The sequence below is a fragment of the Dictyobacter sp. Z7_2 genome (assembly GCF_057551105.1).
This window is the reverse complement of the sequence record NZ_BAAJPE010000001.1, coordinates 1,210,706-1,268,048: the sequence shown is the minus strand read 5'-3', so window position 1 is coordinate 1,268,048 and position 57,343 is coordinate 1,210,706. Positions and strand designations below refer to the sequence as shown.

Annotated in this window: 53 protein-coding genes (1 of these 53 only partly in view); 28 read left to right on the top strand and 25 right to left on the bottom strand. The window is 51.4% G+C overall.

Going from position 1 to position 57,343, the window contains the following annotated elements; translation table 11 throughout:
• The 5 genes from AC27N8_RS04810 to AC27N8_RS04790 form a co-directional block, all read left to right on the top strand.
• Positions 1-72, top strand: partial view of an FAD binding domain-containing protein gene (locus tag AC27N8_RS04810; RefSeq protein WP_487064499.1) — the end only. It extends 840 nt beyond the left edge of the window; the window shows 72 of its 912 coding nt (coding positions 841-912); its start codon lies beyond the left edge, outside the window; it ends in the stop codon at positions 70-72.
• Between the two features lie 4 nt (positions 73-76).
• Positions 77-589 carry a (2Fe-2S)-binding protein gene (locus tag AC27N8_RS04805; protein ID WP_487064497.1) on the top strand — a complete coding sequence of 171 codons (513 nt, stop codon included), beginning with the start codon at positions 77-79 and terminating at the stop codon, positions 587-589.
• Positions 590-592: 3 nt separating this feature from the next.
• Positions 593-2,962 (top strand): aerobic carbon-monoxide dehydrogenase large subunit, encoded by a 2,370-nt coding sequence (locus AC27N8_RS04800; RefSeq protein WP_487064495.1) that lies wholly within the window; start codon positions 593-595, stop codon positions 2,960-2,962.
• 69 nt (positions 2,963-3,031) lie between these two features.
• Positions 3,032-4,009, top strand: coding sequence for an XdhC family protein (locus AC27N8_RS04795; RefSeq protein WP_487064493.1), 978 nt, complete (start codon positions 3,032-3,034; stop codon positions 4,007-4,009).
• Positions 4,010-4,018: 9 nt separating this feature from the next.
• Complete coding sequence (locus tag AC27N8_RS04790) at positions 4,019-4,474, top strand: SRPBCC family protein (protein ID WP_487064491.1); 456 nt, start codon at positions 4,019-4,021, stop codon at positions 4,472-4,474.
• Between the two features lie 15 nt (positions 4,475-4,489).
• Here the strand turns inward: AC27N8_RS04790 and AC27N8_RS04785 are convergent, their stop codons facing one another.
• The gene (locus AC27N8_RS04785) at positions 4,490-5,431 is read right to left on the bottom strand and encodes a hypothetical protein (protein ID WP_487064489.1); all 942 of its coding nucleotides are present in this window, start codon (positions 5,429-5,431) and stop codon (positions 4,490-4,492) included.
• Positions 5,432-5,596: 165 nt separating this feature from the next.
• Between AC27N8_RS04785 and AC27N8_RS04780 the strand changes: the two genes are divergently transcribed.
• On the top strand, positions 5,597-6,106 hold the full coding sequence (locus AC27N8_RS04780; protein ID WP_487064487.1) for a GNAT family N-acetyltransferase: 510 nt from the start codon (positions 5,597-5,599) through the stop codon (positions 6,104-6,106).
• A 550-nt stretch (positions 6,107-6,656) separates the two neighbouring features.
• On the opposite strand, the gene AC27N8_RS04775 is transcribed toward AC27N8_RS04780, so the two are convergent.
• The 3 genes from AC27N8_RS04775 to AC27N8_RS04765 form a co-directional block, all read right to left on the bottom strand.
• Positions 6,657-7,016, bottom strand: a complete 360-nt coding sequence (locus AC27N8_RS04775) for a hypothetical protein (RefSeq protein ID WP_487064485.1) — start codon at positions 7,014-7,016, stop codon at positions 6,657-6,659.
• Positions 7,013-7,507 carry a hypothetical protein gene (locus AC27N8_RS04770; protein WP_487064483.1) on the bottom strand — a complete coding sequence of 165 codons (495 nt, stop codon included), beginning with the start codon at positions 7,505-7,507 and terminating at the stop codon, positions 7,013-7,015. The genes AC27N8_RS04775 and AC27N8_RS04770 overlap by 4 nt, the downstream gene beginning before the upstream one ends.
• Before the next feature lie 737 nt (positions 7,508-8,244).
• A complete protein-coding gene (locus AC27N8_RS04765; RefSeq protein WP_487064481.1) occupies positions 8,245-8,439 on the bottom strand; it encodes a hypothetical protein in 195 nt (64 codons plus the stop codon).
• A gap of 651 nt (positions 8,440-9,090) precedes the next feature.
• On the opposite strand from AC27N8_RS04765, the gene AC27N8_RS04760 reads away from it, so the two are divergent.
• The gene (locus AC27N8_RS04760) at positions 9,091-9,639 is read left to right on the top strand and encodes a hypothetical protein (protein ID WP_487064479.1); all 549 of its coding nucleotides are present in this window, start codon (positions 9,091-9,093) and stop codon (positions 9,637-9,639) included.
• 114 nt (positions 9,640-9,753) lie between these two features.
• On the opposite strand, the gene AC27N8_RS04755 is transcribed toward AC27N8_RS04760, so the two are convergent.
• Positions 9,754-10,032 (bottom strand): hypothetical protein, encoded by a 279-nt coding sequence (locus AC27N8_RS04755; RefSeq protein WP_487064477.1) that lies wholly within the window; start codon positions 10,030-10,032, stop codon positions 9,754-9,756.
• A 16-nt stretch (positions 10,033-10,048) separates the two neighbouring features.
• Positions 10,049-11,275, bottom strand: a complete 1,227-nt coding sequence (locus AC27N8_RS04750) for a helix-turn-helix transcriptional regulator (RefSeq protein WP_487064475.1) — start codon at positions 11,273-11,275, stop codon at positions 10,049-10,051.
• 163 nt (positions 11,276-11,438) lie between these two features.
• Between AC27N8_RS04750 and AC27N8_RS04745 the strand changes: the two genes are divergently transcribed.
• A complete protein-coding gene (locus AC27N8_RS04745) occupies positions 11,439-12,257 on the top strand; it encodes an SDR family NAD(P)-dependent oxidoreductase (protein WP_487064473.1) in 819 nt (272 codons plus the stop codon).
• A gap of 100 nt (positions 12,258-12,357) precedes the next feature.
• A complete protein-coding gene (locus AC27N8_RS04740) occupies positions 12,358-12,555 on the top strand; it encodes a hypothetical protein (protein WP_487064471.1) in 198 nt (65 codons plus the stop codon).
• A 145-nt stretch (positions 12,556-12,700) separates the two neighbouring features.
• Here the strand turns inward: AC27N8_RS04740 and AC27N8_RS04735 are convergent, their stop codons facing one another.
• The gene (locus tag AC27N8_RS04735; RefSeq protein WP_487064469.1) at positions 12,701-13,234 is read right to left on the bottom strand and encodes an ester cyclase; all 534 of its coding nucleotides are present in this window, start codon (positions 13,232-13,234) and stop codon (positions 12,701-12,703) included.
• Positions 13,235-13,446: 212 nt separating this feature from the next.
• On the opposite strand from AC27N8_RS04735, the gene AC27N8_RS04730 reads away from it, so the two are divergent.
• From AC27N8_RS04730 to AC27N8_RS04720, 3 genes are all read left to right on the top strand, one after another.
• Positions 13,447-14,589: a Gfo/Idh/MocA family protein gene (locus AC27N8_RS04730; RefSeq protein WP_487067903.1), complete on the top strand. Its 1,143-nt coding sequence runs from the start codon at positions 13,447-13,449 to the stop codon at positions 14,587-14,589.
• A 174-nt stretch (positions 14,590-14,763) separates the two neighbouring features.
• The gene (locus AC27N8_RS04725) at positions 14,764-15,369 is read left to right on the top strand and encodes a TetR/AcrR family transcriptional regulator (protein ID WP_487064467.1); all 606 of its coding nucleotides are present in this window, start codon (positions 14,764-14,766) and stop codon (positions 15,367-15,369) included.
• Positions 15,370-15,496: 127 nt separating this feature from the next.
• Positions 15,497-16,762, top strand: a complete 1,266-nt coding sequence (locus AC27N8_RS04720) for a cytochrome P450 family protein (RefSeq protein WP_487064465.1) — start codon at positions 15,497-15,499, stop codon at positions 16,760-16,762.
• Between the two features lie 182 nt (positions 16,763-16,944).
• On the opposite strand, the gene AC27N8_RS04715 is transcribed toward AC27N8_RS04720, so the two are convergent.
• Together AC27N8_RS04715 and AC27N8_RS04710 are read right to left on the bottom strand one after the other, a co-directional pair.
• A complete protein-coding gene (locus AC27N8_RS04715) occupies positions 16,945-18,099 on the bottom strand; it encodes a glycoside hydrolase family 76 protein (RefSeq protein WP_487064463.1) in 1,155 nt (384 codons plus the stop codon).
• A gap of 284 nt (positions 18,100-18,383) precedes the next feature.
• The gene (locus AC27N8_RS04710; protein WP_487064461.1) at positions 18,384-18,758 is read right to left on the bottom strand and encodes a hypothetical protein; all 375 of its coding nucleotides are present in this window, start codon (positions 18,756-18,758) and stop codon (positions 18,384-18,386) included.
• 273 nt (positions 18,759-19,031) lie between these two features.
• Between AC27N8_RS04710 and AC27N8_RS04705 the strand changes: the two genes are divergently transcribed.
• The 5 genes from AC27N8_RS04705 to AC27N8_RS04685 all read left to right on the top strand — a co-directional run bounded on the left by AC27N8_RS04705 (position 19,032) and on the right by AC27N8_RS04685 (position 25,304).
• Positions 19,032-19,967: a DMT family transporter gene (locus AC27N8_RS04705; RefSeq protein WP_487064459.1), complete on the top strand. Its 936-nt coding sequence runs from the start codon at positions 19,032-19,034 to the stop codon at positions 19,965-19,967.
• Between the two features lie 717 nt (positions 19,968-20,684).
• Positions 20,685-22,376 (top strand): hypothetical protein, encoded by a 1,692-nt coding sequence (locus AC27N8_RS04700; protein ID WP_487064457.1) that lies wholly within the window; start codon positions 20,685-20,687, stop codon positions 22,374-22,376.
• A 128-nt stretch (positions 22,377-22,504) separates the two neighbouring features.
• On the top strand, positions 22,505-23,095 hold the full coding sequence (locus AC27N8_RS04695; protein WP_487064455.1) for a Clp protease N-terminal domain-containing protein: 591 nt from the start codon (positions 22,505-22,507) through the stop codon (positions 23,093-23,095).
• Positions 23,096-23,182: 87 nt separating this feature from the next.
• A complete protein-coding gene (locus AC27N8_RS04690; RefSeq protein WP_487064453.1) occupies positions 23,183-23,980 on the top strand; it encodes a class I SAM-dependent methyltransferase in 798 nt (265 codons plus the stop codon).
• A gap of 301 nt (positions 23,981-24,281) precedes the next feature.
• Positions 24,282-25,304, top strand: coding sequence for a medium chain dehydrogenase/reductase family protein (locus AC27N8_RS04685; protein WP_487064451.1), 1,023 nt, complete (start codon positions 24,282-24,284; stop codon positions 25,302-25,304).
• Between the two features lie 11 nt (positions 25,305-25,315).
• On the opposite strand, the gene AC27N8_RS04680 is transcribed toward AC27N8_RS04685, so the two are convergent.
• The 5 genes from AC27N8_RS04680 to AC27N8_RS04660 form a co-directional block, all read right to left on the bottom strand.
• Positions 25,316-26,047 (bottom strand): glucose 1-dehydrogenase, encoded by a 732-nt coding sequence (locus AC27N8_RS04680; RefSeq protein WP_487064449.1) that lies wholly within the window; start codon positions 26,045-26,047, stop codon positions 25,316-25,318.
• Positions 26,048-26,076: 29 nt separating this feature from the next.
• Entirely contained in the window at positions 26,077-27,318 is a 1,242-nt protein-coding gene (locus AC27N8_RS04675) for a hypothetical protein (RefSeq protein ID WP_487064447.1), read from the bottom strand.
• Between the two features lie 259 nt (positions 27,319-27,577).
• Positions 27,578-29,125 carry a tetratricopeptide repeat protein gene (locus tag AC27N8_RS04670; RefSeq protein ID WP_487064445.1) on the bottom strand — a complete coding sequence of 516 codons (1,548 nt, stop codon included), beginning with the start codon at positions 29,123-29,125 and terminating at the stop codon, positions 27,578-27,580.
• Positions 29,126-29,280: 155 nt separating this feature from the next.
• Complete coding sequence (locus AC27N8_RS04665; RefSeq protein WP_487064443.1) at positions 29,281-30,807, bottom strand: sensor histidine kinase; 1,527 nt, start codon at positions 30,805-30,807, stop codon at positions 29,281-29,283.
• Positions 30,804-31,496 carry a response regulator gene (locus AC27N8_RS04660; RefSeq protein ID WP_487064441.1) on the bottom strand — a complete coding sequence of 231 codons (693 nt, stop codon included), beginning with the start codon at positions 31,494-31,496 and terminating at the stop codon, positions 30,804-30,806. The genes AC27N8_RS04665 and AC27N8_RS04660 overlap by 4 nt, the downstream gene beginning before the upstream one ends.
• A gap of 217 nt (positions 31,497-31,713) precedes the next feature.
• Here AC27N8_RS04660 and AC27N8_RS04655 point away from each other — a divergent pair, with 217 nt between their 5' ends.
• Both AC27N8_RS04655 and AC27N8_RS04650 read left to right on the top strand, forming a co-directional pair.
• The gene (locus tag AC27N8_RS04655; protein ID WP_487064439.1) at positions 31,714-32,103 is read left to right on the top strand and encodes a hypothetical protein; all 390 of its coding nucleotides are present in this window, start codon (positions 31,714-31,716) and stop codon (positions 32,101-32,103) included.
• Between the two features lie 26 nt (positions 32,104-32,129).
• Positions 32,130-32,513 carry a cupredoxin domain-containing protein gene (locus tag AC27N8_RS04650; RefSeq protein WP_487064437.1) on the top strand — a complete coding sequence of 128 codons (384 nt, stop codon included), beginning with the start codon at positions 32,130-32,132 and terminating at the stop codon, positions 32,511-32,513.
• An 83-nt stretch (positions 32,514-32,596) separates the two neighbouring features.
• Here AC27N8_RS04650 and AC27N8_RS04645 read toward each other — a convergent pair whose 3' ends face one another.
• The 3 genes from AC27N8_RS04645 to AC27N8_RS04635 are packed head-to-tail and all read right to left on the bottom strand — an operon-like array spanning position 32,597 to position 34,698.
• Positions 32,597-32,917 (bottom strand): MazG nucleotide pyrophosphohydrolase domain-containing protein, encoded by a 321-nt coding sequence (locus tag AC27N8_RS04645; protein ID WP_487064435.1) that lies wholly within the window; start codon positions 32,915-32,917, stop codon positions 32,597-32,599.
• 23 nt (positions 32,918-32,940) lie between these two features.
• Positions 32,941-33,615, bottom strand: a complete 675-nt coding sequence (locus AC27N8_RS04640) for an HAD family hydrolase (protein WP_487064433.1) — start codon at positions 33,613-33,615, stop codon at positions 32,941-32,943.
• Positions 33,616-33,660: 45 nt separating this feature from the next.
• Positions 33,661-34,698, bottom strand: a complete 1,038-nt coding sequence (locus AC27N8_RS04635; RefSeq protein ID WP_487064431.1) for a LacI family DNA-binding transcriptional regulator — start codon at positions 34,696-34,698, stop codon at positions 33,661-33,663.
• A gap of 316 nt (positions 34,699-35,014) precedes the next feature.
• On the opposite strand from AC27N8_RS04635, the gene AC27N8_RS04630 reads away from it, so the two are divergent.
• Both AC27N8_RS04630 and AC27N8_RS04625 read left to right on the top strand, forming a co-directional pair.
• Complete coding sequence (locus tag AC27N8_RS04630; protein ID WP_487064429.1) at positions 35,015-35,602, top strand: NADPH-dependent FMN reductase; 588 nt, start codon at positions 35,015-35,017, stop codon at positions 35,600-35,602.
• 94 nt (positions 35,603-35,696) lie between these two features.
• The gene (locus AC27N8_RS04625; RefSeq protein ID WP_487064427.1) at positions 35,697-36,677 is read left to right on the top strand and encodes an aldo/keto reductase; all 981 of its coding nucleotides are present in this window, start codon (positions 35,697-35,699) and stop codon (positions 36,675-36,677) included.
• Between the two features lie 77 nt (positions 36,678-36,754).
• Here the strand turns inward: AC27N8_RS04625 and AC27N8_RS04620 are convergent, their stop codons facing one another.
• Complete coding sequence (locus AC27N8_RS04620; protein ID WP_487064425.1) at positions 36,755-36,934, bottom strand: hypothetical protein; 180 nt, start codon at positions 36,932-36,934, stop codon at positions 36,755-36,757.
• A 98-nt stretch (positions 36,935-37,032) separates the two neighbouring features.
• A complete protein-coding gene (locus tag AC27N8_RS04615) occupies positions 37,033-38,295 on the bottom strand; it encodes a cytochrome P450 family protein (protein WP_487064423.1) in 1,263 nt (420 codons plus the stop codon).
• A gap of 207 nt (positions 38,296-38,502) precedes the next feature.
• Here AC27N8_RS04615 and AC27N8_RS04610 point away from each other — a divergent pair, with 207 nt between their 5' ends.
• The 4 genes from AC27N8_RS04610 (at position 38,503) to AC27N8_RS04595 (ending at position 41,634) form a co-directional block, all read left to right on the top strand.
• A complete protein-coding gene (locus tag AC27N8_RS04610) occupies positions 38,503-39,183 on the top strand; it encodes a TetR/AcrR family transcriptional regulator (RefSeq protein ID WP_487064421.1) in 681 nt (226 codons plus the stop codon).
• 194 nt (positions 39,184-39,377) lie between these two features.
• A complete protein-coding gene (locus AC27N8_RS04605; RefSeq protein WP_487064419.1) occupies positions 39,378-39,830 on the top strand; it encodes a cupin domain-containing protein in 453 nt (150 codons plus the stop codon).
• A gap of 80 nt (positions 39,831-39,910) precedes the next feature.
• Positions 39,911-40,483, top strand: coding sequence for a TetR/AcrR family transcriptional regulator (locus tag AC27N8_RS04600; RefSeq protein WP_487064417.1), 573 nt, complete (start codon positions 39,911-39,913; stop codon positions 40,481-40,483).
• Between the two features lie 200 nt (positions 40,484-40,683).
• On the top strand, positions 40,684-41,634 hold the full coding sequence (locus AC27N8_RS04595; RefSeq protein ID WP_487064415.1) for an aldo/keto reductase: 951 nt from the start codon (positions 40,684-40,686) through the stop codon (positions 41,632-41,634).
• A gap of 139 nt (positions 41,635-41,773) precedes the next feature.
• Here the strand turns inward: AC27N8_RS04595 and AC27N8_RS04590 are convergent, their stop codons facing one another.
• On the bottom strand, positions 41,774-45,034 hold the full coding sequence (locus tag AC27N8_RS04590) for an alpha-L-rhamnosidase-related protein (RefSeq protein ID WP_487064413.1): 3,261 nt from the start codon (positions 45,032-45,034) through the stop codon (positions 41,774-41,776).
• Between the two features lie 15 nt (positions 45,035-45,049).
• Entirely contained in the window at positions 45,050-47,896 is a 2,847-nt protein-coding gene (locus tag AC27N8_RS04585) for an alpha-L-rhamnosidase-related protein (protein ID WP_487064411.1), read from the bottom strand.
• Positions 47,897-48,276: 380 nt separating this feature from the next.
• On the opposite strand from AC27N8_RS04585, the gene AC27N8_RS04580 reads away from it, so the two are divergent.
• Entirely contained in the window at positions 48,277-49,461 is a 1,185-nt protein-coding gene (locus tag AC27N8_RS04580; RefSeq protein ID WP_487064409.1) for a hypothetical protein, read from the top strand.
• A gap of 281 nt (positions 49,462-49,742) precedes the next feature.
• Here the strand turns inward: AC27N8_RS04580 and AC27N8_RS04575 are convergent, their stop codons facing one another.
• Positions 49,743-50,942, bottom strand: a complete 1,200-nt coding sequence (locus AC27N8_RS04575) for an acyltransferase family protein (RefSeq protein WP_487064407.1) — start codon at positions 50,940-50,942, stop codon at positions 49,743-49,745.
• A 238-nt stretch (positions 50,943-51,180) separates the two neighbouring features.
• Here AC27N8_RS04575 and AC27N8_RS04570 point away from each other — a divergent pair, with 238 nt between their 5' ends.
• Positions 51,181-52,458, top strand: coding sequence for a sensor histidine kinase (locus AC27N8_RS04570; RefSeq protein ID WP_487064405.1), 1,278 nt, complete (start codon positions 51,181-51,183; stop codon positions 52,456-52,458).
• Positions 52,459-52,460: 2 nt separating this feature from the next.
• Positions 52,461-53,156, top strand: a complete 696-nt coding sequence (locus tag AC27N8_RS04565; protein ID WP_487064403.1) for a response regulator — start codon at positions 52,461-52,463, stop codon at positions 53,154-53,156.
• Positions 53,157-53,192: 36 nt separating this feature from the next.
• Here the strand turns inward: AC27N8_RS04565 and AC27N8_RS04560 are convergent, their stop codons facing one another.
• The 3 genes from AC27N8_RS04560 to AC27N8_RS04550 form a co-directional block, all read right to left on the bottom strand.
• Entirely contained in the window at positions 53,193-54,359 is a 1,167-nt protein-coding gene (locus tag AC27N8_RS04560) for an acyl-CoA dehydrogenase family protein (protein WP_487064401.1), read from the bottom strand.
• Positions 54,360-54,598: 239 nt separating this feature from the next.
• Entirely contained in the window at positions 54,599-56,098 is a 1,500-nt protein-coding gene (locus tag AC27N8_RS04555) for a glycoside hydrolase family 76 protein (protein WP_487064399.1), read from the bottom strand.
• Between the two features lie 157 nt (positions 56,099-56,255).
• Positions 56,256-57,278 carry a LacI family DNA-binding transcriptional regulator gene (locus tag AC27N8_RS04550; protein ID WP_487064397.1) on the bottom strand — a complete coding sequence of 341 codons (1,023 nt, stop codon included), beginning with the start codon at positions 57,276-57,278 and terminating at the stop codon, positions 56,256-56,258.
• Between the last annotated feature and the right edge of the window lie 65 nt (positions 57,279-57,343).

The following is a 57,343-nucleotide window of genomic DNA, read 5'->3' as shown; positions in this document are numbered from 1 at the left end:
CGTGCGATGGTCCATACGCTCTGTTCGCGTGCGCTACACATAGCGCTCTCTCGTGCACAAGGAGGAGTATAGCTAGATGAGTAAGCATACAATTCATACGACGATTAATGGTACTGTCTATGAGGATACGGTTGACTCACGAACTCTCCTGGTACACTGGCTGCGCGACGGACTTCATCTGACTGGGACCCACATCGGTTGCGACTCAACTGCTTGCGGAGCCTGCACCGTTCTTGTCGATGGTAAAGCCACAAAATCATGTACGATGTTCGCTGTGCAGAGCGATGAGCGTCAGATTATGACCGTTGAGGGATTAGAGCAGAACAGTCACCTGCATCCGATGCAGACTGGCTTCCATGAGGAACATGCTCTGCAATGCGGTTACTGTACTCCTGGCATGATGATGGCCGGCATCGCATTACTCCAGCGCAATCCACATCCGACTGAAGAAGAGATCCGGATCGGGATCTCGGGCAATCTCTGTCGCTGCACAGGATATGTCAATATCGTCAAAGCGATCCAGTATGCGGCCGAGAAATTGCAGGAGACCGAAAAGAGTGCTGTCGGCTCTGGAGAGGGAGGCGTATAAATCATGGCTATCGAAGTTCCATTTACCCATGGTCTGGGAGAATCATTTAAGCGCAAAGAAGACGCTCGTTTTATTCGCGGACAGGGCAACTATGTCGATGACGTGCAGCTGCCAGGCATGCTGTACGGCGATGTTGTACGTAGTCCCTATGCCCACGCGATGATTACCAACATCGACATCAGTGAGGCCATGAAGATTCCGGGCGTCGTGGCCGTGATCACAGGTCGCGATCTGGATGCCGCCGGACTCGCCTGGATGCCGACTCTCTCCAACGATATGCAGGCCGTCCTGGCACTCGATCGCGTGCATTTCCAGATGCAAGAAGTAGCGTTCGTCGTCGCCACCAGCCGCTACGCCGCCGCCGACGGAGCCGCTGCCGTCGACGTCGATTACGATCCGCTCCCGGTCGTGATCGATCCCAAAAAAGCGCTGGCTCCCGACGCGCCCTTGCTGCGTCCCGATAAGAAGGACAAGCAGCCAACCAACCAGATCTATCACTGGGAGACAGGAGATAAGGCCGCGACCGATCAGGCTTTTGCGGAAGCCGAGGCGAATGGCGTCGTGGTCAAGCAGGATATGTATGTGCCGCGTATTCATCCCGCGCCGATTGAGACCTGCGGCTGCGTTGCTGACTATCATCCAGCGACAGGAAAGCTGACCCTGTGGGTGACCTCGCAAGCGCCGCACGCGCATCGCACACTCTTAGCGCTTGTCTCGGGCCTGCCAGAGCATCGTATTCGCGTTATTTCTCCAGACGTCGGTGGGGGCTTTGGCAATAAAGTGCCGATTTATCCGGGCTATGTCTGTGCCGTAGTTGCGTCACTCAAGCTGGGCAAACCTGTCAAGTGGATCGAGGATCGCTCGGAAAATCTGGGCAGTACCGGCTTCGCCCGTGATTATCACATCCACGCCGAGGTCGCCGCCGATAAGGGAGGCACAGTGCAGGCGTTGCGTGTCTACACGTTGGCCGATCATGGAGCCTTTGATGCGGTTGCTCAGCCGACGAAGTTTCCGGCGGGACTCTTCCACGTCTGTACAGGATCGTACGATTTCAAGCACGCCTTTGTCGAAGTCGATGCCATGCATACCAACAAGGCACCCGGCGGCGTGGCGTATCGATGCTCGTTCCGCGTGACTGAAGCCTCATATCTGATTGAGCGCATCATGGACACGCTCGCCTACGAAGTGAAAAAAGATCCGGCCGACCTGCGCATCCAGAACTTCATCCAGCCCGAAGCTTTCCCCTATCGCTCCGCGCTCGACTGGACCTATGATAGCGGGAACTATGAGGGAGCGCTCAGGCTGGCGATGAAGAACATCGATTACGAGGGCTTGAGGCGCGAACAGGCCGAAAAACGCGCTCAAGGTATCCTGATGGGGATCGGTATCTCATCATTTACCGAGATCGTCGGAGCTGGTCCAGGTCGCCACTTTGATATCGCAGGCATCCAGATGTTTGATAGCTGCGAGATTCGTGTCCATCCAACCGGCAAAGCCATCGCCCGCATCGGCGTGCAGACGCAGGGACAGGGACACGAGACGACGTTTGCGCAGATCATCGCTGCCGAGCTAGGTCTCTCGCCGGACGACGTCGATGTCGAGCATGGCGATACCGATACTGCTCCCTATGGCCTGGGCACCTATGCCAGTCGAAGCACGCCGGTCGGTGGAGCAGCCACCGCGCTCGCTGCACGCAAGGTCCGCGACAAAGCCAAGAAGATCGCCGCCTATCTGCTGGAAGTTGGCGAAGAGGATCTTGAGTGGGAGCCTGGACGCTTCTTTGTCAAAGGAGCTCCGGCGAAAGGGAAGACCATCCAGGAACTCGCCTTTGCCGCCTACACAAACTGTCCGCCGTTCTTAGAGCCGGGATTGGAAGCGGTCAACTACTACGATCCGCCCAACCTGACCTATCCTTTTGGGAGTTACATCTGCGTCGTCGACATCGACCGCGGCACCGGACAGGTCCATATTCGTCGCTTCATGGCGGTGGACGATTGTGGCACGATTATCAACCCGATGGTCGTCGAGGGACAGGTGCATGGCGGCCTGACGCAGGGATTGGCTCCAGCGATGTATGAAGAGCTGGCCTACGACGAGAACGGCAATATCCTGAATGGCACCTTCCAGGATTATCTCATTCCCACGTCGATGGAGACGCCTCATTGGGAGACGGATAAGACTGTCACGCCATCGCCGCATCATCCGATTGGAGCCAAGGGGATCGGAGAATCTCCCACCGTGGGAGCACCACAGGCGATTGTCAATGCTGTTGTCGACGCTCTATCACACGTGGGCGTGCGTCACATCGATATGCCGATTGCTCCCTGGAAAGTCTGGAACCTGCTCAAAGAAAAGGGCCTGGCGACCGATTAAGCATGTGTACGTGAGTCGCTGTCTATGGAGACAACGACTCACGCGTAAGTTCATCCGCTGGAGGATGTTATGTCTCACTCTCTGCTTGAGCTGGCTTTTCAACTCAAACAAACCGGAAAACCATTTGTACTGGCAACCGTGGTGCGTTGTGAAAATCCCACCTCCGCGAAACCGGGCTCGCAGGCAATCATCCAGGATAACGGACAGGTCGTCGGATGGATCGGCGGAAGTTGTGCTCTCCCGATTGTGAAGCGAGAGTCCAAGCGTGTCTTGCAGGAGGGCAGCGAGCCTTTTCTGCTACGCCTTGGCTCATCGGACGCCGAAAGCTTTTCTAATACGCAAAACGGCGTGCGCGTCTTCCCGATGGCGTGCGCCAGCAAAGGCGTACTCGATATCTACATCGAGCCGCATCTACCGGTGCCAGAACTGCTTCTCATCGGAGAATCGCCCATCATCAGCGCTCTGCTCCAGCTTGCGCCGCTCCTCGATTTCCACGTCACGCAGCTGGATAGCTCTGATATCAGCCGGGTGCAGATCCATGAACGAAGCTATATCCTGGTTGCCACGCATGGACAGTATGATGAAGATGTGCTCGAACAGGTACTACGCAGCTCGGCCGCGTATGTCGGGATGGTCAGTAGTCCACGGAGAGCGGAAAGCTGTCGGAGCTCTCTGCGCGAGTCGGGCATGGAGGAGCAGTATCTGGCGCGGCTGAAAGCGCCAGCTGGATTGGATATTGGCGCGGTGACACCCGAAGAGATCGCGGCCAGCATTATCGCTGAATTGATACAACTGCAACGTCGTAAGACGCTGGCACATGCCACAGTGAATCCTGGCGGGCAAGAACCGCTGTCGGTTGTGGAGAAGATCACGCCACCTGATCCACCATCCACCGCCATCGACCCTATCTGTGGCATGACCGTAGAAATAGCGCAAGCTCGTCATCATAGCAGCCACGACGGACGAGAATTCTATTTCTGTTGTCCCTCCTGTAAGAAACAATTTGAACGTGAGCCACAGCGCTATCTTGTTATCAACGAAAGGTAATCGACGAATATGGAATTCTCAGGTATCCAAACCATCGCGGTCCCCATTGAGCAGGTATGGACATACCTGCTCGACGTCAATAAAGTCGCCGAGTGTGCTCCCGGCTTTCAAAGTCTGGAGACGTTGGAAGATGAGCATTGGAAGGCGGTTGTCGCCGTCGGAGTAGGTCCGGTCAAGGCCAAGTTCACTTTGGACGTTACGCGTCCGGAGATGCGCGAGCCCGAATTGATGGTGGTTAAAGGACGCGGGAAAGCACCTGGCAGTGCCGTCGAACTATCCGGAACCATGCATCTCAGTGCCCCCAGTCCCAACGAGACACAGATGGATTGGCAGGCCAACGTCGTCGTCGGCGGCACCATCGCCAGCGTCGGAGCACGCTTGATGAGCAGCACCGCTGAGAAACTGACCGGACAATTCTTTGCGTGCCTGAAGTCGAAATTGCAAGCTCCTGTCACGACCGAATAAGCAGAGCACAACTAGCTATGATGCTTTGGGGATGTCAGGAGGAGCGGCTGGCTGATGGCTATCATTGTAGAAAGGATCGTCAGGAGACGAGACCGGCCTGGCGTGATCAGCCTCCCAGGGAGGTTGTTGTGTTGCCATCCAGGCGTTGAGCACCTTCCAGAGTTGCTGCTCGTCGAAGAGATTATCTGGTAAGGGAACGTGCAGGTGCGTGAGGATATCCTGACGATACAGATCGAAGCCGATCCGAATCACATTGTTGCAGATCAGCATCTGGCGCACAGCCGTTTTATAGGCCATACGTGCTAATAACAATCCTGCACACAAAACGAGTAGCGCCTCCAGCCAGTGGACAGGGGCGATGAGGACAATGATAATGCTTTCAAGGGCGACAAGCGTCAAGAGAAAGCTGGAATTGAACATGGCCAATACTGGCGTCAGTGCGGTATCTATTTGTGCTCGGAAGGGTGCTGGGAGAACTGCTAAGAGGTGAGGAAGCCAGGTGTTTATGTCAATCTGATAGAGTTGCTGTATCTGTTCCTCGTTCGCGGCTACGATATTCCCCAGCCGGGTTGGCTTGATACGTTCTGTCTGTTTCGGGAAAAAGCGATTGTGAGCTAGATGTGCGCTTTTTGTCTTATGTGATCTTTGTCGCTGGCAACTCCAGTGTGCCAACTTGCCGTGAACCCATTCTCCTTGATACAGATGGAACAAAGGAATGGTCAGCGTTTCCATAATATACGCGCCGACAATGGTCAGCATAAAGACCCCCGCGCCCATGAGAATCTGCTCGGTGCCGGTGCGTTCGTCCAACCATCGGCCAAAGGCGAAGAGATCACCAATGAACGCCAGAAACAAAGCCGCCGTGATCAGAGAGATGATACACACGGGACTCCAGCAGGCGACCAGGAAACGGTGACTAAACCACGTATCAACTTTTGTTAAGAGAGCACCAGTCATTTTGCATCCCCTTGTCTTGTTTCCGTCCCTGGATGATAAATTGCTTGGTTGCTTTTGCTCGTCTGGACACAGTATAGACCATTTTGGTCTTTGATGGAGGTTAGTCGTCCATTTAGCTGTACTATAATGGAGGGTTTGGCAGATATCATAGTGAAAGGAAACGTCATGACCGCAATCCATATCGAACGAGTAACCACGACGGCCCTGGACGAAGTCATCCAATGCTTTACCGAGCAAGTTTATCCTGACCAGCCAGAGGAGGCTCGACACCATTTTGCTGGACATGCCGAGGGGCAAGCCGATACCTTTCTGGCCTCAGTTGCCAGCGAACTGGCGGGCTATCTTACCATTCGCTGGCAATCGAACAACCCTGCATTTCGTCGGCACAACATCCCACTGATCCATCACCTGGCGGTCTTCCCACAATTTCAGCGACAAGGTATTGCCTCCCAACTGATGGATGCGGCCGAGCAATTGATCGCGACACGCGCCAGACAAGCAGGAATCACTGTGGGCCTCTTCGATGTCTATGGACCGGCTCAGCAATTGTACGCCAAACGTGGCTATGTGCCCGATGGACGCGGAGTCTGTCAGGGACAGCGTCCAATCAAGCAGGGAGAGACTATCACGGTCGACCACGACCTTATTCTCTGGCTCACGAAAGACGTTGGCTAGTTCCTAGAGCGAACAGGTTAAGACCAAAAAGTCATTTTTTCATTTTCTTTCTTGCATTGAAGAATTGCTTTTTCTGAACTCGATGATCCGTTTTTCTCGTTTACTCCAGGCATAAAGACCTTCCTTATATGCTGCTTGAGGTTCTCTGAATTAGGGCATCTTATACGTGTACGTCTGTGCCAGACTCAATGGCTTTGGGCTCGAGGTGCCATTAGTGACATTAGTCTTTTATTACCAGCAACAAAAAGGTAAAGAATAAAAAACCTGCAAACATAATGGTTGCAATAAGATATTGAGTATTTCCTCCTCCATTTAGTGCTCTTACGAGTGACAATACACCTGCAATTAGAACAATAATGTCAAAAATAATTAAAGGCAATCTCGTTTTTAACATGATATTATCTCACTTACTGTCATAGCTGGAGGTGGCGCTGCCGTGCCCCGGTTTCCATTTTCCATGTTGCACGCCGACGCCAACGAATTGGCGTCGTTGTTACAACTCAAAGTCTCATCATTACATTTTAAGAACAAAACGTCTGTTCTAACCTATCTACATCATAGCTCGATGAACACGTAAAAAGGAGCGCCGGAATTCCTCACGCCATCCGACAAGACGCCAGGAAGGTTTGGAGGGATCAATGAAAAGAGAGATTGTTTGTCCAACCATATATATATTTCCATTTTGTGTCCGGATTCTAAATGTTACCGCATTTTTTACTCTCGGATGGTACCATTCCACGTCGATAAGCGTTGTTTCTCCTATTATGTGTTTTTTCTTTACAACAGCAGAGGCTTGTTTGCCCCATATAAGCAGTCTTCCATAACCATAGCAAACCATACTAATGAATAAAAATGCACCTGCTAGGAGCATACCAAGGAGAATACTGAGCAATTGTAAAAAAAGATTCACTGATTTTCTCCTTTCCATACTCCATCCTCTTCATGCAGAGATTCAGGAATATAATATCTAGGATGTTGGAGGTCAACAAAAAAGACAATTGGACTTCCTTGTGGAAATTCTTCTGGATAAAGAATAGGTATCTGAAATGTATATTTTTTACCTGTTTGTGTATTCTGCCACGTCGCAGTGAGCTTAAAATGAGTTTCATTTACCCCGATTTCCTCACTTGCGTAGGGATTCTCTTCAGTTGGAGCAGCCCTAAAACGCCTCTGGTAAGGGATCGGCTCGATTTGCGTTACTGTTGCACTTACCCTTGTTCCATCCTGCTTGAGTCTTTCATATCTTCTAGCTACATTCACAAACTTCATTAATATTTGACGTCCAAGAAGTGTCATACCAACAATCACGATAAGACCAATAACAAAGCCAATGAAAACGTCGATGAAAAATGTATGGTACATTATTTTTTCATTTTCCTTTTTACAATTTTTAATCGACAAGAAAACGTCGCTTTCTCGCCTGGGGCAATACCAAAAGACCGAGAGGCGCTTGAAATAGGGTAGTTGAGGGTAGTTGAGAGTAAAAAGAGAATATGCCTTATTTAGTGGCTCTAGTAAAGGTCTGCCACATACTATTAATCCACTTTGGACTATTCCCCCCCGTCCAGACCTCCGAAGGGATTATACCCATAGCTTGCTACTAACGCGCCTGTACCTTAGGATCGAAGTTCCCATTGGTGCCACAGCTAGATGCCTCTCACTCGACTTTAAAGCGGAAAGAACGCGTCAATGCAAATAGACAAACACAAACTTTCATTTAGAGAGCATTATTCTGCTCTCCCAGATTATTGAGAGGATACTATTTCTGTTCTTTCAAGAGAGATAAACATATAGTACCTAAAATAATAACTACAGCCATGCCAATAAAGATGAAAAATGTGATAGAAGAAAAAAGAATATGTAGGATATCTCCAACGAAAATAACAAAAGTACTTAGATAGAGCTCTCTCGTTACTTTGACAGATAAATGTAACCACTTACTTAGAACAAATATAGCTACAGGGAAAAAAATGAGAAACAAAAGAATTGTGAATAATGCCCAAAGTAAACCTTCCATGTTTTTAAACCTTTCACTTATTAGATTATGAATTTGTTAATCATTTATGAGATATATTTCCCTTCAAGAGTTCAGCCCCTAATAACTAAAAAAGAGATTTCTTTATTGTTTTATTTAAACTCTACATCTTTTCATTGTTGGGATTATAAAAAATCCTAACAATAACAACCGTCACTGTGATCACAATAAGTACGATCACAAAAATAACAAGTGCTTGAGAGGATAATTTTTGTTTCATCCAGGCTGCCACGATAACAACAAGGACAAGTAGGCAGATTAAAACAGCTGTAGTTATTATCAGTGCTTTATTACGCATAGAAATTGCACCTTCTATCAAAAATTCTCACGGTCCGTCCTTGATAACGACTGATCACCTTATGATAAGGTCGGCACGTGCATAAATAGAGATCTGCTCCTATAGATCATAGTGCAAATAGTGGACTAGAAAAATAGTGGACTAGAAGATAAAATGACTTCATCATGTTATTCATTAATATTGATCTAGATAAAGTATAAAAATGCTGATCGAGAGGCATTTTATTCTCTAGTCCAGAAAGTATACACAAGAGAAATCAAGGATGTCAATGTATGAAACAGAATTTTGGAAATTCTACTGTTTTTATGCCAAGAGAAATAAGATGAGTACATTTGATAAATCATAGAAAAGATATTGGAAAGTAGCTGTATCGCGGAAGGCTCGGTAATGGATGAGTTTTTACTCTATGAGTTACTTTAACGGCAGAGCTTATGAAGATTTGGCTCCCGAATAAGTTAGATTTAATGGTACGTCGCGATCAAGCGAATTACAAGAACACGGCGCTACTTTTGCTGGTTTGATCTCTCAGTGCGATGATACTATATTGAATAAAAGTCAATCTCATGTTACACTGTTGCGCATAACCTCTGTCCTCTTGCGTATGACGACCGAGGACAGATGAGGCTTTATCCTATTTCGATGGAGTGGGCTATGTTAACAACGCTTGAAGGTTTGCGCTGTTTGAGTGGCAAGGCCGTTTGGGACGTCTCGCAGGCGTTGCAGAAAGATATCTATGAGACTCTGGCACTCCTGCGAGGGGAACGACAGCTTAGCTTGACGCGTCATGAAGTAAGCATCCTCGCGCAGTGCCTGGGAGTTTCCTTTGAGCAAGTAGTTGCGGCCGCGAATACGTCGTACGCAGTTAATTTCTATCATCGCCTGAACATTCCCCTGGAAGAAACATTGGAGGCTCGTTGGAGCAGAGAAGCTGACGGTAGGGATGAATGGGAAGATGACTCAGTGCGGGATCAGTTTTCGGTCTCCGATCATTTTTTGCACGCCTTTGAGCTACTTGGTCTTTCGCTGGAGGCAACCTCCGAGCAGATCTGGCAGGCCTTTCGAGGGCGTGTCAGAGAGGCCAGCGATGGTAAAGGTGGCTACCGCGAGGATATGGATCGGTTAGTGCAAGCGAAAGAGTGGGCTTTGGATTTTCGAGCGCGGAATGTGCAGGAGAGGAGTCCCAACTGCACTGCTTGCTGAAAGAGACTCTCTCTTTATTTAGCCATCTGGGGACAGATGGGGCCAGATAAATCGACAATATTGTCAGTAAAAATCAGAGAGGATAGGATATCCTTTCGCTCACGGTGTAAACGCTCACCGACGTAGCGGCGCGGCTCCGCCGTGCTGTCTGTGACTCGTACGACTACGCTCCACATGGGGTTCCATCGAGATAACCTCCCCACGGTGGGACGTTGTCGTGCGTGGAGTGACAGCACGGCGGAGCCGCGCCGCTACGTCGGCTGGCCTGGATGCCTGGCGCAAGGGGTCATCTTGGCCGGCTGGACCACAGTGTGATGAACTTTGACTGTGCAGGAGGAAGCTCGCTTGCACAGATGTGGGGACAGATGAGTATCCACAATAATCTGTCCCCACTTGTATCCGCTGTTTGCTAGCAATCTTGCACGCGTAGACCTAGAACGCCTCGTGTTTTTGTGCGTATCCCCGCATCTGTATAGATCCATTGTCGCACACTGACTTCCAGGCCGTGTGCGGCTAACGATTGCGATAAGCCTTTGGCCTTTTTTGGTACGTATCCATGTGCCTCGCACCAATGAGTATAGGAGCTCATGACGTCGCTGTTTGCCACCCAGGCTCCTGTCACTCTTTTGCAGCATTCAGCCAGCCATAATTCAACCGTATCTTGTGCTGATCGCTGTATCTGTGGAAGATGGTGGACCACTTCGGGAGTATGAGGTCTCCGTCCTTCTTGTTGATACTGCTGCTCCAGTAACATCTCCAGTTTGTGAGGGGTATCAGATTTCTCTTGATGCCACTGCTCCAGCAACAACTCCAGCTTGCGAGGGGTTTCTGCTTCCTCCAATGGAGTATACACCGTGACTTTGAGATCTGGCGTATCAAAGACCTGAAAGGTGAGACGTTCAAACATGAGATATCCCACTTGTGGATGGTTGAGTGTTTTGCGCCCTTCCTGACCACTTTGTACCTCGTGATCAGGCCACCAAGCGCGAAATTCCGGGCTAGCTAGCATGAGATCATTGATTAACTCGGTCAATTGGATGTCTCCAGGATAACGACCACAATTGCTCCGGAATTGTGCTAAGATGTGTCGCGCATCATCTTCCCAGTTGACAACAAATTGCCGAGATAAGGGATTGGTGAAGATGCCCCAGACTGTATTACGTTCGCGTTCGGTCCTCTGGCGAAAATCGCCAAAGACCGCGCATCCGGCATCATTCCAGGCCAGGGTATCCCAGCGTCTTCCTGTCACAAAGGCTGGACGAGTGTCGAACTGATCAAGAAAATGTTGTAACGCTGGACTCACGATCTCGGTTTCCTGTAACAGCGCCGGAGGTGCCTGTTGCTGAGCTAAGAAGAAGAGATGGTTTCTTTCATTTGCATCCAGGCGTAGCGTCTGTACCAGACGCTCTAAAACCTGCGTGGAAGGAGTAATCGGACGTCCCTGCTCTAACCAGGTATACCAATCCACGCTAACACCCACCATCTGTGCCACCTCCGCTCGTCTGAGTCCAGGCGTTTTGCGTCGACTTCCTCGCGGCAGTCCCACATCTTCAGGCGCAAGCCTTGCTCTGCGCGTACGCAGAAAATCTCCCAGTTCCTGTAAACGATATTCTTGCGAGTGCCGCTGACTGACCATGCTAGCCTCTCATCCTGTATCTGAAAAAGAGCATCTCTTGAAACAGAGGAGTAACATTCCTATGATCATTGCTCATCTTGTTCTAGGATCTCTATCAGTATACCATAGAAACGCGGGCGCGAAGTGCCTGCAAAAAGTCAATTGAAAGGCAAGGTATGAGATAATGGATTTAAGATTAACGGGGAAGAGGGCTCTGGTGACAGGATCGAGTTCCGGGATAGGTGAGGCGATCGCGAAGCAGCTCGCCAGCGAGGGCGTTGTGGTCGTGGTGCATGGTCGTGACGAAGGCCGAGCTAGCGCCGTCGCCGCAGCGATCCGTGCCGCCGGAGGGGGTGCCGAGGTCGCTCTTGGTGACCTCGGCACCGATGCGGGCGCTGATGCTGTGGCCGCTACAGTGCTTGATGGTGGTCCTCTTGATATTCTGGTCAATAATGCTGGAGTTGTTGTGGACAAAGGCGCGATGAGCTTTCTCTCTTGGGCAGAGGCGACGGCCGAGATCTGGGCGCAGTCATACAACACCAACGTTATCTCCAGTGTGCGAATGATCCAGCGCCTGGTGCCGCAGATGCGTGAGCGACACTGGGGGCGGGTGATTCAGATTGGTGGTGGCCTATCGCAGCAGCCAGGAGCTGGTGGACCGAACTACAATGCGACACTGGCAGCGCGTCACAACCTGGCGGTCTCCCTCGCACGTGAACTGAAGGACACTGGCGTGACATCCAACGTCGTGTCTCCCGGCGCGGTCCTGGTGGAGTCGGTTCGGGAGGCGCTCACCAGCATGGGCTCAGCGTATGGTTGGGGCGAGACGTGGGACGAGATCGAACGTACCGCGATACAGCACATGGCTCCCAACGATGTAGGTCGCTTCGCTCGGCCAGAGGAGATCGCCGCGGCAGTCGCATATCTGGCCAGCCCGGTCGCTGAGTATGTAAGTGGCGCAACGATCCGCGTCGATGGCGGCACGATTCGTTCGGTGATCTAAGATCCCCGCCGACCACCGCAAAAGAAAACAAACATGTCTCCTGCATGTTTGTTTTCTTTTGCCTTTCCGTTGGTTCCTTTGTGGCAGGGATACCTCTTCAGTGGGAACTATTACGACCTTGAGTTCATTGCTTGCCACGTTCCTCAGCGGTTATGTGAGCAGTACGCTGCTGCAAGGGGTCGTCGTCCTTCTGCCCATAGGCGAACTGAATGCGATCAACCTGCTTCATATCGGAGCTGGAGTTCTCATCTTTATGGGGGGACTACACGCCTCTCGCCAGTTTAGAAGACTTCAATAGTGTAACCACATAGGTAGGAAGGTGGGATTATCACTCAGGCACATTGTGAGGCTCTGACACAGCTTTGGGATAAGCCCATCCATATCATCTCTCCAACATGCTGAGTGGTCATTTGCTCCTCATTGGCCTGATACACATGAAGGAACTAGCTGGATTGCCCAGGGGTGGGGAAAGCACCGAGCTGTTGTAATCTGCCGAGGGCATCTTCGTTGATCCAGTTTTCCACGATCTTGCCCTCCACGATTCGATCAATGGCGGTCTCCGTCCAACGTACCTGCTTGGCCGTGGGAGAGATGTCCTGCCACGTGCTGTCCCAATACTGTCCCTGGTGCGTCCCCCGCGCCGTTCCCCGAGTCACCACCAGATCCCCTTCGGCGACCTGGAGCTCCACCGTAAAATGATAGTCGGGAAAGGTCATGCGCACGAGGGAGACGAAATGTTTGATTGCTTCGGGACCAGACTGGGTTTCCGTAGCCCCAGGATTGTCTGTCGGATAGTCGTAATGCAGCACCATGGTGGGAGCTACCAGCTCGTCAACCACTGCGAGATTTCCCGTATTCAATGCCTCTTCATACAGCCGACGAGCAATGGCTTTGTTATCTTGCGTTGACAACGTAACACCTCCTTTCCCCCATTTTAGCGCTTTTGTACGCGTGAGAGCAAGGATCAGGTGTTCCACCCTATGAGCAGCTCAGAAGTTCAGGAAGGTCACTCTCCTGCACCTGGGCAAGCCAGGTATGCTGCAAAATCACAGAGAGTGCCATTGACAGGTGTCTCAAAAGAAACTATATTTGCAAAATGATCAAATTTAATCAGCATTGATCAGCTATGTAAACTATGGCAAGATGCTGTCGGATATGTCTGTCTGGAGAGAGGAATGGTTCCGTGAGCATGCAAGAAATACGCTTTGGGATTATTGGTTGCGGATTGATGGGGCGTGAGTTTGCCAGTGCGGCGGCTCGTTGGTGTCACTTGCTCGATATGGATGTGCAGCCGAAGATTGTGGCTGTCTGTGATGTCAATCCGCAAGCCGTTGCATGGTTCGAACGTGCCATCCCTGACCTGCTCCTTGTCACCAACGATTATCATCAACTGCTGGAAAGCTCAGAAGTTGATGCTATCTACTGTGCGCTCCCGCATAATTTGCACGCTCAGGTCTATCGAGACATCATTCAGGTTGGTAAGCATCTGCTGGGAGAGAAGCCTTTTGGTATTGATCTCGAAGCCAACAAATCCATCCTTGAAGCGCTCAAAGAGCATCCAGAACTGCTGGTGCGCAGTTCTTCTGAGATGCCGTTCTTCCCGGGTGCCTATCGACTGGCTCAATGGGTGCGTGAGGGACGTCTGGGCACTATCATTGAGGTCGAGGCGGGATTCTGGCATAGCAGCGATCTCAACCCGCTCAAGCCGATCAACTGGAAGCGGCTTGTCAAGATGAACGGCGAGTACGGCTGCATGGGAGATCTTGGCATGCATGTCTTGCATCTCCCCTTGCGTTTCGGCTGGAAGCCGCGCAACGTACGTGCCTTTCTCTCCAACATCGTGCCGGAGCGTCCCAACGCTCAGGGCGAGATGGTTCCCTGCGAGACGTGGGATAACGCGATTTTGGCCTGTGATGTGGTCACCGAGACGCAGGCTTTCCCAATGACGCTCTCGACGAAACGTATCGCTCCTGGACACGCCAATACCTGGTTTTTACGTGTGATGGGCACCTCACTCTCGGTTGAGTTTAGTACCCGGGACCCAAAGGCATTGCGTTGGCTCTCCTACACTCCAGGAGACGAGCAGGTTTGGCAGAGTATCGACATGCCCTACAGTTCAGCGTATCCGAGTATCACGGGCGACATTTTCGAATTTGGCTTCTCGGACTCGATCCTGCAAATGTGGGCTGCCTTCTGTGATGAACTGGTCCATCGCACAAATATGAAACAGCCCTTGTATTGCGTCACGCCTGAGGAAACCTATCAGAGCCACCTGCTTTTCACTGCGGCTCTGGAGTCGCATGAGCAGAAGCAGGTCGTGCCACTCGACTAAAGTGGAGTCGCACGCTTAGCTCACCCCGCGATCAAGCGAATTGCCGCGAGCGAAAGAAAATATTCTTGACAAAAATCTTTTGCTGCTCTATAATCTCGAATATGAATTCGACTTCGATTTATTGCTCATCGTCACTTTATAAGATTGTCCTTTTTTCAAGGGGAGATTAAGTATATGGGATCGACGAAACGTAGTGATGCAGTGACTAATCGTGCGCGAATTCTGCAAGCAGCCCTGACCGTTTTTGCCGAGCGCGGGTTGGAACTCGAAATGAACGAAGTTGCCGCTCTGGCTCATCTTGGGGTGGGCACCTTGTATGGACATTTTGCCAATCGTGAGGATCTTCTGCGTGCGATTCTGCAAAGTGTGATTGAGGATGCTTTGGAGCAATTCCGCGTTGCGCATACCTCTCATCCTGATGATCCTCGTGCGGCTCTGCTGGCGCTTGTTTCGATCGGAGTACGCATGCAAGACCAGTATCGATCGCTCAGCAGTGTACTTCACGATCCCCGCTTGATCAAACTTATGGACCCTTCCTATGTGTCACAGGTACGTATGCGGTTCTTAGAGATTCCTAAAGATCTACTTGTGCAGGGCGTGCAAGCGGGCATTTTTCGTCAGGATCTTGATCAAAACATATCCTCAGTCATCATTATGGGTACGTTTTACAGTATTATGGATCTGCTCGAAACATCTCATTCGCTTGATGAGCTAGCTGCGCGACTCGCCCATTCCCTGTTGACCATGTTGACAGGGAATGTCGAACCGAAAACGTTGTGATGATACTCCTCTTTTTATCCATTATGTACTGATAGGGCAGAAAGGTAAACATGCTCATTGGGGATAGTGCATGTACGCGTTGATTGGTGCTTTTGAGGAAGAAAACACGAGTGAAAGGAAGATTAAGATGAATACTCAAGATCAGCCTGTATCAGATACAGCGATGTTTAGCCTTTTCATCGGTGATAACCCCGAAATTGTGGCGAATCCGTTTGCCTTGTTTGCGCAGATACGAGCTGTAGGTTCTGTGGTGCCACTCCCGCTCCCTCTGGCGGGAAAGGATAACCAGGTTTGGGCAGTCACGCGCATGGAAGAGGTTGTGCAAGTGCTCAAAGATCAGGCTCACTTTACCGTGGACCCCGGCTCCATTGGGATCGATAGCTTGATGGGGCGAAACGGCTCTGAGGCGACGGATACATCAACCTTCTTTACTGAAAAAACGATGCTCACGGTCGATGAACCTGATCATCGACGCTTGCGCAAGCTGGTGTCGAAAGCTTTCACGCCTCGCTATATCGAAAGCTTGCGTCCGCGTGTGCAGGAAATCGCTGACGGGCTGCTTGACCGGGTACAGGCTCAAGGCCAGATGGAACTTGTGAAAGACTATGCCTTTCCTCTACCGATCAATGTCATTGCTGGGATGCTTGGGATTCCTCAAGACGACTGGGACCAGATTCGCCTCTGGTCGGAAGCGCTGGCTCAAGGGCTGAGTGTGGGTGGGCGCGATCCGGGAGTCGAGGAGCACATGCGAGCCTTTGGAGCATACACAGCGCGCCTGGTGGCTGAGAAACGCCAGCATCCGGCAGACGACTTGATCAGCCAACTGATTGCTATCGAAGAGGAAGGGGAGCAGTTGAGCGAAAACGAACTACTCTCGACGATCACGTTACTGATTTTTGCTGGCCATGAGACTACCTCCAACTTGATCGCTACCGGCACCTTGATGCTCCTGGATTATCCCGCTCAACTAGAGCAGCTTAAAGCGGACCTGAGCTTGATGCCTGCAGCGGTCGAGGAATTGCTGCGCTTTAATGGCCCTGCCACTATCGCGGGACCTCGCTATGCTACCGAAGATATGGAACTCGGCGGGCAGCAGATCAAGCGAGGGGATATCCTCTTTCCTATCCTGGGTTCTGCGAATCGAGATGAGTGCCAGTTTACCCAGCCAGAGGAACTGGAGATTGCGCGGACGCTCAATCGTCATCTTGCCTTTGGGCAGGGCATCCATATCTGTTTGGGGGCACCGCTGGCCCGCCTGGAAGGAGATATTGCTTTTACTACCCTGCTCAAGCGTATGCCCAATCTGCGCCTCTCAATTCCACGTGAAAACATCACCTGGAATTTTAGCTTGAATTCACGGAGTCTGGATGCTTTACCCGTAGTTTGGGATTGACGCGGAGGAGAAGAAAGGATCACAGCTCTGACGCTCCTAGTCGTCTCATGAGTAGAATGGCTCACTTACTACTCTGCCAAAAGGCATCGCGTGGCTGTCGGGGCTTTGGATGTACGCCTCCGATGCAACCGAGGCACGATGTCCTTTGACAGAGCCGATGCCGTTACATTGCCTCGGGCGGATTAAAAGTAATAATGTGCTGGATTTGAGGCGAGGACCGCATAAATCTGTGTCATCGCGGCTTGCTCAAGCAGCTGTGTTTCTGATGATCCATTAAAGTGGAAGAGCCCTGTCGCTGGATCGCGATAGGTGTTCCAGACCCGATCGGCATACGCTTGCATGGCTTTGAGGTAGCGCGGATCATGGTTCGCCGCTTGCAGCAGGAGCAGATTCTTAAAGAAGATCGAGTTGAAATAGGCAGGCTGTTGATAGAGGCTATCATCGACTCCATAAAAATCCAGGGCTGCATTGGCGATGGTCTGCGCTCGCCGCAGGTAGAGCGGGTTATGTGTGATCTGATAGAAAAGCACATTGACGCCGACCGGCACTCCTTGATTATAGCTCCATTGCGTTTTCTCGATTGTCCCGGTCAGATTGATGTGATCCCAGTAGAGATTATTTGGTGCGAGCAGATAGGTATTTGTCCAGTCATACATCTTTTTGGCCCAGGTAAAATAATACTGGTTGCCGGTCAATTGATAGAGATGCAGTCCCAACGCGGCTCCGGGCATATTTGAGACCGTATTGCGATCCTGACTCCATGATGCCTGTGTCCAGAATACTCCACCGGGAGCCGCATGCGTTGTATCGGTATCCCAACCCGAGACTACCAGCGCGAAAATTTGTTTGGCCCGCTCCAAATGCGCTCTGTTGCCGTCCATTTTATACAACTGGATGGTTGCCAGACCGACCCATTCATTGTCATCATAGAATTTGTCGCCGCCTGTGCCGTAGGGAGGACGCGCATACGAATCGTAGCCAGGCAATCCGGTTGCGCCCGTCGTATTCCAGTAGCGCTCCTGTCCCAGACCGCGATCTTTGAGCGCATTCAGATAGAAGCGTCCCTGGATGCCCGGGAGATTGGCGAGATCAATGGTGGCAATGTGGGCCTGCGAGAAGGGCCATTCATAGGAGTAAGTATTATCTCCTGTTGCGACAGGATACTGCTCATGATACAAGTGAGAGCCGTCGGGCTCATAAAAATATTTCTGCATCGCTGTATAGGATGCGCTCGCTCGTGCTTGATTGTTTTCGCTGGCATATGCCGTGAGAGCGGGTAAGCTGGCAATGCTTACAAATGTGCTACCCATCAGACCGATCATGGTACGACGTTTCATCGTGGGTGACCTCCTTGTCGTGATAAACAAAAATGATCCTCTAAAAGGAATAGAGTGACCTGTAATCCCTTTAACTTGCTACTTGTCAGGTAGAAAGTGCTGCTGCCTGCGCTGGCATAAGTGGCGACGGGATGGATGATCAAAGTAGACTATACTTCTAGATGATATGATAACACAAATCGTCTCCATTGATGATCTGTTTATCTGATGGGATGCGTAAATGCTATCGATAAAATTTGAATTTCAAGCATCACAGGCTTCAAGCTGGATATGTATGCGATCTACTATATAAGCGTGCGTGCTGCATAGATAAGTGAGGCGGCGAACAGCATAAATACTCCAATGGCGAGAAAGACGGCCGCACGCTGGCAACTTTTGTGCTTTCTTCGCAGCATGCTTGAGGACGGAGATGGCGTGAGTTCATGGGGATATTTGACCCATAAGGCGTACAGGACTGCGATGCCTAGAAAAAGAATTGGAAGGGTATAAATCACTGCAAATAGCAGCGATACGGCCTTCACATTTCCTGCAAACAGGCCGAGCCCATTGAGTCCGCTGAGGCCAGTTGACGATGCGATAATACCATCGGCCATTGTCTCGATTTTATGCATTGCCTCTTTGCTTTGATCACCTGTCAACTCATTATGCATTGTATCCACGTTTCATATCTCCTGTGTCTCATGTTCGTTTTGCTAGAAGGGTTCCTCCTGAAAGCAGGAGAAACCTGACTGCACTCTACCATAGAGAATGAAAAGAGGAAATAACCCACTCTGGCTATAGGGAACCTTTTCCTTTGTAAACACTTCTCAGAAAGTGGCTTGCTGGTCTGAATGAGAGGATTTGAGCTGGTTGTCATTGTGATTGAGATGATCTATGATGGGAGGGCATATTTATGGATGTGAATGTAACGCCGCCAGTATGAGGGGATATCTATGCCACACACGAAACGATGGCTTTTCGACCTGATCTTGCTGAGTATTGCCTGTAGCTGGGGACTAACTTTTGTGCTGGTCCAGGATGCGATCGTTTTGCTCCCCCCTCTAACCTTTCTGGCGTTACGTTTTGGGCTGGCTGCACTGCTCCTTTTTATCTTTGCTACCAGTACGCGCAAAACTGATACTCGGATGATTCCATTGCGTACCCTGGGTCGTGGCATCATCTTAGGCTGTATCCTTTTCGCAGGCTATGGACTACAAACCTTTAGTCTGTTGTATACCACCTCAGGTAAATCAGGCTTCTTGACGGGCTTATCCGTCACGCTGATACCACTTTTGGCGTGGCTGATTCTTCGTACGCGTCCCAATGTAGCCTCGCTGTGTGGAGTGGGTGTCGCGACTATCGGACTCTATCTACTGGCCTTCGTGAATTTTAGCCAGATTAATCCGGGCGATGTGCTGGCCTTTTTCTGCTCGATTGCCTTTGCTTTACAGATCATCTATACCGACAAATTTTCAGATCGTACTTCGCTCAACGACCTGGTCGTGATCCAGCTAGCCACCGTTGCCTGTCTGAGCGTCCTGGCAGGCTTGATCTTCGAGCCCTGGCAACATATATTTACCAGCGATCTGCTCTTACGGCCGCCTGTCTTGCTGGCACTGCTTGTAACCGCCGTGGTCGCTACAGCCTTCGCTTTCATCGCACAGACCCACATTCAGCGCTACAGTACCCCGACGAGAGTAGCGCTTATTTTTGCCACAGAGCCTATCTTTGCTGCCCTGGCCGACTATATCTGGAATGGACATAGCCTGGGCGTACGAGGCCTGATTGGATGTGCACTTATCCTGAGTGGGACGCTACTGACAGAGATCAGGCTTCCTCTTAACTATCCACCTCGACGAGTTTGGAAAGATCCCTCTCATAATACATGATATTGGTTATCGTTCTCATGATTTTCCTCCACCTGATGTTACGTGCCTATCTTTTGGGTTATATCTTCAAAGATGTGCTGGAGTTTCTCTATGTGCGTCTACATCATGTCAGCAAATAATGAAATGACAGCGCATTGCACCGTTTCTGTCAGATTTGTGTCTATTTTGATGTCTCTATTAATGTAAGCTATCTTAGAGATCGATCACCGAGGAATTAACTCGATAAGTTGAGTTCGCTCTTGTATTTCTTGAGAGGATATTCTTTAAGCGAGACAATTGATTTGTGTGCCTGTATGTGTTATTCCGATAATGCATGGTATTGCGTAAAAATTACCTATGAGTAGTATAATTTTTACTGCTATTGTATCAAAAAGCATTTCATCATAACCATACAAAGGAATAGTCGTTCATTTTGATATAAGAGGGATTGATCTCGATGTTGAGAAAGGATTTTCATAGTATGAAAATATCTATTGTTTTCATTTATCGTATCCATTTCTTTTCTCTAAGATGTGGTCTATTTTGCATCAACCCCACTCCCGGTTTGACACGTAGTTCTTCCTCATGAGTTTTTTTCGACGTGAGCCGGAAGTTTGTGGCAGGAAAATAATCCTGCGTGGTTGGTCTGTCCTTGTGAAAAACCTGGGTATTCACTGTTGTGCACCTTTTAGGCGCAAGGGTCAGAAGAAAATGTAATAGAGGAGAGGAAACAATTCTATGCAGAATGGTGAGAAGTCCGCTGCCGGACTCAATCTTAGGAACAACAGGTCCAATCCCGAACTCAGACGCAGTCAACAAGGTGGGTCTGCCACCGAACTCGGACACGGTGGTCCTCAAAGCAGTCCCACTCCCAGTCTGGATGTGATCCGGATGAGATCGGGCGGCGAGGATGCCGAACGCATTTCCCATGCCTCATCAGAAATTGTTCGGCAGGGTTCGTTGAGGGGGTCCGATGTAGGACGAGGTCTTCAAAGCAATTCCACTTCCCGACTAGATGTTCTTCGGGATGACCAACTGAGTATACGCGATGTTGAACGCGGTCACCCAGGCAGGTCTACTCCCGAACTCAGACGCGGTCACCCAAGCAATTCTACTTCCAGGCTAGATGTGGCCCCGATTACATCGGGTAGTGATGATGCCCACAGCAGTTCTCCTACCCGACCAGAAATTGTCCTGCAGGGGCCGTCGAGGGTGCCCGATGTAGGACGCAGCCTCTCAGGCGGGTCCAATCCCGAACTCGGACGTGGTCGTCAAAGTGGTTCCACTCCCCGACTAGACGTTCTCCGGGACAGCTGGATGAGGACGCCCGATGTAGGACGCAGTCTCCCAAGCGGGTCCACTTTCAACCCGGATGTGATCCCGATGAGATCGTTGTCGACTGATGCCGAATTTGGACCCAATTTCCGAAGCAGTTCCCCTACCCCACCAGAAATTGTTCGGCAGGGTTCGTCGAGGAGGCCCGAGGTTGGATCTGAACGTCAGCGTGTGACATTAGCTTCTACACAAAATGAGATGCGAACGACCTATAGTCCTCTCCACCAGACAAGTGGCATGAGTGAATGGAGTGGAGGTACGCCCGAAACGTCCAGATCCGAGGCTGGCCAGGGAAGCGTTCAAGAGGCATTAAGGAGAGAAGAACGAATTTCACCTAGAGTAAGACGGCAGGCAATAAACCGGAAGGCGTTATATGGTGGCCAGTCTGCTCTGGATCTCTATGGCATAGAGCCCTCTACCTCTCGTCGCTCACTTGATCGCCCACGTTTGGACCTATCGAGCACTACCGAACTCCCCACAGCCAGTACGTCTGCAAAAACACCATATGAGCGGGTTGAGCAATTACATAATTTGGTGGGAGAATCACTAGGCTATGTTGATTTGCCCGAAGCAAAGACATGGCGAAACCGCACTGTGATGGAAAACGTTGCCGCAGCAGGGAGGTGGGCTTTTTCACATCCGGAGTACTCGGAGGATCAAAAGATGCATCAATGTCTTACAGATGTGGATAAGATCTTGCAAAAAGGGATGAATGATCTTCGTACGCAACCGCCTGAAGCTCAAGAAAAAACCTGGGTTAATACGCTTCGCTCAATAGAGCGTGCGGTTCGAAGAGCATCGCAGACCGGAGCCGGTGACGTCGTCTTTAATCTTGGTGTAGCAGCTGTAAATAATACTCTTGCTTCAGCTATCGCCAAAGAATGGCTCTGGTCAGGCTTCGGAGGAGGTTTCGCTGCTTCATACCTTGCGAATGGTGCAGCCTCCTGGGTATCACAGCGGACCGGTGGCGAGATCAAACCATATGTTGTAGGTGTTCAAACTCTGGTTGGGCAAGCCGTCACTATCGCTGTTGTCTTAGGGTCGCGCAGTGGCTCTCACGCTAACTCTACCTCCACCGCGCACTCAGGCTCCTAAAGAACTGATCAAAAGAAGATGCCTTCTTGACAGTGTGGTATTTACGGTGGTAAGCTAGAGAGCAGATTACCACCGTAAATACCACACTTTTTGTTCGGAAAAGAGGAGACTGAGAAAGGTACATTTTTATGCCATCCAGCAAAGATCGTCAGCGTATCGAAGTTCCAGTCTATTTCTACGAGCAGGTGGCGAAGATCGCCGAGACGGAGGATCGCACAGTTACAAGTGTCCTCACGCAACTGCTGTTTCAAGCTTTAAAGGACTATCAGCCGACATGGATACCCAGCAAACATCTTGGTCGCTTTAATGGGCGTGCCCAGCATGTTCTCACGCTTGCCCGCGAGGAGGCGCAGTCCTTCAATCATCAATACATCGGGACCGAGCATCTACTAGCCGGTTTATTGCGCGAACAGGAGGGCCTTGCATCTCTGGCTCTAGAAAAATTGGGCGTAGCACTTGATCCTGTCAGGGCTGCTATTGAAGAGAAAATTGGGCGTAGCGACCAACCTGCTCAGGAGGAGATAGACTACGTGCCGCGAGCGCGCAAAGTGCTCTCACTGGCGCTGGATGAGGCGGAGCGGCAGGGAAGTGCTTATGTGCGTACCGAGCATATCCTCCTGGGCATTGTACGCGATGGCGGTGGAGTCGGTGCGGATATTCTCGACACGCTTGGGGTTTTGGGAAAGGTACGCGCTCAGATTTTTGAGCTTCTTGGTTAGCTCTTTATTTACTTAAAACGAAGCAAAGATGACGCTTTCATCCAGCTTTGTCTGGACATGCGTCAGGAAAAGGAAGGAGAAAACAACATGCCAGAGACCAGTGAATTTTGGACTGGCAAAGCCACCAGCTACGATCGGGCACGCCCGACGCCGCCCCCGGCTTTGCTCGACCTGCTGACGCAGTTGATTCACCAACCGCATCCAGCTCTCGTAGTAGACCTGGGGAGCGGAACCGGACTATCCACCGCGCTCTGGGGGGAGCGGGCACAGCAGGTGATCGGGATTGAGCCCAATGACGACATGCGCAAAGAGGCCATCCATAAAATGGAGGGATATCCCTACGCAGCACATATCGACTATCGAGAGGGAGTAGCTCAGCAGACGAGCCTGCCCGACGGATGCGCCGATATCGTCACTGCTGCCCAATCCTTCCACTGGATGGAGCCGACGGCGACCCTGGCCGAGATTGCTCGGATTCTACGTCCCGGCGGACTCTTTGCCGCCTATGATTATGATTGGCCTCCTACCATCCATTGGGAACTTGATCTGGCTGCCCAGGAGGTCGGTCGGCGCTTAGTGGCGCTTGTCGGGGAGCGTGGGATGGCTACTCAGGATATAAATATCTGGCCGAAGGACAGGCATCTTGACCGCATGCGCGGGAGCGCTCACTTCCGCTTCACCCGTGAGGTATTGCTTCATCATATCGAGCAGGGAGATGCGACGCGGTTCTTTGAGATGATGCAAAGTAATGCGTTCAGCGGTCAATTTCAGTTCACCGATCAGGAGCTTGGCCTTGATCTCCTCCGCAGCGTCGTGCACCAAACTTTTGGGTCTGAATCTATCCCCTGGTACGTAAGTTACCGCGTCCGGATCGGGATCAAGTGAATGTAATGCTATTTTCTGTTCATGTTCAATAGTGAACACTTAGTGTACTTGTGTTCGACAACTTCAGCACGTTCATTTTCGCTTGCTTCAACTATCTCTGTATTGTACACTAGGGCAGTCATATAAAGTGAACAAAATGTTCATTAGTGACTGCTCTGTCAGCAAGTATAGCACGTCCGTGTCCGCCTTGAAAAGGCTGTCTCAGCCCTTTCTTTTTCTGTGACGTTTGGCATGAGGTGGAATATCCTTTGGCAGCAGAGCAGAGAACAGCGTTTGAAGAATATTGAAAGGGAGACAGACAATGAAATATAGTCATGTGCTAGTTACACGTTTTGGGGAACCTGCCGATGCATTTCAGATGGTGGAAGACGATCTTCCTGAGCCCGGTGAAGGCCAGGTGAGAGTCAAAATTTTGGCCACGGGCGTTGCCTATGCTGACATAATGATGCGCTGCGGAGTCAATCCTGAAAAGCCTCGACTCCCGTTCACCCCAGGCTATGATATGGTCGGCATAATTGATGCCATGGGACCAGGAGTAAAAGCGTTTTCACCGGGGCAGATAGTGGCTGCACTTACCACTGTTGGAAGTTATAGTCAATACATCTGTCTCTCAGCCAGGGATCTTGTGGGCGTTCCGCAAGGCGTTGATCCAGTCGAAGCAAGCTGTTTGCCCCTGAATTATCTCACTGCCTATCAGCTCCTCCATCGCGTAGCGAACGTCAAGCCGGGAGAGCGCATTCTCGTCTATGGGGCCGCTGGTGGGGTTGGAACGGCCCTGCTTCAATTAGGCAGGCTCGCCGGACTCCAGGTTTATGGCACCGCTTCTACCTCAAAGCAGAGACTTCTCACGGAGCTAGGGGCAACTGCGCTCGATTATACGAAAGAGGATGTGGTTGCACGGGTACGTGCGTTGACAGGAGGTGGTGTGGATGCGGTTTTTGATGGTATTGGTGGTGCTCACCTTACCCAGTCATCTCAAGCTCTGCGCAGAGGGGGACGACTCGTCTCGTATGGGCTATCCTCAATTCCTGCTGATGCCACTCCTATTGGAGCGCTTGTCCGCTTTATGGTTCCGCATGTGCTGCGTATTACCCTGTTGTCGGTTTTGCCGAATGGGAAGCGGGTAAGTCTCTACGGGGTCAAGATCAAGAAGTATTCAGTGTGGATACGAGAAGATCTGGGTGTGCTTCTTGATCTGCTCTCACAAGGCAAAATCGCTCCTATTATTGGGAAGCGTTTGCCCCTTCAAGAGGTTGTAACAGCTCATGAGTTGCTCGAGCATGGACAGGTGCAGGGGAAATTAGTCTTGCTTCCCAACTCATGAGCTGGCAGGATTTAATTCGCCAGGAAGCCGCCATCGATGGGGAGCATGACGCCATTGATCATAGCGGCCTCTGCGCTCAGGAGATAGGCGACGGCATGAGCGATATCCAGCGGCTGAGCGAAGTGACCGAGAGGAATCCGAGCCTGCATTGGAGCGCTCTTTTTTGGATCGCTCCATGCCATCTCGCCCATGGGAGTCATCGTGACGGTCGGGTTGACTGCGTTGACGCGGATCTGATGAGGTCCAAGCTCAAGCGCCATCACGCGTGTCAACTGATCGATGCCTCCTTTGGAGGCGCAATACGCGGCATGATCGACGAGTCCTACCATTGACGATTGCGACGAGACATTGACAATTGCGCCGCCTTCTCCTCGACGTATCATACCGCGAGCGATTACCTGAGAGATGATCAATGCGGCACGGACGTTGACTGCCATCGTGGCGTCGAACGCCTCGACGGTGGTATCCAGGAACGATTGGGGGATCGAGATGCCGGCATTATTCACCAGCAGATGAATCTCGCCCGCACGCAGAGCAGCCTCGCGTGCGGCCTCCGCATCGGCCAGATCGGCCACAATCGTCTCGCATGCGATCTCCTGAGCCAGACTGCTCAGATCGGCCTTGGAGCGGCTAAGTGCCACGACGGTTGCTCCATACTGTGCTAAGGCGCGAGCGATTTCGCGTCCGATACCTTTGCCTGCTCCGGTTACCAGAGCCCGTTTTTGTTCAAAGCGAATCTGCATAGCTATCTGCTCTCTTCACTCTTCTCTGCCTATTTGTGAGAATAGGCCGGCTTGTCGTATGATGGCTTTTCTGGATTGCCTGGATTAAAGTGCTTGAGGATCACCAGTGGCTCACAGGTGCTGTGATTGGTAATCTTTACGCCCCTGGAGGCAGCATCCAGAGTCACAAAGAACTCATCCTCGCTCATCTCGTGGAAGCGCAGCAGCGATGGTGATGAAATATGGTAGCTGCCGAACGATCCATATCCCTGGACACAGATCAGGCCATAGGCGGCGGCGTCTTTGATCGTGACCGTCGAGCCAGGATAGATTGTTAATTCTTTGGCGCTGAAATCGTCACTTCCATAGGTGATCCAGTTTTCATGATAGCCTGCGGCAGACATTTCAGCGGCTGGATGTGCTGGAATGGGCTCTGTGTAATAGTGTTTTTTGAATTCTGGATCAACATTTGCTTCCCAATCCAGCATACTTACCAGATACTCATAGTCATCCCACTTGTCTCGGGGGACATCTTTGACCAGCAGGGCGCGATCGATCACTTGATAATCGGCAATCAGTGATTGCCACATAGAGAGCACATCGCTGGCGCGTTGCGGCTCGTAGGTACAAAATGTCCCTGGCGCATGGAGGATGCCGGGAGGCACATTCCAGCCGGTACCGGGCGTCAGGCGATACGCCTTCGAGAGCGCTAAAATGCCGTTGTCGCCTTTATCCCAGTTCTTCAGACAATCGATCACCTGCTCCTGCGTCGTACCGGGCTCCAGGCCAAAGAACGTATAGGGATAGGTATCGAGGGCAAAATTATATTGAGGCGGAAAATAATAGGCTTCAGGCTTACCGATGCGTCCAACTTTTGCGGCGTACTCGTCGCTTTGATGCATATGATGGGGGAGGGGATACATATTATCAAAGAATTTACTATACATCACCCAGCCGCCATAGCGCTCAATCGCCTCCTTGCCAAGAAATTCTTTGCCCATTAAGCCGATTGCATCGAGCAATGTCACTTTTTGCCCGGCGACATACACATAGCTCAAGCCCTCATCGTCGCGTGTTAAGGGACCATTGTCCGCTTTCACCGTCGAGGCAAACCAGCGCTCGTCGATGCCTCCTCGCTGGCCGCCAAAGGCGTAAAGATCCTGGGGATGGAGGCGAAGACGCCGTCCAGGCACACAGAAAGCACGCGGTACCCAGTTCGGCATCAGACGCACAATGCCTTCACCGGTCTCCAGTGCCTGGCGCACGAGACTTATAACATGCTGATCAGTCATCACTAGCTCCTTTGCTTTCCCGGATGGGATTCTTCTTGAACTGAACAGGTGCTGCTTTCCATGCTACTGGCGGGGGGATAAATAGAGAAGCTCTGTTTCCAGTCTTTTATCCTAAAATATGGAAGCAGTATCAGGCAGTGTACCTTGTGGTTTCCTGCCTGTCAAGAGTACTTCGCTGCTTGGGTGCGCTTCATTTTTTGCAGCAAGAGGTCAAGCGTGCGACGTTACGGTGTCCTTGCTTCGCTCGACCTCTTGCTGCTCAGACGTAGCCGAGTTTGCACGCTTTTTGATAGGCTGCAAGTGCCTGATTATAGCGCTGAAGGTTCTTGAGCGTGATGCTCATATTATAATAGGCTGTGGCATCTTTGGGATTGAGCTGGAGAGCTTGTTTGTATGCGTTGAGGGCCTCGTCGAAGCGTTCCAGATTGTTGAGTACTCCGCCCATATTCTGATAGGTATCGGCGTCATTGGGATCAATCAGTGCGGCCCGTTGATAAGCGCCGAGTGCTTCGTTGTAGCGTTGGAGGTTGGATAGGATGATGCCCATATTATAGTAGGCTGTGGCGTTGTCGGGATCGAGCTTGATGGCCTGCTTGCAGGCATCGAGAGCTTCGTTATGGCGTCCAAGATTTGCTAAAGTGATGCCCATGTTGCGGTAGGCGGTGGGATAAGCGGGATCGAGCTTGAGCGCGTGCTTGTAAGCGTCGAGGGCCTCGTCATGGCGCTGAAGGTTACTGAGGATGAGTCCCATTTTATGGTAAGCTCCGGCGCTGTCAGGATCGAGACGGATTGATTGCTGGCAGGCGTCGAGAGCTTCGTCGTAGCGTTGGAGATCATCTAAAATGATACTCATGTTCTGATAGGCTAAAGAGTAGTTGGGATCAAGCTGAAGCGTCTGTCGATAGGCGTCGAGTGCTTCGTCATAGCGTTCCAGATTACTCAGGGCGATGGCCAGATTATAGTAGAAATTGGCATTTTGAGAGTCAAGTTCAAGGGAATGCCGATAGGCGTCGAGAGCCTCGTTATGGCGTCCGAGATCATCGAGGGCATTGCCGATATTTTGGTACGCCTGGGCTATGTTTGGGTCGATCTGAATGGTCTTTTGATAGGCGTCGAGGGCTTCGTCATAGCGCTTCAAGTGATAAAGTACGATGCCGATCGCATGGTGGATAGTAGCGTCTGCGGGGTCGATGCGTAGCGCCTGTTGATAGATGTCGAGGGCTTCATCATAGCGCTGGAGGGCGTTAAAGACATCGCCGATATTCTGGTAGGCTTCAGTGATCGTTGCATCGATTTGAAGAGCGTGCCTGTAAGCGTCGAGGGCCTCATCATAGCGCTGGAGGTTATACAATATCCCCCCCATATTAAGGTAAACAAAAGCATCATCGTGATCGAGCTGAATGGCCTGACGATAGGCATCGAGAGCCTCGTCGTAGCATTGTAAGTGGTTGAGGATGTTTCCTCTGTGCTGGTAGAGGCGCGCACTGCTGGATTCGAGGTGGAGAGCCTGCTGGCAAGCGTCAAGAGCCTCATCGTAGCGCTCCAGATTATTGAGCATGACGCTCATATTATAATAACAAAAAGGATCATTGGGATCGAGGCGAATCGCGTGCTGGTAAGCTTCAAGGGCCTCATCATAGCGCTGAAGCTCATCGAGGACATTGCCTATATTCTGATAGGCTGATGCGTAATCTGGATCTAACTGAAGCGCGTGTTGATATGCTACGAGGGCTGCTTCGTATTGCTGCTGTTCACTAGAAGCATTGCCTTCAGCAATCCATGCGGTTTTGTCTTTTGCTACTGACATGTATTATCCTTGTGAAACTCATTTTTCCGGACCTGCACTGATTCTAACATAGAGATGAATTGAACCGTAGGGCTTTGTATGCATGCAGGTACAATATTCCTAGCGTTTTGCCACCAGGACCTATGAGGTTGAGTTCTTGCAAGGAGGGGCAAAGTCTAGAGAACTTCTTGCACAATCCGTCGGTAGGACGCTGCACTGGAGGTCGGGCGTGCACTATTATGCTTGAGAGGAAAGCGTATTTCAAAGCTTGAGCCCTCATGTAGCTTACTTTTCACGTCGATTTCACCAGCGTGCGCTTGTACAATCCATTGCACAATCGAGAGACCCAGTCCAGTGCCTCCAGGCTCCTGCGTACTTGCCATTTCATGAGCGTGCTCCTGCTCATTGTGTGAACGCGCTTTGTCTACGCGATAGAAGCGATCGAAGAGATAGGGAAGATGTTCTGCTGCGATGCCAGGACCATCGTCCTGGATACGAATCACGCCCCATGCATCCGGCTGCTTTGCCAGCTCGATATGCACGCGGGTGCCGACGCCACGCGTATATTTAATCGCGTTTTCGACCAGATTCATAATCATCCGATCTAGATAACGTCGATCGCCATCGATCAGGAGCTCTGGTAGCTCGCCCGTTGAAAGTATAATGTCGTTTTGTCTGGCTAATCGCAGCAGGCGCTCGACGCTGGCAAGCGTAATATCGCTCAAGTCGACCTCTTCATGACATAGCGTGAGCTGTCCGGTATCGGCGCGTGCCAGCAGCAGCAGGCTATTAATGATAGTAGCCATCTGCTTGTTTTCCGTCTGCACTACGTCCAGGACTTGTTGATACTCTTCAACAGTGCTGAGTTGGGTGATGGCTCGATTGATCTCTAGCTCGATGATTGTCAGTGGTGTGCGTAATTCGTGGCTGGCGTCGGCTGTGAATTGTGTCTGTCGCTTGAAGGCAGCGTCGAGGCGATCGAGCATCTGATCGAAGGTGGTGGCCAACTCACCAAACTCATCCTGGCGCTTCAGATTTAAACGGCGGCGCAGATCGGTCGCATTGATCTCTTTTGCCGTTCGCGTGATCATCATGACCGGACGCAGTGTCTTGCCAGCCAGCCAATAGCCGCAGAGAGCTGCCAGCAGCAATCCCATGATGCCATGAAAGAGCCAGATCAGCAGCACAGAGACGACGAATTCTTTTTGTAGACCAATGATTAAGATGGCAATGCGTGCATCCTTGTTGAAGATCGGCGTGATCAGCACGCGATAATTCTGATCCAGACCGTGCCAGCCATTAGCGTGCGTTTGTGGGATGGCGAGATCAAATGTTGGTTGGCTGTTCCCCGCTCTGATCTGCAATTGTTGCACAACGCTGTCTGGGAGTGGACCACGCTTGTCCAGAATAGAGGTATCGGGACGTATCAACAGGACAAACTCGGTTGAGGAGAGCTTTTCTGCCTGGCTGGTTGGATGTTGACCGGTCAGGAGAGCCTGCCTATAGTCAGGACTTAGCTGCTGCGCTTCCTGATATAACTGTGTCTCCAATCGGCTATCCGAGGCTCCGGTATTGAGGAATGTCTGTGTGGCGTAGAGGCCACCACTGAATAAGATCATGATGAGGGCGATGATGGCCAGATTCCACATCGTCAGGCGTGCTCGGACGCTGGCTTTGAAGGGATGAGATACATGCAACTTCATGACGGCACCTGCTTCTTTGGGGGCAAGGCCAGCCGATAGCCAATCCCGCGAATCGTCGCCAGCAGCTTGACTTCAAATGGATCGTCGATTTTCCTGCGCAGACGACGGACATAGACATCAATCACATTCGAGCTGCACTCAAAATCATAGTTCCAGATATGCTGCTCGATCATCTCACGCGTCACGACCTGATTGGCATGGTACATAAAATACTCCAGCAACGCAAACTCTTTTGGAGTCAAATCGAGAGAAGATCCTTGCCGCTCAGCGTCATGGGCAATCGGATCAACGCGGAGATCGCCCATCTCTAATCGCCCATTAGTGAAAGGATGATTGCGCCTCAGCAGAGCACGCAACCGCGCCAACAATTCGCTCATGGCAAATGGCTTGACCAGATAATCATCGGCCCCGCAATCCAGACCCTGTACGCGATCGCTCACGCTGTCGCGGGCTGTCAGCAGCAGGATCGGTGTCTGGATACGACGCTGGCGTAGCGCCTGGCACACCTCTAATCCATCTTTTTCTGGTAAGAGGATATCGAGGATAATCAGATCATATGGTGCTAACTCCGCCATATCCTGGCCCTCCTGTCCATCGTAGGCGCAATCGACGCTGTAACCCTCATGCGACAGATTTAGTTGCAGCGAATGGTTGAGACGATGGTTATCTTCGATCACAAGGATGCGCATAGGTAAGTCCTCTTCCCATGTATCTATAGGTCAGCTCAATCTACATTTCATCGGCAGCATCTTTTTCTCTGATTATCGCACAGCAAGATGACAAATTGATGACAAAAAAGATGAGAAAAGTTCATGTTTATGTCATCTAAACTGGCTACACTGAGGTCATGAATGCAAGGAGCAATAAACTATATGATAGAGATATTCAGGAGGTTCTTTACTCGTTATGCTGACACGAATTATACAGATAATCTTAGGCATTGCAGGTTTGGGTGCTTTGCTGCTTGGATTAGCATTTTGGATCGCCCAGATTAACTTGATTAATCTGCATATGCTTTTCGGTCTGATTGTCGCTCTTACTTTGTTGACTATGAGTATTATTGCACTGAGCACCAGAGGCATGAGAATATGGGGCATCGTAGGAGTTGTCTATGCGCTGATCTTGCCAATCTTTGGCATGACACAATCCAACATACTGATTGGTAGCCTGCACTGGCTGATCCAGACGCTTCATCTGCTTGTAGGTATCGGTGCGCTCATCCTGACTGGCCTGATGAGTGCTCGCTACGCCACAGCTAAACGGACGATGATGAGTTCTACTGTTGCCAGAACTTAAGTAGTCTGCAAGAAGAGAAATTGAATATGAAAAGATTATATATAGTGTGCGCCCTATGTATCATGGCAACGTTATTTATCGTTGCTTGTAATGCAAGTGCAACAGATGCTAATTCGGCCAGTAATCAGGTCCATATGAACGACACCGACTTTGTACAAACATCGATTACCATCAAAAAAGGGGAGAGTATCACACTGACCTCTGACACATTTATTGCGCACACGATCTCCAATGGCACATGGAAAAATGGGACGCCCGCTGCTGCTCGCGAGTCGGGCGCTCCCAGGATTGACAATGTCGCGGTTGCTGGCAACAGCTCCATGACCATTGGACCTTTTCCACAAGCTGGAACATATGAACTTTACTGTACCATTCATCAAGGCATGAGCCTTGCTGTTATCGTTCAATAGCGCTGTCGGCTTGTATGTAATATTGTTTAGAGGAGTATCGCGCCGCGTGCAAGCTTGTTAGAATAACGTTCGGCGAAGTCGAGCTACTGCCATGTTCTTTGAGCATTGATGTTTTCTTTCTCGCGAAAGGCTTTTTCTAGATCGACTTCAAAGAAGTTCGCCAGATCCAGAAGATAGCTCAAGACGTCGGCGAACTCTTCTTCGAGCTCAAATTTTTTGTGTTTGGCCGTTTCCTGATAGAGTCCCTGTGTGTTGCGGATCGCCTTGGCGAGTTCTCCAACTTCTTCCGTGAAGAGCAGGAACTTTTCGGCATACGTATCCTTTGTCCAGCCGCGTTCTTTGCAGACGGCATCAAGATAGTGTTGTAGTTCTGGGAGTGTTGCATGTGCGGGTAAATTAGCCATGGATGTGTTTCTCTTTTCTGCTACTAGAAATGGATACGTAGATCCGTAAAGGCGGACAATGTCATGAGCCGTTCTGTGTTGCTCTGCTCGACCTCTTCGTGTTCCAGGCTCCAGGTATCAGGATGGGGGATATAGATCGCGTTGAGGCCAGCGGCCAGGGCCGGATTAATGTCGGAGCGTGGAGAGTTACCAATCATCCACGTCTGTTGCGGATCGGCCTGCAACTCTGTGACGACACGATGATATGTGTTAGTATCTTTTTCTGGGACGATCATGATCTGCTGAAACATCTCTTCGATGCCAGAGCGTTCGACCTTGAGCTTCTGCTCTTCGACGTCTCCTTTGGTGAGCAGGACAAGATTGTGGCGCGGCGATAAGTAGTCCAGCGTCTCCCTGACTCCCGCAATGAGCTGCAATGGATGTGTACGAATCTGTTCTCCGAATTGGCTCACCTGCTGAATATCCTCATCGCGCAGATCCTTTTCGGCCAGGCGGCGATAGGTTTCAATCAGGCTTCTGGTGAAATTGATTGATCCATAGCCCATCAGGCGCTCGACATCGTCGAGAACGGCGCGTACCTCGACCGGCGTGAGCCGGGAGTGGTTGAGAAATGTAATAAAGGCATGGATCGCTCGCTCAAAATAGACATTGTTCTCCCAAAGCGTGTCATCAGCATCGATCAAGAGGTGATACCTCATAGCTTATCCTTTCCCATGCTCCCATCCTGTCGCAGAGAGCCTTTGTTATATCTTCTCTCGTTTACTCGCCTGGATCTGCGAGGTGGAGGCCCGAATCATCAATTCAAGCGGAACGATGACCTGTGTGGGCATTTCATTCTTTTCCAGCATCTCTAGCATGAGCTTGGATGCTTGCTCTCCGATAGCTCGTGCTGGAATGGCGACCGTAGTTAATTCTGGATCAAGAATGTGTGCAATCACGCTATCATCAAAACTGACCACAGATAGATTATCTGGAATGGTGAGTTGGAGATCTCGCGCCGCTTTGTATGTGCCGACGGCTAGCACATCGCTGTCACAGACAAAGGCCGATGGCGGATCAGAACACGTCAGTACGCGCTGCGCAGCCTGGCGCGCGGCGGCGATCGTGAATGGTGCACGTGTCTGATAGGCTTCCACGATAGGAATTCCAGCCTTATCTAAAGAGTCGAGATAAGCCCGATGGCGCATATAAAAGCTCTCGGCATCCACGGAAGCGGCTAGATGAGCGATCCTCGTGTGTCCTAGCTGGAGCAGGTGCGTCATCGCGGTATGCATACCTGTCTCGATGTCCAACTGGAGCGATGGCAGTCCCGGGCTGGAGGCATCTACCAGGAGCGCTCTGCCCCGCAAAGCTGCCTGCTCCTTGAGCGTCGGCGGCTGCAAGGTACAGAAGAGAAAACCATCGACCGCCTGTGACGTGAGTGCATCAAGCACCACCGCCTGCCAATCCTGCTCATCGCGGATACTCGCCAGCATGACCGTATAGCCATACTGACGCGCCACTTGCTCCGCTCCCTGTAGTACGGCCGCAAAGTAGGGATTGCTTACATCTGGCACTGCTAGCGCGATACGATGAGATCTCCCCAGGCGCAGTGTCTGCGCTGCGCTATTGGGATGATAGCCGAGCTCCTGAGCCGCATGGAGGATGGCTTCTTGCGTTTTTTTGCCGACGCGTCCGCTCCCCTTACCTCCGAACACCAGCGAGACCGCTGACTGCGAAACTCCGGCGCGACGCGCCACATCAATGCTAGTCGCAGGAATATTTGACGCTTCTTTTTTCATCAGGCTTTCATGCTACTATCTGAAAAATTTTCTTGTTAGTCATACGTATGACTTATTTATACCCAATGATTACTGTTTATGTCAAGAGAACGCATTTTTAGAACCTCACATTTCGTCTGTGGATGGCGGGAAGTATCGTGCATGTATCTAGCCTTGGAGCATCTCTATTAGCAATATTGTGCTGCTTATGGTACCGTAGAAGGAGGAAAATCATCTTGCATAATCATGCTATTCTGTTTAAAAATCTGCTTTGATGAAGATATTTTTTGGAAAAGATGCAAGATGCTATTTAAGACAGAAATGAAGGAGATAAATAATGGCTAATCCACATATTCTGGTGATTTTCGGAAGTACACGTCAGGGTCGTAGAGGCGAAGTTGTGACACACTGGCTCATGGAGCGTCTGGCTAAGCGTACCGATGCTACCTTTGAGCTGGTTGATCTGCGCGACGTCACTCTTCCATTCTTTGATACTCCCGCATCGCCAGCTCATGGACACATCATCCCTGAAGCTGAAGGCTGGGCTGAGCAGGTTGATCGAGCCGATGGCTTTATTTTTATCACGCCTGAATACAATCATGGTTATCCAGCTGTGCTCAAGAACGCGATCGATCACCTTTATCCGCAATGGATACACAAGCCCGCTGCTATCGTCAACTATGGTGGCTTTGCCGCAGGGTATCGAGCGGCTGAGCAACTGCGCCAGATCTTGATCGAGGTAAAAATGGTACCGATCCGTGAGCAGATTGGTATCTCACTCGTGCCCGGCGTAGTACCCAATATATCCGATCAGGCCGATTCGCCAAGTGGAGCATTTCTCGACCGAGCCTATAATGGAATGATGACTGAATTACTCTGGTGGGCGACCGCTCTCATCCCCGCACGCCAACATGATGCCAAGTAGCGCTGTGCATGCTTGACTTAGAGCGCGCTCTAAAGTGTAGACTGCGAGGCAGAAGTAAGATGATGCAGTTTCATAATTGGAAAGGTGAGAGAATATGCAACAACGTACGCTGGGTAAGGCGAAACTGACTGTCTCGGAGCAAGGATTTGGTTGTATGGGCTTAACGAGCTTCTATGGCGCACCTGCCGACGAAAATGAGGCGATTCATTTGATCCACAGGACCATCGATCTGGGGGTGACTTTTTTCGATACCGCCGAGGCGTATGGACCATACACGAATGAGAAATTGGTTGGACGCGCCTTGAAAGGGAAGCGTGATGCGGTAATTGTAGCGACCAAGTTTGCCTGGGAATGGACATCGACAGGCGAGCGTGTGCTCAATGGTCGTCCGGAGCACATTCGGCAGGTCGTCGAGGAGTCGTTGCAGCGTCTGGACACAGACTATATCGATCTCTATTACCAGCATCGCCGTGATCCGCAGGTGCCGATCGAGGATACCATTGGTACCCTGGCCGATTTAATCAAGCAGGGGAAGATTCGTCATATTGGGCTCTCCGAGGTAGGACCGCAGACCATTCGACGTTCTCATGCCGTCCATCCGATCACCGCTCTGCAAACGGAATACTCTCTGTGGGAGCGTGGTCCTGAGGCCGAGATTATCCCAACTCTGCGTGAATTGGGCATTGGTTTTGTGGCCTATAGTCCGTTGGGACGCGGCTTTCTGACCGGAGAAATTAAAAGTGTCCAGGATCTGGATGAGACCGATTTCCGTCGTAGCGATCCCCGCTTCCAGGGAGAGAACTTTGCCAGGAATAGTGCCCTGGTCGGACAGGTCAAGCAGATTGCCAGCAAAAAGGAAGCCACACCGGGGCAGATAGCTCTAGCATGGCTGCATCAGAAGGGTGACGACATCGTTCCCATTCCAGGCACCAAGCGCCTGAAGTATCTTGAAGAAAACGTGGCGGCCACCCGTATTCATCTGGATGCAGAGGAGATTGCTCAACTGGAAGCGATCGGCAAGCCCGTCGGATCGCGCTACGCCGAAGCGGGCCTGCGACAGATTTCACGCGACTAGGTGCAAATGTATGCCGACGTAGTGCTCTGTCAAAGGTCATGGCAACGTCGTCTAAGCGACTCAGATGATCCCTTGCACTAGGCGTCAACGCTCACCGACGTAGCGGCGCGGCTCCGCCGTGCTGTCTGTGCCTCGTCTGATTCGGCCTTGGGAGCGTCTCGCAATGGAACGCTATGGGCAACGTGGTCGTACGAGGCACAGACAGCACGGCGGAGCCGCGCCGCTACGTCGGCTGGCCTGTCACCCCACGGCTTCACGGATCTTTTTTGGAGACAATCTCCCATATGATAGAGGCGCGATGGCCTTTGACCGTGTAGTAGCGGCGTTGGCTGACTTGCCCTTTTCGGTGGGAGGGCTAAAAAGCCAGCGGCAGAGCAGTCAAGCTCCACGAGTTCAGATTGACATGCCAGGTGATGCTCTCACGGGGGACGCTCAGGTGCAGATCAGGCATACGTCTCAAGAGCGTGCTGAAGGCAATATCACCTTCCAGGCGAGCCAGTGGAGCTCCCAGGCAGATATGGATGCCCTGTCCAAAGCCCACATGTCGACTGAGTGTGCGAGCAAGATCCACCTCATCTGGCTGAGTGAACTGGGTCTCATCGTGATTGGCCGAGATCAGGACGGGGAAGATGATGTCTCCTTTTTTGATCTGCTGACCTCCCAGTGTGAGATCCTCAGTGGCGTAGCGCGGTCCCGCTGTGGTAGCTGGCCCTTTGAAGCGCAGTAGCTCTTCGACGGCGGCAGGCACCAGGCTATGATCGGCTTTGAGCTTCTCAAACTGAGCGGGATGATCCAGCAATGCCAGGGTCCCGGTGGCGATCAGGTTGGAGGTGGTTTCATGGCCGGCGAAGATCAGCAGCGTGATCAGTGAGCGCATTTCCGCTTCACTGAGTCGATCTCCTGCCTCTTCGATAACGATTAACTGGCTGATCAGGTCGTCCGCTGGATGCTGGCGTTTCTCGGCTACCAGACGCGCCGTGTATTCCCCAAAGGCCCGCATGTGAGCTGCAACTCCCTCATCGCGTTTCCCCAGGTTCAGACCTCTTGCCAGCGCCTCTGACCAGATGCGGAGCTGGTTCCGATCGGCGTGAGGTACTCCCAGCATATCGGAAATGACATTGATGGGCAAGACAAAGGCATAGTCCTCAACGAGATCCATCTGCCCCTGATCCTGTACGCGATCGAGCAACTCGTCGGCAATTTTCTGCACGCTTGGACGTAAGCTTTCGATATACTTGGGCGTGAAGGCTCTGGACACCAGCAGGCGTAAGCGTCGATGATCGGGCTCATCAACCGTAAGCATCGTTTTATCCGTAAAGAAGGTAGGCGTGTCGGTGGTCTCGGAGGCATGGTAGGACAGGAGGCTTTTGGACCCGATAGCACTGGGATCCACAGTAAAATGCGTATGATCTTTGAGAACCTGTACTACCTCTTCCATGCGTGTGATCGCCCAGGCTTGATTATTCATGCCTTCGCGCGAGAATGGGATCGAAACAACGGGTCCCAGAGAGCGCAACTGTGCTAAGGATGGGAAAGGGTTCTCTGCAATTGTGCCGCTATCACTGCTAAACAGGCTGAAAGCTGTAGTATCTGGTACAGTCTTATCTGTATTATTCATAATGATTTTTCTTTCTTCTGAGCTTGACGCGTACCGAGGTGTGCGTTACAATCATGAAGGGACAGCTGTCCTGAATGGTAATAGTGTAAAGGACAATTGTCCTGTTGTCAATAGGAGACCAACGAGGGTTCCCAGAATCAGTGTCTTCGCTTCGCTTGACCTTTTGCTGAAAAAAATGAAACGCACCCTCGAACGAGGAGGAGTATTATGGGACAAGAAGAGCCGCAAAAGCCGGCTATCGTCGTATCGCAGCGTCGGAGACCAGAACGGCGTCAGGCTGCCGATTTTGATCAACGGATTCGACAGGTGGCTCATCAGCTTTTTACTGAGCGAGGTGTGGAGGGGGTGAGCATGCATCAGATTGCTCAGGAAGCAGGCGTGGGTCAGGGGACGCTTTATCGTCGCTATGCGCATAAGGGTGAATTAATCCTCGATCTACTCGAAGAGAGCGTGAAGATTTTCTTGGATGAGATGCAGGATTTGTCTCAGGATCTGGATGCGGGATCTGTATTACAACGCATAGATAGCGTTCTCCAGGGATGTGTTGCTTTCATCGAAGAGCAGGGAAAATTTCTGGCGGCAATCATGGATACGTTGTCTGATGAGAGGCGAGAGATGAAGTTTGGCACGCTCTACTATCGTACCGTCCATACTATTGTTGCCAGCTTGCTCGACGAGGCCATCGCCCAGGATGAACTTTCCCCGTTGGATACCACGTACACTGCCGATGTCCTCCTGGCAGCATTCGATCCGGCCCTCTATCTCTTTCAGCGCCACAAACGAGGGTACACTCCAGAACAGATCCTCCAAGGTGTACGGCGTATCTATCTTGAGGGAATGTCCTTTCGCTCTCTCCGTAACGCGACTGGTGGCGATCAATCAAGCTGAGCTTTTCCACGTGTGAAAGGGTCCGGCACTGGTTCGCTGTGGATGTTATCTCTTTGCTGATCTGTAAGGTTGTGGTGTGCAGGAATTGCGGCGCGTATAATATATATAACTATTTTTGTGCTAATGAATGTGCTTATCGTTGTCGATTTGTAGTTTAAGCTCTATTTCATAGATCTCTGCGAGGACTTATTGTTATGAACCCATCTCCAGATGCTTCTACTGATTCAATCAGTGAGGAGAAACTGTCAGCCTCTGATGATTTTGTTCTCTTCGATATGCGTACGTTGATGCATTTTCGCCCTGATGGTCCGGCGATCCAGGTGCTCTCAGATATTGGGAGTGCACGCGTGGTCTTATTTACCTTCAAAGCAGGACAACATCTCAATGATCATCGCACCTCCAGCCAGATCCTGATACAGGCGTTGCGTGGCCGCATTACTTGTAGTCTTGCCGATCACAATGTCGATCTGCGTGCAGGGATGGTGCTTCAGGTCGAGGCCGGGATTGTACATAGTGTGAGTGCGCAGACCGATGCGATGATGCTTCTCATTATGACGCCCAGTCCCTCATCTCATCGGGCGGTGGGACATGAAGGCATCCATACATTACCACCGCTGGTAACGCGAACCTCCACGCACGAAGAATAGTCAGAATACTCCTTCTTTATAGACTGAAAAAACTTGACAATATATAGACCAGTCACTATACTAATGGAAGGAGGCAACGTATGAATACGACGCGTGAGCAAATCATCCAGACAACCTGTGAATTACTGGAGACATACGGATACCATGCGACCGGGTTAAATCAGATACTGGCAAAGAGTAGAACGCCCAAAGGTTCACTGTACTACTATTTCCCGGAGGGGAAAGAGGAGCTGACTGCTCAAGCGATTGAAAGGATGGGGCTACATGTTGCCCAGAGTATCAAGAGCGAGTTGAGCAAGATTGCAGAACCGAGCGAAGCCATACGATCGTTTGTGCTTGTCCTGGCTCAGCGTGTAGAAGCTTCAGGGTTTGGTGCTGGTGGTCCGCTCATGATGGTCGCTATGGAGACGGCTACCTCCAGTGAACGCTTGAATCTCGCTTGCAGGGAAGCCTATCGCCTGCTGCAACAAGCCTACTACGATCAATTGATTGTGAGTGGTTTTATAGAAGTGCGAGCATCGCAACTCGCCACATTCATCACCTCTTCCATTGAAGGAGGGATTATCTTGAGCCGGACAAACCACAGCGGAGACCCGCTCAGGAATGTTGCGGAAATGCTTGGGCATCTGCTTACCAGTTATCCCAGAAATTAGCTGGTTGCTCTTGCCCCTTTCTACTCTGACGATAAATTTTTTTGCCTGTATTATATAGACTGGTCTATGTAATAATTTGAAACTGGTTCCTGATAATATGTACCTTTCCGGCTTGTCGGCGATGTACGATGAAAAAAGGCACTGTATAAGAGGCCTCGCAAGAGTAATGCCGCCTTAACTATCAAAAGGAGTTTCTATCCATGATACATCACTTACTTGGCTCAATGGGGCCTGAAGTGTCCACACTGGGACTGGGATGTCTGGGGATGTCTGAGTTCTACGGTCCAGCGGATCGAAGCGAGAGTATTGCCACGATCCATGCTGCGCTTGACGCTGGCATGACATTTCTTGATACTGGCGATTTTTATGGCATGGGTCATAATGAGTTATTGCTCCAGGAGGCGCTACAAGGGCGGGTGCGTGAACAGGTTGTGATAAGTGTCAAGTTTGGGGCACTGCGCGATCCTGCTGGCAACTGGTCAGGTATAGATGCACGCCCAGAGGCTCTCAAGAATTTTCTCGCCTATACACTGCGCCGACTTGGTACCGACTATGTCGATGTTTATCGTCCAGCACGTCTTGATCCTCACGTGCCCATCGAGGAGACCATTGGTGCTATCGGGGATATGGTTAAGGCTGGATATGTACGGTATATTGGCCTCTCAGATGTCGGTTCGGAGACTATACGTCGTGCCCAGGCCGTTCATCCTATTGCGGATCTACAAGTCGAGTACTCATTGCTTTCACGTATCATCGAGGATGATATTCTTCCCACGTGCCGCGCATTGGGGATTGGTATTACCGCATATGGAGTTCTTGCACGTGGTCTCCTCAGCGGTCACTATGCCACAACACCTGGAGACTCTCGTGGTGTTTTGGCGAGCCTTCATGGAGAGAATTTGGAGCATAATCTCTCACTTGTTGAGACACTCCATGCTATTGCGGATGCAAAGGGAACAACGGTTACTCAGATTGCGATTGCCTGGGTGTTATCTCGTGGTCAGGATATCGTGCCACTGATTGGAGCACGTCGACGTTCCCAACTTACCGAGTCCCTGGCGACGCTCCAATTCGCGTTGACGGAGGATGAACTGGCGCGGATTGAACAAGCGATCCCAGCCGGAGCTGCGGCTGGGTTTCATCGTGCCTGACATAGTGCTCAGTCAAAGGTCATGACGACGGTTGCCTGAGAAGAAGGATGACGCCTTGCAATTCGCTTGATCGCGACGTGCAAGGCGTCCGAGCTAGCCGACGTAGCGCCGGGTCTCTTCGCAGCATTGCGTGTGGTTGTCAGGCGTTATACACCTCCAGTTCTGCGAGTTGCAGGCGATAAGAGTTGGCGGCCCCTTCGTCATATGCGGGAGTACCGAGCTTTGTGACCATGAGGCGCACATAGCGAGCGCTGGTGGTGGCGAAGCTGTAGCTCTGGACGCTTCCCAGGGGATTCGCTTGCCCTACGATTGTCTGGATGGTTGTATAGGTGGTGCCATCGGATGAAGTCTGGATGCTGAAGTCGACGGGGAAATCGGGCGTTCCGCCGTCTGTGGCGATGGTGTCGGTGCGTGGAAAGAGCTTGATCTCGTCGATGCGCTGACTGCTGCCGAGGTCGATGGCGACCCAGATGGGCGTACTGCTGATGTCGGCCTGTCCATAGGTATTGCCGGTATAGCCTTTGGCTCCTGAGAGGCTTATCTCGACGTTATCGGTCAGATGCGAGACACTCCAATCGCCGTTCTCCAGAGAATTGTTCGAGGTTGCGGTGCGTCCGGATGCCAGATTGGCTGAGCCTGGCGTCAGGACAATCCGATCGAAGTCGGGAGCGTAGGCGGAGCTATTGCCGAAGAGCAGCGTGTTTGTTCCGGCGTTCAATTGCACTGTGGTGTTGACGCTGTTGACGGTATTGACGTCTATGGTCGGCACGAATCCGTTGATGGTGCTGGCGGTTCCTCCATTGATGCTGAGCGTGGCCGAGCGTGTGCTTGTGTCGCCGTTGGTATAATCGATGACCAGTGTGTAGGTGCCCGCTGCCGGGACACTGACGTTGTTGAATTGGAGCGTATTGGCAGCTCCATTGCCGATCCAGCCGACGCGCTGTCCGCCCGAGCAATTCGAGGAACTGGTCGCGGCGACCGTGCCGCTAAAGGTATTGTTGCTGGCCTCCGCTTCATAGGCATTTGCGGCCTGACCCGTGACATTGAATGTCCAATTGCCGGGCTGGACAGTAAAGTAGATGAAGTTGATGTCGCTATGGTTGTAGCTGAGTCCGGCGACGCTGCCACTCGCGCTGCCATTTTGATAGACGCTGGTGCCGTTAGCGGTGATACTGACAGAGGTCATCCCATTTAAAGGAGCGGCAATTGATCCGCTGGTACTGGCGGGCGCAACGACATTCATGCTCAATTGCGTGCTGCTCTGACGATTGATCGCGATCGTTATGTTGCCCTTGATCGTTGGCACAGTTGTGTTGATGGATGTCAGATATCCTATATTGGGCTGCACAATATAGCTGCTATAGCCGGGTTGGAGCGGTCGCACTCCTGCCGCATAGGCTGAGAGATTATAGGCAGATCCAGCGGCCCAACCGTGATTGTCGGTGCCGCTTCCTCCCTTTGCCCACAACTCCCAGACTGTATAGCCGGCGTCATTGACCTCGGATGTGTAGCGCTGCTTCATGCGAGCCTCGGCGACCAGCGGCACTCCCATCTTGTAGAGAGCCTGCTGAATATACAGTTCCGTCCAGGGACTGGCGTTGTAGTGGCTTTGCAGTACTTTGATGATGCTGGCGTAGTGGCCAGGCTGCGCCAGACCCGCCACGACAGCCAGAGCGTTGGCACGATCGTCGGTATCGCTGGTGTAGGCAGGCGAGCGATACTCCTGATTGGTACCGTTCCAGAGTACCGCATCGAAGTGAGTGGCGATACTATTGGCACTGCTGAGCCAGCTGGCTATATCGGCCGTGTTGTTGCTCAGGCGAGCCAGCGTGATGGTACTCTGTAGAGCCATGTAGTACCACGCGTTATCGAGCACACGGCTATCAATATTTGAGCCCCAATCTTCCCAATCCCAGTTGCCGGCGCGATGATTGATCAAGCCCTGCGCATCAAAGGTCCAGAGCTTCATATAGGTCTTGACGGCATTGTACGTGCTGCTGATACTGCTATCTCCGGTATAGAGGTAGTAGTTGCCGATCGACCAGATCGAGGCAAGCATCTGGACCGGTAACTCCTGATTCCAGTTGCCGCTCGGCACGGGCGAGTACAGCGAACCATCCGAGCGCTGCCAGGCAATGAGCTCATTGATGGCTTTTTTGGTGAGCGCGTTGACATTGGTATCGAAGACATAAGCGGAGATAAGTTGATCGTTTACGATGTCTCCCCACCACTGCGCCCGCTCTCGAGTGGGACAGTCCATATAATTGTCGCGCATATTGAGATAGACCGTACGCACAGATTTCTGCCAGAGCGTATTCAAAAACGTATCGTTGCAGGTGAAGCTGCCCACAAATGACGTGCTGTACCCGCTCTCGCGATACTGCAAGCTCAAAATCTGGACGTTCGTAGGAATAGTGTATTGGACCGCTGTCCCGGACATCCAGCCGAGCGACTCAAATTCCTGTACGCCGCTGGTTGTAATGTAGGTTGCACGCACATTATTTTCGCCGCCATCGGTATAGTGATCCGTCTGGATAGTGATCACTGCTCCTGCGGCCGCGTTGACCTTCAAGTAGGGAGTGATCTGGAGATTTGAGGGCAAGGTTGCCGTGATGGCGGTAGATCCATTCCCCTGCGTGGGGAGGGAGGACGCGTTGGTATAGTTTTGCAGCGCGGTGTAGCGGAAGAATGGGATGGGGCGCGGAGCCAGATTGTTCCACGGTACCGAGCCGCTGGCTCCCAGATCGGTGGCGTTCGCCCAGGAGCTATCGCTATAGGTGCTCGCCTGCCAGTTCTGGAGTGCTGAAGCATTGCGAGCATCGTAGTAAATATTCGACTCGGCCAGACGATAGTTGGGTTGCGCTGATCCCGTATCCTGTCCGTAGCCTGGATGCTGGATCACTTTCCAGCTCGTATCGCTGTTTGCAATGCTTGACTGAAAGAGCAATCCACCTTTTCCGCTATCCTTATGCGAGAAGCCATTTTTGCCGAAGTACCAGACCAGGAGCGCAATCGTGTTGTTGCCACTCTGTAAATAGCTGGCGATATCTTTTTCGTCGTAGTAGGTATCGTTGGGATTGGGGCCACGCTTGAGACCTCCTTCGAAGGTGACAAGCGTGCCATTGATAAACAGCCAGTATTTGGTGTCCGTCGCGATATCGGCGATCACTGAGCTCGGCACGGCGCTCAGTGTCACGGTCTTGCGAAAAGCCACCCAGGTATTCGCGCTACTCGTCGCCGACCAGATCCAGTGTGCGCTCCAGTTGACTGTCGGCGCTAGTTTGAATAACGGTGCCATAATTGTGTTTGTAACTGCCTTGACGATCGGCAGGTTGAGCATCGATACTCCCATGAGACGCAGCCCGGTGAGTATGACTGTACGTCTGCTATATCCTTCCATGGAAACTCCTTATCATTACAACTTTGTAAGAGTCACGCGATCAAAATCTGGTCCCCACGCCGTACTGTTTGCGAACAGGATGCTATTGTTGCCTGCTTGTAGCGTGACGGTGACCGTGATGGTGTTGACTGTGTCAGAAGTGGCTGTGGCGGTGAAATTGCTCAAAGTTGTTGCGCTGCTACCGTTGACGCTCAGTGAGGCGGAGCGTGTGCTGCCGCTGCCATTGGTATAGGCGATAGACAGGTTGTAGCTGCCGGCGGCGGCAACGTTGAGCGTGTTGAATTGCAACGTATTGCCGCTGCCATTGCCGAGCCAGCCGACGCGTTCATCGCCTGAGCAATTGACGCATCCGATGACTCGGACTCCTCCGCTGAGGGCGTTACTTGCATCTTCAGCCTCATAGGAGGCCGGAGCGACGATGAGGCGATCGAAATCGGGCGCCCAGTAGGAGCTATTGCCGAAGAGTAACGTATTGTTGCCTGCCTGCAAGGCGACGGCGATCGTCAGCGTGTTGATGGTGCTGGCATTGGCGGTGGGCGTAAAGCCATTGATGGTGGTCGCACTACCTCCATTGATACTCAAGGAGGCCGAGCGGGTGATGGTATCGCCGTTGGTGTAGACTATGGATAGCTTATAGGTTCCGGCACTGGCGACGTTGACGTTATTGAATTGTAATGTATTGCTGCTGCCATTGCCGAGCCAGCCGACGCGCGCACCGCCCGAGCAATTGGAACATTGGGCGATCGCGGCCTGACCACTCAATGTGTTCGCGCTGGCCTCAGCCTCATACGTATTGCAACTATTGCTGCTATAGGTCAGAGTATACGTCCCGGGCTGTACGCCTCGGAAGTAGACATAATTGCTGTCCTGATCGGCACCGCTGATGCCAGAGACGCTCTGGTAGGTACTGCCATTCCAGGCGCTCACGCCATTGATCTGGATGACGCGGTTCTGTCCCAGTTTGGGCACGCCAATCACTCCGGTTGAGCCGCTATTTGAGCTGCTATTGACGGTCATCGAGAGCCCGCTACAGGTATTGGTGTCATATGAGACGGAGATGCTTTTATTGGTGCTGACCGTGAGCTTTCCCTCTACGTGCGTCAGGTTGCCTGGATGGGGGATGACATGATACGTCTGACCGGCAGCCGTATCGGGAGCAACTCCCAGTACATAATTGGTCAGAGCCGAGGTTGGCCCTGTCGACCAGCCATGCGCCAGGCTCGTATAAGAGCCATCACTGCTCGCCGAACTATTGTAGGCCAGCGCTCCACCGGACGTATAGCCCTCCCACATCGTATCGCCGGTGCCGCGAGGATCATCGATCATATAGCCCCACTCGTTGCGGATCAGCGCCAGAGCATTTTGATCGTCGTTGGCCTGAAAGCGAGCCATCACCTCCATCGAGCCTGGAAAGGGAGAAATGTTGTTATTCCACTCAGGCGTTTCCGAGCCGAAACTATTCCAGTTGTTGTGGAGATTGCTGAGGATACTCTGTGACTTTGCCGCTGTGTCGGTGACGTTGTACCAGACTGCCAGCGAGTTGCCATCCTGTGGATGCAGACCGCTATTGGAGGCATTATCTTTGTATGCTCCGGCAGAGGCATCCCAGAGGCGTGCGTTGATCTGTGTTTTGAGGCTGGCCGCTCGATTACTATAGCTGCTGGATAGCGAGCTGTTGCCTTCGACCTGCGCCAACGTTGCTGCGGTGGTCAGGACTTCATATAGTAGGGCGTTGCCCGCGATATTCTCGCCGCCTTGATCGCCGCGTGCCCAATCCTGGGTGCCGGTGACGTTCAGGAGGCCATTGCTATCGATCTTATTGGTCACAAAGCTCACACCGCTCTGATACTGGGACCAGATACCATCCAGCCAGCTCTTGTCGGCGCTGTAGAGATAGTAATTAGATGTTCCGATCAAGGTCCACATGTGATAGGTATCGGAGCCGTAGAAATTGACCTGCGGTCCGGCCCAGGGGAGCTCGCCCGTGCTTAGCTGATGCTGATAGAGTGTTGTGAGGGCATTCTTCGTGGCTAAGGTATCATTGGTGCTCACATAGGCGGTCGCCGTGGAGATCCCCATATCACCGGGCCAGATTGTACGATCGCGTTTGGCACCATCGACCAGCACCTCAGTCCCCACACCGACTGTACCGTTGTTCTCCCATCCGGTCGACGGTGGACCCCAGACGCGACCCTGCGTCGGACTGATCGTGTTCAACTGGACCGTATAGGCTCCATCGTACCAGATGCGGTTTAATAAGGCGTCGTTGGAATAAAAATAGTTGGGGTACGCAGATGGATTGCTCATATTCGGCGCAGCCGTGAAATTGAGCGAGACACCATTGAGATCGACCCAGCCGGCAGAATTCAGGAACAGGGTCAGATACCGAAAGCCGCCGCGTAGCTTATCGGCAGGCATCGTATAGCTGCTCGCGCCAATCACCGCTGCATAGATAGCTCCATCAGCGCCGCCGCCGCCGTTGGAGGCATCACTCGTATTGCCCACATAACTTGACGACTCGGTAAAGGCCAGACCAATGCTCTGACTGGCGTCGCTTGAGCCCGCAAAGGAGAGCGTGATGAGTCCCCCGACCTCTTTTCCGAAATCGACGGTTACCGAGGAGCTATTTCCGCTCACGCGCGTCGCACTACCTGAGAGTAGATTGGTGGCGTTGCTGACAGTCCCAGTTGTCCTGTAAATAGAGGTCGGAGCAAGTGTCCGTGACGTTGGGGACTGATTAAAAGCGTCCCAGGGACTCGCCGCCATAACAGTATGGGGCGTAGGGATCAAAGATAAGTAGGTGACATATGAGATGCCTAAACTAATGAGGACGATCATCCTGATCAAAGCATGTTTCATCATAAAGCATTCCTTTGCTCAACTCTGTGCAAAAGTATTAAAAGTTCGCGCTCCATAGCGACCAGCCCATGCACGCTTGATAAAAATCAAGCGTGCGATTGAAACGTTTCAACTCCAGGCATAAAAAAGAGCCTTTGATGATTCTAGAGTTACTCAATCGTAACTTGCTCACATGAACTTTGTCAAGGGCTTTTGCCGTTCTCGCTTTTCTCTGATCTCTTTATACCGTTTGCTAGCTTTGTGTGCTACGGGAAAATTGTCCCTCAGTTCTCCTAAAACCGCCTTTTGTATTGAGTACACTTCTCTTATAATATCAGCAACCCATCCTCGAAATTGAATGTATAAGATGAATCTGTCTTAGTAAGCGACAAGGAAAGAACTCCATGCAAAAAAGACCAGGACTAAGGGGAGGATCCAGCAAAGGTGACGGAGTGCGGCGAGGCGATAAACTGCCACCAAAATCGACTCAAGATTCAGGCAATGATTCCTTTAACAATGTGCTCAGGCAACGGGAGTCATTCACCAGTGATCGTCAGTTGGGCACTACTTCTACAAACACTAAGTTTCGCCCCGAAACAGCGTATATCTCGGAGCCTGTAGGAGGAGGTACCTCTGGAGAGAATCTGAACCTTCCAGTACCTAGATATTATCAAGGCCTTCCTTCTATTGATAAGCTTAGTGGGCATCAGGATCATCTTCCTCCTATTGAGGATCATCATGCTCTCCCCCCTATTGAAAGTCATCAGGATCTTCCACCTCTTCAAACTTTACGTACGCCGTCTATGCATACCAGTGAGGTTAGTAGAACTTCAGTTGGAAACGAAGATTTGTCACGCTCTGTAACACAACATCAGCGTAACTATGATTTGACTCGTTATACTAGAGAGCCTGGCACTTCAGGTGCAGGCACCTCTTCAGATCATGCTCTTCGTGCTTCTGAGGTTGGAGCTATTCGTACTGGAGATAAACGCAGAAATTCTACTAGAGACGGGTTATTGACACAACGTCAGCGCTATTCAGATTCACTATTTGGTGGTAGTCGTCCAGACGCAAGTACCTCTCGAGTTCCTTTGAGGGATGGATTGTCTGGTTCTCGCTTGAATGAGACACTTCAGCAATCTCGTTCCAGCGACATACAGCGTGACACAATACTGGAAGGGCAAGGATCTTATCAAGATAAGATAAATAATTTGGATAGTATTATAAATAATACACGTTTGGGGCATCAGTATTATACGCAAGGTATTGTTGTAAATAAAGAGATGAGAGAGGCAAGTATATTATATAGAGATGCAATACATAGGAAAAAGCAATTAGAGAAACCAGGGACAAAAGATCGAGACATTAGTACAATAGAGAGTAAAGATCGTTGGAATGGACTTAGAGAATATCTGTTTGTCGAAGAGGGGGTTAGAGGAATCGGAAAAAATCGTGAGACAGGAAGTGGTGGGAGTAAAAACGCTGCAGAAATTATTGAAGAGGCTAGAAGAAATAAACCCGAATTGATACATATTAGTAATGCTGATTTGATTAATAATGCAAAAAAATATATGGAGAGAAACCCATAAAAATATAAGATTGATGGATATGCTTAATTTCTCAGTTCTTTCCTTTTTGATACAAGCCATGCGTAAAAATCAAATGCGTCTCTGGCAGACATAGATCATCTTGCGAGAGAGGCTGAGCTTTATATCACCGAGATTGCTTGTCTGATAAAATCATACATAATATTAGCATGGTGAATTCACCATTCCACATGCTAATATTATGTATGATTTCCTTGACTATAATGTATGAACGTCTTATCTCCACACCCTTCACTTGTGCATAATCCAATGCACGCCAGACCTTAGAGAATCCTGGACGCAAGTGGGATCTTGCGAACCAGGAAGGCAAGCAGGAAGCAGAGTGGAACCGCGATCAGGGCGGCCAGAGCAAATTTGAGCAGAGTTTCTAAATGGACCTCACGCAACGCGATCCCCACCAGGACAATGACCGGAATATGGATAATATAGACGACAAAGGCCTGTTGTGACAAGAAGCTACCGAAGCGACTCTGGCGATTCAAGAAATGGCGGAAAAAGGTGATCAGGGCCAGACAGAATCCCACGGAGAAAATGCTATCCCAGAGTGCATAGGCCGCCGACTGAAAGGTTCCATGGCCCAGCCAGGCTGCGCCTCCAGAGAATGCTGGGCCAGCGAGCACAACAGTTGCCACGATCGCGACCACGAACCCGATTTTCCCCATTAAACTGGGAATGGTCTGAAACCAGTTCCGACGAAAGGCCATGATGCCAAGCACGAAGAAACTCAGGTATTGTGGGAAGTATGCCAGGGTCGGGAAGCCAAAGATGGGGATCTCCGTGCCTAAAGGTACAATGATGCGCATCAGGTAGCTTGCCACTGCCAGCACCAGGATAAACAGGCCCACAGCCAGATAGCTAGGTGGACTCACTACCTGCCCGGCCGACTGAAATCTGGGGTGAACCACTTTCCTCCAGATCAGATAGCCCAGGCAGAAGAACAAGAGCATCTCTGCAAACCAGAGCGGACCGACTCCAAAAGAACTGAGAACCTCTTGCCAGGTGATCGGAGTAGTAAGGTGCGTAAGACTGACTGGCATCTGCCACAAGCCGAGGTAAGAAATGGGACTGAGCACAAGTACAAAGATAACTAGCGGGATGCCCAGACGGAACAGTCGATCTTTGTAAAAGGCGCCGGGTCCTTTGCGATCGAAGGAGCCGGGTGTGAAGTATCCCGAGATCAAAAAGAAGCAGCCCATGAAGTATGATTGGTTGACGAGTACAAAGATCGAGAGTAGCAGAGACGCCAGTTGGTCATTGGGACCAGGAAACTCCATATAGTAGAAGGGTGCGACATCCCCATACATCACTGCTATATGGTGGAGCACCACCAGAATCGTTAAAGCGGCCCGCAGATGATCGAGAAAGAAGAGGCGTATGCGGCTCGTGGCCTGTGCAAGCGGCTGAACTGAGTTTGTATTGCCATAAACGCTCTCGGGCGTTGTCTGTTCTGGTAGAGATGACATGATAGATCCATCCTTTCGAGGCATGAAAAGTTTTATTCCTTGATGCTGAGTATAGTGGCATCAGCAGGATCACACATGTCCCGGCAGTCACGAATCAGGACCCTATTTTGATTTTGGATACCCGTGACTATGGTCATAGGCCTCTCGACATACCCATGACGACAGACACTGGCGCACGAGACGATTAGTAAGATATACTGCGAGAAACAAGATCATCTCTTTTAGTAGGTGGATATTTATGGCAAGTAAGCATATACAGATGATGCAAACGCAATCATTACCATCAATTATCTGGTTTCTGCGTTGGGGACGTTGGCTCTCCTATATATTTGCCTGTGGTGGTTATCTTTCCGGTGTTTTCACTACGCCACACCTTAGCTTGCTCAGCTTGTTCTTGCTCACCATAATCTATGGTACCTGGCTCGTGATCTATTGGACGTGGTTCAGGGGGCAAACCCAGTCCTATCGCTTGTTAGCTTTGTTATGTCTGGCCTGTGCCTCTCAGTTTATCCCCTTGCCAGGCACGAATCTGTATTGGTTACCGCTGCTCCCGACGCTCACGGCGAGCCTGATGACTATCATCCGGCCACATCTGCTTGGTCTGCTTGGGGCGGGCCTGCTCTGGTTGAGTTCTAGCCTCTCGTTTGGCTTCTTGGGGCAGGACTGGGATATCAGTAGCCAGGCGACACTCCTGATCTCGTTTATCTTCACCTTTGGCTTTGTGACAATGATTCGCGAAATTTCGGTGGCGCACGCGGCACTGGAAAGTTCCAATGCTGAACTAGCAACGGCTCATACGCAACTGCAAGCATATAGTACGCAGGTGGAGGAGTTCTCAGCTATCCGCGAGCGCAACCGCATTGCCCGTGATATTCACGACACACTTGGTCACGCGCTGACATTACTGACGGTCCAGCTTGAGACGGCGATGCAGCTTGAGGTACGTGGCGATCCCCGCCTGCATGAAGAACTCCTGGAGGCCCGACGTGTGGCCAAAGTATGCCTGACGGAAGTACGCCACTCTGTCGAGGCACTCCGGCCCGACGAAGCCTCTGTCGACTCGTTGCAGGAACAACTGCGGAGATTAGTGACGGAATTTGAAGCGACCTGCCGCGAGACTAGCGTTACGCTCGACCTGGAAGAGGTAACCCATTCCTTGCATTCAGAACTGTCTCAGACGCTTTATCGCTGTGCGCAGGAGGCATTGACAAATATCCGCAAGCACGCGCGTGCAACGAAGGTGCTACTACGCCTCTCGACGCGAGACGGACAGGAGGGGCAAGTGGAACTAACTGTGCTTGATAATGGTCAGGGGGACGCGTCTGTACATGAGCCTTTCGCGTCTGGTTTTGGCCTACGCGGTATGCGCGAGCGCGTCGCGCTCCTGGATGGAACACTGTGGGTTGGTCCTGATTCCAAACGTGGCTGGCGCATCGAAGTGCTGCTCCCGCTTAAAGTTCGGGAGCAAGTGCAGATTAGCGCCACGAGAGCGCATGAAAGCAGGGAGAAGGTCTAGTCATGGCAGAGCATATCCGTGTGATGATTGTAGATGATCAGCGTTTGCTGTGCGAGGGATTTCGCAAGCTGATTGAGCTGGAGCCGAACCTGGAGGTGGTGGGGATGGCGGGGGATGGCACAGAAGCTTTGACGATGGTCGAACATCTCTCGGCCGAGCAAACGGCCCCCGATGTCGTGTTGATGGATGTGCGTATGCCACGTCTGGATGGCATTGCCGCGACCCGCATCTTCAAAGAACGCTGGCCCGCGATTCGCATTGTCATCCTGACAACCTTTGATGATCGAGAACTGATCCAGGCTGGCTTGCAAGCTGGAGCGTGGGGGTATGTGCTCAAAGACATCACTGCCGAGCAACTTGCTACAACAGTTCGCGTCGTCGCACAGGGTCAGGTTCTTTTACATCCAGACGTTGCAAGTAAAGTCATTGCCTCCTTCTCAGCGGCCTCCAGTGAACCTGCTGTGCCAGCTCCTGTTGCTCCTGCGTTCGTCGGCGTGAGCGTACCCGCACAGCTGACCGAGCGTGAGCGGGAGATCTTGACCTTACTTGCGGGCGGCGCTTCCAATCGCGAGATCAGCGAGACCCTCTACATCGCCGGTGGCACCGTCAAGAATCACCTCAGCAACATTCTGGGCAAGCTGGGCGTGCGCGATCGGACACAGGCTGCGCTGAAAGCTAGAGAACTTGGCCTGTTGTGAAGCAAGCCCAGAGTCTGAGAGGTGGAACTGATATCATCAACCCAATTCACCGTTGAGTTCGTAGCCACCAACCTTATAGAGCTTTGTGTCTAACGGATCATGTACCGAGTACGTGCGTGCATTGCGCCAGAAACGGTCGAGGCGATACGTATTTGCGGTGCTGCGTGCGCCAGTGAGGTCAAATATCTCGCTTGCCGCTGTGACGGCTTCGTGCGCACAGATCGCATGAGCACGCATCGCAGCTGCCTGTAACGAGCCAAGATCATCTCCCTCTTCAAACGACTCTATCTTACGGCTCACTTCGAGCAGGAGTGCATGAGCTGCAGCAAGTCGAGATGAAAGCTCTCCGATGTGCAGGCGTATCAAGGGATCGGTGTTTTTATCGGTCCAGCCGGGAGTAAGGATGCGATTCGAGGTACGAATATAGTCAAGCATCGCATCAAATCCACCCTCTCCGATGCCCAGCGTTGCTGCTGCATTCGCCACGATTGCTAATGAAAAAATCAGCGGATGAACTTTAAAGCGCCAGTGCCAATCGTCAGAGACGAACACATCCTGATAGGTAATCGTCTGGCTCTCCGTCGCGCGCTGTCCCATGTTATCCCAATCGTGATGCTGTATCACTCCTGGAGCGTCCAGGCGAACCAGTGCAGCGTGGACATCTTTTTCACCTTCGAGCATATGCAAGACATGGGCATAACGTGCTCCTCCGCTCCCGGTATTGAAGGATTTTTTTCCATTGATGATGATGCCGCCATCTACCTTGCGCGCTATGACATGTCCCCCTGTGCCCGTCTCCGCATGAGACCCAACGATGGTAATATGCTCTTCGAGCACTTCTTGCGCTAGTTGCTGGCGAGTTGCTGCGGGTGCTTCGCTTTGCTCACTAAAAATCATAGATAAGACGCCGATGGAGATCACAAAGATCATACCCGTATTACTTTCACCGGCGCTGAGTTGACTCGCTATCTCAACGAATGCCTCACTTCCAGTGCTTACCTTCCCATTCCAGAGACCTCCATATTCCTCAGGTATACTCAAACGATATAATCCTGCTTGTCCGATCTGTAGAAGATTCTCTGTAGGATGTTTTCCACGTGCATCTATCTGTGCTGACGTAGCTGCGAAGACTTTTCGTAGTTCTTTCGCCTGCTGGACCAGCTTCTGAACGGCTGTTACCTGCTCGGTATGAGAATGAGTCACTACATGACTCCTTTCAAAGTGATAGTGTTTGTATTATGTAACTACTCAGGTGCTCTAGAAAATAAAGAGCATAAGTTTACCTTTTTTGTTGTAGAGAATGTATTCACGCCCATTTTAATAAATGTGGAAATTGATACAAGATGGATATAAGGACAGTTTCTGGCCTCCCCTCTGAGGTGTAAAGACAGGGCTTGCCAATGCTCAGAGAGGAGAAAGGGGAAAAGCTGAGATTGCTCTGGCTACTGACTGATGACTGTGATTTCATCCAAATTGAGATAATTACTACTACCTAAAGAGTTGTTGTAGATAAGTGAAATGGTATTGCTGCCGGCATTCAGCGAGACGTTATTGACAATCACCGTTGAATACGAGCTCCAACTGCCGGTACTGGGAAACGCGAGATTGTTCACGACTCCGCTTCCATTGACATAGAGGTAGCGGGAGGCGGCACCGGCTCCGGTCGCGAAGCGAATGACGAGTCGATAGGACCCGGCGCTCGCGACGGTTGCGGACAGGTCGACCCATTGTCCATTTGCGTTCCAGCCGGCCACGTAGCCGCTGCCATGATAGCCAGCGTTTGAGGCTTCTGTGCTGAGGCTATGCAATGTACCGTTTTCAGCTTGTAGAGACGTGATGCCATCGGTAGGAGTGTCCTGTAAGAGAGCGACGGCGGAGCCGAAGGTATGGACGTCGATGGTGCCGGATGGCGCTTCAACGGCCCAGTTTGTGCCAATCAGATTATCGTTGCTGCGCCGATTGCTCCAGGCGACGCTGGCGTTTTTCTGCAAGAACGTTGTGTACTGACTCGCATTGGCGACCTTCGCGTATTGCTCCAGATAGCGCACATAGATGCCTTTGAAGCCACCTCCATCGCCGGTCCCCTCGTCTCTCAGGATGTTATTAGTGGCGAGTTTGGTCAGAGAGACGCTGGCTGCTGCTGAAGCGTCCGCTAGATAGGAGGCAGTTCCCGTGGCTTGATAGAGCGCTATGGCAGCTCCAATGAATGTTCCGTAATTGTAGCTAATCTGTGCTGTCGATAGCGTGCCGGAGTTGTAATCATCGTAGACGGTTCCAGCCTGATTGGTCAGGGTTGCTTTGACCCAGTTGTAGATCGTCTGCGCTTTGGTGCGATAACTACTATCGGATAAGGCGCTGGCAAGGTTGGTGGCTGTGATGACTGCCGGGGCGTTCGTAGCGATATTCTTCTGCGTGGGATTGTTGCGCGTCCACCAGATGCCGCCGCCCAATGTCGATGTATTCCAGTATGCGTAGATGGAGTCAAAAAGACGTTTCGCGCAATTCTCGTAGCGCGACTCGCCCGTGATCTGGTACGCACGGATACTGGCTTTCGCCCACCATCCAATATCGTCATTGTAGTTATTGGTAAGTGTGAAGCTGTTCGAGGTGTTACAGGCGGTTGCCATATCACTATTGCGAGCCATAAAGCCATTGTAGACATCATCGATCATCTGGCGATAGGTTGCGGACTGCGTACGTTGATAGGCATCCATCACGATATCCCAGCTCTGAGCCTCCTTCCAGAAGTCATTGTAGCTGGCATGAGTAGTATCGGCGTAAAAGTAGTGCGCCGAGGCATCATAAAAGGTGTTGATATACGCGGTCATCGCACTATCTGCATCGGACGAGGTAAAGGCGGCTGCCGGATGGCTGTTACTGAGGAAGACAATCCCGGTGAGGAGCGGGATGAGTAGTAAGAAGTACCAACGATATCCCTTCATGGTGGTCTCCTGTGGATTCCCGTGTGGCCGTTGAGACATCCAGGTCGGAACGGCTGTTTATGACAAGCACTGTCTTAACAATCATGACATGCAGATTTCCGTTTGTCAATGTCGGGACGATACGGTTCCGATCCTGGCAGGAGGGTATCATTTCAAGCTAATTTCTGCGGTAGGGGGCGCATGATTGACGCTCAATCAGTCGCGTTGGGAGCACGACCAGATTGGCATCGAGCTGTTCGCCCGCGATCATTTTCAGGAGCATGGTGACCGCTGTGCGTCCCAGTTCCAGCCGTGGAATGTTGACGGTGGTCAGGGCGGGATTCATCACCTCGGTGTAGGCCAGATTGTCGAAACCAATCACGCTGACCTGCTGGGGGATTGCAAGGCCGAGCTCGTACAACGCTCGATAGACGCCGATGGCGTGATGATCGTTGCCGGCGAAGATCGCTGTCGGTGGTTCTTTGAGAGCCATGAGCGCTTTTGCCTCCACGTAGCCCGCCTCGGTCGTGAAATCGCCTTCGCGTTGTAACTCTGGATCAAGTGGAATCGAGGCCACCTCCAGCGCGGTGCGATAGCCGGCAAAGCGTTTGATGGCGTCCATGGCTTTACCATTTTTACCAATGTAGGCGATGCGCCGATGTCCCAGCGAGATAAGATGATTGGTCGCGACGAAGCCGCCTTCCCAACTGGTAATGGTGACCGAGGGGATGTTGGTGCTCTGATTGTGGATCACGACAAATGGTGTATCCTGCTGTGAGAGTCGTTGTAGCGCTTCGTCTGATGGCAGGACCAGCAAGATGCCGTCGGTGGAACGATCGGTAACCGCGTCGATCCATTGAATCTCCTGATCTGGCTCGTAGTGGGTTGAGGTCAGAATCAGGCGCACACCAGCCTCTTTGAGAACCTGTTCGGCTCCCTGCAAGATGGGGAGAAAATAATCATCATCGAGACGCGGCAGGACGATGTCGACGAGTCCGGTTTTGCCGTTGCGTAACGCACGTGCCGCCCGGTTGCGTACAAAGCCGTATTCCTCAATGATCTGCTCGATATGCTCGCGCGTGGCCGATGAGACGTCCAGGCGTCCATTGAGCACTTTTGAAACCGTGGGGATCGATACTCCGGCAGCGGTAGCGATTTGCGAGATCGTGGGACGTGTATCTGTTTTATGTCTTTTTGCCATCTTCAACTCCAGATGAGAGATTATTGTTGCGGGTGTTGGGTAATCTGTCTATCTTCCTCGTTGAA

What these genes read in the sequence shown, in the direction of transcription:
- AC27N8_RS04590 (WP_487064413.1), bottom strand. Translation starts at nt 45,034, where the DNA reads ATGGAAGGATATAGCAGACGTACAGTCATACTCACCGGGCTGCGTCTC.
- AC27N8_RS04640 (WP_487064433.1), bottom strand. Translation starts at nt 33,615, where the DNA reads ATGAGGTATCACCTCTTGATCGATGCTGATGACACGCTTTGGGAGAAC.
- AC27N8_RS04610 (WP_487064421.1), top strand. Translation starts at nt 38,503, where the DNA reads ATGGGACAAGAAGAGCCGCAAAAGCCGGCTATCGTCGTATCGCAGCGT.
- AC27N8_RS04695 (WP_487064455.1), top strand. Translation starts at nt 22,505, where the DNA reads ATGCCATCCAGCAAAGATCGTCAGCGTATCGAAGTTCCAGTCTATTTC.
- AC27N8_RS04765 (WP_487064481.1), bottom strand. Translation starts at nt 8,439, where the DNA reads ATGCGTAATAAAGCACTGATAATAACTACAGCTGTTTTAATCTGCCTA.
- AC27N8_RS04665 (WP_487064443.1), bottom strand. Translation starts at nt 30,807, where the DNA reads ATGAAGTTGCATGTATCTCATCCCTTCAAAGCCAGCGTCCGAGCACGC.
- AC27N8_RS04805 (WP_487064497.1), top strand. Translation starts at nt 77, where the DNA reads ATGAGTAAGCATACAATTCATACGACGATTAATGGTACTGTCTATGAG.
- AC27N8_RS04760 (WP_487064479.1), top strand. Translation starts at nt 9,091, where the DNA reads ATGTTAACAACGCTTGAAGGTTTGCGCTGTTTGAGTGGCAAGGCCGTT.
- AC27N8_RS04660 (WP_487064441.1), bottom strand. Translation starts at nt 31,496, where the DNA reads ATGCGCATCCTTGTGATCGAAGATAACCATCGTCTCAACCATTCGCTG.
- AC27N8_RS04565 (WP_487064403.1), top strand. Translation starts at nt 52,461, where the DNA reads ATGGCAGAGCATATCCGTGTGATGATTGTAGATGATCAGCGTTTGCTG.
- AC27N8_RS04725 (WP_487064467.1), top strand. Translation starts at nt 14,764, where the DNA reads ATGGGATCGACGAAACGTAGTGATGCAGTGACTAATCGTGCGCGAATT.
- AC27N8_RS04580 (WP_487064409.1), top strand. Translation starts at nt 48,277, where the DNA reads ATGCAAAAAAGACCAGGACTAAGGGGAGGATCCAGCAAAGGTGACGGA.
- AC27N8_RS04675 (WP_487064447.1), bottom strand. Translation starts at nt 27,318, where the DNA reads ATGACTGATCAGCATGTTATAAGTCTCGTGCGCCAGGCACTGGAGACC.
- AC27N8_RS04655 (WP_487064439.1), top strand. Translation starts at nt 31,714, where the DNA reads ATGCTGACACGAATTATACAGATAATCTTAGGCATTGCAGGTTTGGGT.
- AC27N8_RS04550 (WP_487064397.1), bottom strand. Translation starts at nt 57,278, where the DNA reads ATGGCAAAAAGACATAAAACAGATACACGTCCCACGATCTCGCAAATC.
- AC27N8_RS04635 (WP_487064431.1), bottom strand. Translation starts at nt 34,698, where the DNA reads ATGAAAAAAGAAGCGTCAAATATTCCTGCGACTAGCATTGATGTGGCG.
- AC27N8_RS04605 (WP_487064419.1), top strand. Translation starts at nt 39,378, where the DNA reads ATGAACCCATCTCCAGATGCTTCTACTGATTCAATCAGTGAGGAGAAA.
- AC27N8_RS04685 (WP_487064451.1), top strand. Translation starts at nt 24,282, where the DNA reads ATGAAATATAGTCATGTGCTAGTTACACGTTTTGGGGAACCTGCCGAT.
- AC27N8_RS04630 (WP_487064429.1), top strand. Translation starts at nt 35,015, where the DNA reads ATGGCTAATCCACATATTCTGGTGATTTTCGGAAGTACACGTCAGGGT.
- AC27N8_RS04585 (WP_487064411.1), bottom strand. Translation starts at nt 47,896, where the DNA reads ATGATGAAACATGCTTTGATCAGGATGATCGTCCTCATTAGTTTAGGC.
- AC27N8_RS04795 (WP_487064493.1), top strand. Translation starts at nt 3,032, where the DNA reads ATGTCTCACTCTCTGCTTGAGCTGGCTTTTCAACTCAAACAAACCGGA.
- AC27N8_RS04690 (WP_487064453.1), top strand. Translation starts at nt 23,183, where the DNA reads ATGCCAGAGACCAGTGAATTTTGGACTGGCAAAGCCACCAGCTACGAT.
- AC27N8_RS04720 (WP_487064465.1), top strand. Translation starts at nt 15,497, where the DNA reads ATGAATACTCAAGATCAGCCTGTATCAGATACAGCGATGTTTAGCCTT.
- AC27N8_RS04780 (WP_487064487.1), top strand. Translation starts at nt 5,597, where the DNA reads ATGACCGCAATCCATATCGAACGAGTAACCACGACGGCCCTGGACGAA.
- AC27N8_RS04700 (WP_487064457.1), top strand. Translation starts at nt 20,685, where the DNA reads ATGCAGAATGGTGAGAAGTCCGCTGCCGGACTCAATCTTAGGAACAAC.
- AC27N8_RS04650 (WP_487064437.1), top strand. Translation starts at nt 32,130, where the DNA reads ATGAAAAGATTATATATAGTGTGCGCCCTATGTATCATGGCAACGTTA.
- AC27N8_RS04595 (WP_487064415.1), top strand. Translation starts at nt 40,684, where the DNA reads ATGATACATCACTTACTTGGCTCAATGGGGCCTGAAGTGTCCACACTG.
- AC27N8_RS04790 (WP_487064491.1), top strand. Translation starts at nt 4,019, where the DNA reads ATGGAATTCTCAGGTATCCAAACCATCGCGGTCCCCATTGAGCAGGTA.
- AC27N8_RS04745 (WP_487064473.1), top strand. Translation starts at nt 11,439, where the DNA reads ATGGATTTAAGATTAACGGGGAAGAGGGCTCTGGTGACAGGATCGAGT.
- AC27N8_RS04750 (WP_487064475.1), bottom strand. Translation starts at nt 11,275, where the DNA reads ATGGTCAGTCAGCGGCACTCGCAAGAATATCGTTTACAGGAACTGGGA.
- AC27N8_RS04730 (WP_487067903.1), top strand. Translation starts at nt 13,447, where the DNA reads ATGCAAGAAATACGCTTTGGGATTATTGGTTGCGGATTGATGGGGCGT.
- AC27N8_RS04600 (WP_487064417.1), top strand. Translation starts at nt 39,911, where the DNA reads ATGAATACGACGCGTGAGCAAATCATCCAGACAACCTGTGAATTACTG.
- AC27N8_RS04645 (WP_487064435.1), bottom strand. Translation starts at nt 32,917, where the DNA reads ATGGCTAATTTACCCGCACATGCAACACTCCCAGAACTACAACACTAT.
- AC27N8_RS04670 (WP_487064445.1), bottom strand. Translation starts at nt 29,125, where the DNA reads ATGTCAGTAGCAAAAGACAAAACCGCATGGATTGCTGAAGGCAATGCT.
- AC27N8_RS04625 (WP_487064427.1), top strand. Translation starts at nt 35,697, where the DNA reads ATGCAACAACGTACGCTGGGTAAGGCGAAACTGACTGTCTCGGAGCAA.
- AC27N8_RS04715 (WP_487064463.1), bottom strand. Translation starts at nt 18,099, where the DNA reads ATGAAACGTCGTACCATGATCGGTCTGATGGGTAGCACATTTGTAAGC.
- AC27N8_RS04705 (WP_487064459.1), top strand. Translation starts at nt 19,032, where the DNA reads ATGCCACACACGAAACGATGGCTTTTCGACCTGATCTTGCTGAGTATT.
- AC27N8_RS04800 (WP_487064495.1), top strand. Translation starts at nt 593, where the DNA reads ATGGCTATCGAAGTTCCATTTACCCATGGTCTGGGAGAATCATTTAAG.
- AC27N8_RS04785 (WP_487064489.1), bottom strand. Translation starts at nt 5,431, where the DNA reads ATGACTGGTGCTCTCTTAACAAAAGTTGATACGTGGTTTAGTCACCGT.
- AC27N8_RS04680 (WP_487064449.1), bottom strand. Translation starts at nt 26,047, where the DNA reads ATGCAGATTCGCTTTGAACAAAAACGGGCTCTGGTAACCGGAGCAGGC.
- AC27N8_RS04555 (WP_487064399.1), bottom strand. Translation starts at nt 56,098, where the DNA reads ATGAAGGGATATCGTTGGTACTTCTTACTACTCATCCCGCTCCTCACC.
- AC27N8_RS04570 (WP_487064405.1), top strand. Translation starts at nt 51,181, where the DNA reads ATGGCAAGTAAGCATATACAGATGATGCAAACGCAATCATTACCATCA.
- AC27N8_RS04615 (WP_487064423.1), bottom strand. Translation starts at nt 38,295, where the DNA reads ATGAATAATACAGATAAGACTGTACCAGATACTACAGCTTTCAGCCTG.
- AC27N8_RS04575 (WP_487064407.1), bottom strand. Translation starts at nt 50,942, where the DNA reads ATGTCATCTCTACCAGAACAGACAACGCCCGAGAGCGTTTATGGCAAT.